Origin of the sequence: Vibrio sp. 779(2023) (assembly GCF_033344285.1) — a bacterium.
In the GTDB taxonomy this organism is placed as follows: domain Bacteria; phylum Pseudomonadota; class Gammaproteobacteria; order Enterobacterales; family Vibrionaceae; genus Vibrio; species Vibrio alginolyticus.
Genome location: NZ_JAWPOM010000009.1, coordinates 173014 through 226153, shown reverse-complemented (window position 1 = coordinate 226153; position 53140 = coordinate 173014). Strand labels below are relative to the sequence as shown.

The 53140-nt window shown below is 44.9% G+C and carries 33 protein-coding genes (1 of these 33 cut by a window edge); 21 read left to right on the top strand and 12 right to left on the bottom strand.

Features of this window, described 5'->3' with window-relative positions:
* Window positions 1-148 precede the first annotated feature (148 nt).
* The 5 genes from R8O70_RS13800 (at window position 149) to vctC (ending at window position 4560) form a co-directional block, all read left to right on the top strand.
* The gene (locus R8O70_RS13800) at window positions 149-829 is read left to right on the top strand and encodes a Crp/Fnr family transcriptional regulator (RefSeq protein ID WP_104976156.1); all 681 of its coding nucleotides are present in this window, start codon (window positions 149-151) and stop codon (window positions 827-829) included.
* A 163-nt stretch (window positions 830-992) separates the two neighbouring features.
* Window positions 993-1901 (top strand): siderophore ABC transporter substrate-binding protein, encoded by a 909-nt coding sequence (locus R8O70_RS13795; protein WP_005376635.1) that lies wholly within the window; start codon window positions 993-995, stop codon window positions 1899-1901.
* A 22-nt stretch (window positions 1902-1923) separates the two neighbouring features.
* On the top strand, window positions 1924-2859 hold the full coding sequence (gene vctD / locus R8O70_RS13790; protein WP_017820306.1) for an iron chelate uptake ABC transporter permease subunit VctD: 936 nt from the start codon (window positions 1924-1926) through the stop codon (window positions 2857-2859).
* A complete protein-coding gene (gene vctG, locus R8O70_RS13785; protein ID WP_005376631.1) occupies window positions 2852-3802 on the top strand; it encodes an iron chelate uptake ABC transporter permease subunit VctG in 951 nt (316 codons plus the stop codon). The genes vctD and vctG overlap by 8 nt, the downstream gene beginning before the upstream one ends.
* Before the next feature lie 2 nt (window positions 3803-3804).
* Window positions 3805-4560 (top strand): iron chelate ABC transporter ATP-binding protein VctC, encoded by a 756-nt coding sequence (gene vctC, locus R8O70_RS13780; protein WP_017635379.1) that lies wholly within the window; start codon window positions 3805-3807, stop codon window positions 4558-4560.
* Window positions 4561-4602: 42 nt separating this feature from the next.
* On the opposite strand, the gene cueR is transcribed toward vctC, so the two are convergent.
* Together cueR and R8O70_RS13770 are read right to left on the bottom strand one after the other, a co-directional pair.
* Window positions 4603-4989 (bottom strand): Cu(I)-responsive transcriptional regulator, encoded by a 387-nt coding sequence (gene cueR / locus R8O70_RS13775; protein ID WP_005376627.1) that lies wholly within the window; start codon window positions 4987-4989, stop codon window positions 4603-4605.
* Between the two features lie 87 nt (window positions 4990-5076).
* The gene (locus R8O70_RS13770) at window positions 5077-6045 is read right to left on the bottom strand and encodes a helix-turn-helix domain-containing protein (protein ID WP_213885489.1); all 969 of its coding nucleotides are present in this window, start codon (window positions 6043-6045) and stop codon (window positions 5077-5079) included.
* A gap of 116 nt (window positions 6046-6161) precedes the next feature.
* On the opposite strand from R8O70_RS13770, the gene R8O70_RS13765 reads away from it, so the two are divergent.
* Complete coding sequence (locus R8O70_RS13765) at window positions 6162-8168, top strand: TonB-dependent siderophore receptor (protein WP_158155942.1); 2007 nt, start codon at window positions 6162-6164, stop codon at window positions 8166-8168.
* 41 nt (window positions 8169-8209) lie between these two features.
* The gene (locus tag R8O70_RS13760) at window positions 8210-8491 is read left to right on the top strand and encodes a DUF2218 domain-containing protein (RefSeq protein ID WP_005376622.1); all 282 of its coding nucleotides are present in this window, start codon (window positions 8210-8212) and stop codon (window positions 8489-8491) included.
* Between the two features lie 88 nt (window positions 8492-8579).
* On the opposite strand, the gene R8O70_RS13755 is transcribed toward R8O70_RS13760, so the two are convergent.
* Entirely contained in the window at window positions 8580-8831 is a 252-nt protein-coding gene (locus R8O70_RS13755) for a YgjV family protein (RefSeq protein ID WP_005376619.1), read from the bottom strand.
* A gap of 861 nt (window positions 8832-9692) precedes the next feature.
* On the opposite strand from R8O70_RS13755, the gene R8O70_RS13750 reads away from it, so the two are divergent.
* Window positions 9693-25736 (top strand): retention module-containing protein, encoded by a 16044-nt coding sequence (locus R8O70_RS13750; RefSeq protein WP_318184216.1) that lies wholly within the window; start codon window positions 9693-9695, stop codon window positions 25734-25736.
* A 184-nt stretch (window positions 25737-25920) separates the two neighbouring features.
* Here R8O70_RS13750 and R8O70_RS13745 read toward each other — a convergent pair whose 3' ends face one another.
* The 3 genes from R8O70_RS13745 to yccS all read right to left on the bottom strand — a co-directional run bounded on the left by R8O70_RS13745 (window position 25921) and on the right by yccS (window position 28877).
* Entirely contained in the window at window positions 25921-26223 is a 303-nt protein-coding gene (locus tag R8O70_RS13745) for a hypothetical protein (protein WP_054730279.1), read from the bottom strand.
* Window positions 26224-26303: 80 nt separating this feature from the next.
* The gene (locus tag R8O70_RS13740) at window positions 26304-26534 is read right to left on the bottom strand and encodes a hypothetical protein (RefSeq protein ID WP_005376575.1); all 231 of its coding nucleotides are present in this window, start codon (window positions 26532-26534) and stop codon (window positions 26304-26306) included.
* A 189-nt stretch (window positions 26535-26723) separates the two neighbouring features.
* Window positions 26724-28877, bottom strand: coding sequence for a YccS family putative transporter (yccS, locus tag R8O70_RS13735; protein WP_005376573.1), 2154 nt, complete (start codon window positions 28875-28877; stop codon window positions 26724-26726).
* 324 nt (window positions 28878-29201) lie between these two features.
* On the opposite strand from yccS, the gene helD reads away from it, so the two are divergent.
* A complete protein-coding gene (helD, locus tag R8O70_RS13730; RefSeq protein ID WP_213965467.1) occupies window positions 29202-31271 on the top strand; it encodes a DNA helicase IV in 2070 nt (689 codons plus the stop codon).
* Between the two features lie 77 nt (window positions 31272-31348).
* Here helD and R8O70_RS13725 read toward each other — a convergent pair whose 3' ends face one another.
* Both R8O70_RS13725 and torT read right to left on the bottom strand, forming a co-directional pair.
* The gene (locus tag R8O70_RS13725; protein ID WP_005376571.1) at window positions 31349-31804 is read right to left on the bottom strand and encodes a methylglyoxal synthase; all 456 of its coding nucleotides are present in this window, start codon (window positions 31802-31804) and stop codon (window positions 31349-31351) included.
* 64 nt (window positions 31805-31868) lie between these two features.
* Complete coding sequence (gene torT, locus R8O70_RS13720) at window positions 31869-32918, bottom strand: TMAO reductase system periplasmic protein TorT (RefSeq protein WP_258473774.1); 1050 nt, start codon at window positions 32916-32918, stop codon at window positions 31869-31871.
* Window positions 32919-32961: 43 nt separating this feature from the next.
* Between torT and torS the strand changes: the two genes are divergently transcribed.
* Entirely contained in the window at window positions 32962-35925 is a 2964-nt protein-coding gene (torS, locus tag R8O70_RS13715; RefSeq protein WP_154204304.1) for a TMAO reductase system sensor histidine kinase/response regulator TorS, read from the top strand.
* 50 nt (window positions 35926-35975) lie between these two features.
* Here torS and R8O70_RS13710 read toward each other — a convergent pair whose 3' ends face one another.
* The 3 genes from R8O70_RS13710 to R8O70_RS13700 form a co-directional block, all read right to left on the bottom strand.
* Window positions 35976-36167, bottom strand: coding sequence for a hypothetical protein (locus R8O70_RS13710; protein WP_005376565.1), 192 nt, complete (start codon window positions 36165-36167; stop codon window positions 35976-35978).
* A gap of 18 nt (window positions 36168-36185) precedes the next feature.
* Window positions 36186-38540 (bottom strand): fatty acid cis/trans isomerase, encoded by a 2355-nt coding sequence (locus R8O70_RS13705; RefSeq protein ID WP_195723036.1) that lies wholly within the window; start codon window positions 38538-38540, stop codon window positions 36186-36188.
* A gap of 80 nt (window positions 38541-38620) precedes the next feature.
* Window positions 38621-39007: a winged helix-turn-helix domain-containing protein gene (locus R8O70_RS13700; RefSeq protein WP_053349174.1), complete on the bottom strand. Its 387-nt coding sequence runs from the start codon at window positions 39005-39007 to the stop codon at window positions 38621-38623.
* 306 nt (window positions 39008-39313) lie between these two features.
* Here R8O70_RS13700 and R8O70_RS13695 point away from each other — a divergent pair, with 306 nt between their 5' ends.
* The gene (locus R8O70_RS13695; protein WP_005376560.1) at window positions 39314-40861 is read left to right on the top strand and encodes an arylsulfatase; all 1548 of its coding nucleotides are present in this window, start codon (window positions 39314-39316) and stop codon (window positions 40859-40861) included.
* A gap of 134 nt (window positions 40862-40995) precedes the next feature.
* Here the strand turns inward: R8O70_RS13695 and R8O70_RS13690 are convergent, their stop codons facing one another.
* Window positions 40996-41853 carry a LysR family transcriptional regulator gene (locus R8O70_RS13690; RefSeq protein ID WP_005376559.1) on the bottom strand — a complete coding sequence of 286 codons (858 nt, stop codon included), beginning with the start codon at window positions 41851-41853 and terminating at the stop codon, window positions 40996-40998.
* A gap of 141 nt (window positions 41854-41994) precedes the next feature.
* On the opposite strand from R8O70_RS13690, the gene R8O70_RS13685 reads away from it, so the two are divergent.
* The 10 genes from R8O70_RS13685 to R8O70_RS13640 all read left to right on the top strand — a co-directional run.
* On the top strand, window positions 41995-43521 hold the full coding sequence (locus R8O70_RS13685) for an arylsulfatase (RefSeq protein WP_017635363.1): 1527 nt from the start codon (window positions 41995-41997) through the stop codon (window positions 43519-43521).
* A 106-nt stretch (window positions 43522-43627) separates the two neighbouring features.
* Window positions 43628-44929, top strand: a complete 1302-nt coding sequence (locus R8O70_RS13680) for an anaerobic sulfatase maturase (protein ID WP_025767858.1) — start codon at window positions 43628-43630, stop codon at window positions 44927-44929.
* 85 nt (window positions 44930-45014) lie between these two features.
* On the top strand, window positions 45015-45998 hold the full coding sequence (locus R8O70_RS13675) for an AAA family ATPase (RefSeq protein ID WP_005376549.1): 984 nt from the start codon (window positions 45015-45017) through the stop codon (window positions 45996-45998).
* 12 nt (window positions 45999-46010) lie between these two features.
* Complete coding sequence (locus R8O70_RS13670; protein ID WP_318184213.1) at window positions 46011-46973, top strand: DUF58 domain-containing protein; 963 nt, start codon at window positions 46011-46013, stop codon at window positions 46971-46973.
* Window positions 46974-47552 carry a DUF4381 domain-containing protein gene (locus R8O70_RS13665; RefSeq protein ID WP_005376546.1) on the top strand — a complete coding sequence of 193 codons (579 nt, stop codon included), beginning with the start codon at window positions 46974-46976 and terminating at the stop codon, window positions 47550-47552.
* Entirely contained in the window at window positions 47545-48615 is a 1071-nt protein-coding gene (locus tag R8O70_RS13660; RefSeq protein ID WP_025767855.1) for a vWA domain-containing protein, read from the top strand. The genes R8O70_RS13665 and R8O70_RS13660 overlap by 8 nt, the downstream gene beginning before the upstream one ends.
* Complete coding sequence (locus R8O70_RS13655; RefSeq protein ID WP_033906483.1) at window positions 48608-50338, top strand: vWA domain-containing protein; 1731 nt, start codon at window positions 48608-48610, stop codon at window positions 50336-50338. The genes R8O70_RS13660 and R8O70_RS13655 overlap by 8 nt, the downstream gene beginning before the upstream one ends.
* Window positions 50335-51636: a BatD family protein gene (locus R8O70_RS13650; RefSeq protein ID WP_318184212.1), complete on the top strand. Its 1302-nt coding sequence runs from the start codon at window positions 50335-50337 to the stop codon at window positions 51634-51636. Before R8O70_RS13655 ends, R8O70_RS13650 begins: the two co-directional genes overlap by 4 nt.
* Window positions 51637-51685: 49 nt before the next feature.
* Window positions 51686-52111 carry a bifunctional diaminohydroxyphosphoribosylaminopyrimidine deaminase/5-amino-6-(5-phosphoribosylamino)uracil reductase RibD gene (locus R8O70_RS13645; protein WP_132937209.1) on the top strand — a complete coding sequence of 142 codons (426 nt, stop codon included), beginning with the start codon at window positions 51686-51688 and terminating at the stop codon, window positions 52109-52111.
* Between the two features lie 172 nt (window positions 52112-52283).
* Window positions 52284-53140 carry the 5' portion of a LysR family transcriptional regulator gene (locus R8O70_RS13640; RefSeq protein ID WP_053349403.1) on the top strand. It continues 49 nt past the right edge of the window, so only the first 857 of its 906 coding nucleotides appear in the window; its start codon is at window positions 52284-52286; the stop codon falls past the right edge of the window.

Here is a 53140-nt window from a genome sequence, read left to right as displayed (position 1 = left end):
AGCAGCAATTGGCGCTGGACTAAACAAAGGCCCCCTTTTAGGGGGCTCACACAAAGCCACCTTCTTTAGAAGGTGGTAATTTACTTGGAGTTACGGGGTACAATCCACCTTAAATAGTTGTCCGTAACTTTTTCTGAGAGAGCAGAAAATGAAAATCAGCCCTTATCCGACTGGTCGCTTCAAAACATACCTTGAAGAAAAGAGTGCCACCTTTCGCGATTTGATTTATCAATGCCAAATAAATTCGCGTTTCTTTGATGCTGGGGAAGCAATTCTCCGCCAAGGTGAGCAACTTCAGTACTTGTATGTTGTGCCAGTAGGTCGAGTCTCGATGAACATATTGGCCGCAAATGGACGACGTTTTCAATTAGGGGAAGCTAACTGCGACTATCATATTTATGGTGAAATGGAGTTCTTCACTCGGACTCCTTGTCAATGGAATGTGATAGCAGATGAACATATGCAGGTTGATGTTATCTGTATCCAAAAACTAACCGAAGCGCTGCAAAATTATCCCCAAATGATGGTGTTCTTCGCTTCAGCATTGGCTGAGGATTATCAAGACTCCATGGATATCTACACTAATCGTTTGTTGCATCCCATTACTTACAACATTGCCTATGATCTTCTCGTCCGTAATCAGACGGATAAGCTCCTTGGTGGCTTTGATAAAGTGAACCAAGAGGCTGAGCGGTTTGGCACCTCAGGCCGAGTCTATCGACGTGCAGTTAAGGACTTGATTGAAAAGGGATTGATTACAAAAACGGACAACGGTTTGGAGATTATTGATGAGCTGGCACTCAAAGCGTTTATTGAAGCGCATGAATGATACGCCCAGGTATTGAAACTGATGGGTTTTATAAGTCTTTGATATATCTAAGTCTTGAGTAAACGTAACTAATGTAAAGTACCTTAAATTTTGTTGAATGCATTAAAGAGTAGCGTTATATTGCGAACGCGTATGATAATAGATCTCATTAAGGCTTAACAAAATGAAAAAATTCGTCGGTGCGGCTATGCTGTCGTTATTTACTGTTTCTCCTTCTTTTGCTGCTAAAGTTGTGATTGACCACTACATGGGTCAAACAGAGCTAGAACAATCCCCAGAGCGTGTGGTTGTGATTGGCTTTGGCCCGCTAGATGCGTTGGACAACTTTGGTATCGATCCTGTTGCAGTATCTAACTCTTCTAATCTTCCTAGTTACCTTTCAAAATACAGCAAAGATAACTACACCTCTGCGGGTAGTTTGTTTGAACCTGATTTTGAAACCATCTACATGCAAAAACCGGATTTGATTTTGGTTGGTCCGCGAGCGTCTGCGAAATATGAAGAGCTGAGTGAAATTGCCCCTACAGTTGTTTTTGCGGCGAAAGAGAACCAAGGCTATTGGGAAGGCACGCAAGCGCAATGGCGCAATATTGGTAAGATCTTCAATATCGAAGAAAAAGTAGAGCAGAAAATTGAAGCGCTAGATGCTCAATTCAAAGCAATCCGTGACTACAACCAATCGAACAAAAATGATGCATTAACGATTTTGAGCATGGGTGACAACATCAGCGCGTTTGGTGCCCAGTCGCGATTTGGCGTCATTTATAACGACTTTGGCTTCTTGGAAACGGTTGAGCACGTGAAAACGGGCACTCACGGAGATGTCATTTCTTATGAGTTTATTCGTGAAGCTAACCCGAAAAATATTCTCGTGGTTGACCGAAATTCTCTGACAGGTACGCCGGATAACGATATTCGTAAATCCATGGATAACGACTTAGTCAAAGCTACTGCGGCATATAAAAATCATAAAATCACTTATTTAGATGTGGACGCGTGGTACTTGTCGATGTCTGGTGTGACAGCAACAGAAAAAATGGTCAGTGAGATAAAGCAAACCGTTGAACTGTAATCCAAGATAGCAGAGGTTAACTTTGAAGAAGTTATTGCTAACCCTTGTGGTTTTAAGCACGGTTTCGTTATTTGTTGGGGTGGCAAACATGACGCCCCAACAACTCTTTTCAGGTGATGAGAAAGCATTAGAGCTTTTCTTTACCAGCCGTATACCACGTTTATTTGCCATACTGCTTGCTGGTGCTGGCTTGAGTATTGCGGGACTTGTCATGCAGCAAATCAGCCAGAACCGATTTGCTGCACCTTCTACAACCGGTACGATCGAATGTGCCATGTTGGGCTACGTACTGAGCGTGGTTTTCTTTGGTAATGATAATCACCTTTGGCTCGTATTCGGCATCTCGGTATTTGGGACGCTAGCGTTTGTTTTCTTTATTCAGCGCATTCAATTTAAGAGCGTGGTTTTTGTGCCTCTTGTCGGGATTATTTTCGGCAATGTCATCCAATCCATGACTACGTTTATCGCTTACAAATATGATGCACTTCAAAGTCTGAATGCTTGGACAGTCGCAAACTTCGCCAACATCTTGCGTGGTGATTTTGAACTGCTGTACATCGCGGTACCAATGGTTATCCTCAGCTATCTTTTTGCCGCAAGGATCTCTGCCGTAGGTATCGGAAAAGATTTCGCGATTAACTTGGGTTTGAATTATCAGCAGGTTGTGACGATTGGCGTGCTATTGGTGTCCATCATGTCAGCAAGTGTCGTGATGATTGTTGGCCAGTTGCCATTCTTAGGGCTGATTGTACCGAATCTCGTGAGTCACTTTTATGGCGATAACCTCAAAAAGAACATTCCGCTTACGGCCATGTATGGGGCCATTTTAGTGTTGTGTTGCGACTTGGTGAGTCGTTTAATTATTTTCCCTCATGAAATGCCAATCTCTATCGTGATCAGCATATTGGGTGGAGTGGTATTCATCGCTATGTTGTTGCGAGGTAAGCAACATGCGTGATTCAACGAAAATCCTGCTGTTAGGTGGCATTGCGATTCTTTTCGCGTGTCTGTTTATTGGTATTGGGCTAACGGCTGACAACTACCAATATTTTTTGTCTCGTAGAGTTCCTAAAGTATTGGCGATAGTGCTAGCGGGTGTGGCCATTGCTCAGTCTTCACTTGTATTTCAAACCATTACGCACAACCGAATTTTAACGCCAAGTATCATGGGTTTTGATGCGCTGTATGTGTTAACCCAAATTTTGATCGTGTTGATTTTTGGTGGGTTGAGTACCTTAGTTCTTAACTTGTACGTCAATTTCGCGATTGCAGTCATTGTAATGGTGTCGTTTTCGCTACTGCTGTTTGGGTTTTACTTTTCAAAAGGCAGCAAGAACTTGATTACGTTGCTATTGGTCGGCTTGATCTTTGGTCAGCTATTTTCCAATGCGGCGTCATTCTTTTCTTTGCTGATGGACCCAAACACATATGCAATTGTTCAGTCGAAACTGTACGCCAGTTTCAATAATGTCAAAGTGAACTTGGTTTACTTTAGTGCTCCGGCTTTGATGTTTGCATGTTGGTTGTTGTTTAGGATGCATCGTACTTTAGATGTGTTTTGGCTCGACCAAGACAATGCGAAAAGTTTGGGTGTTGATGTACCTAAAGTGACGAGAAATGTGTTTATTATCTCGGCGGTTTTGATTGCTATTTCTACGGCTTTGGTAGGGCCAATCATGTTCTTTGGTTTACTAGTGACCAACTTAAGCCGAGAAATGTTCCGAAGTTACCAACATAAAACGCTATTGGTCGGATGTTCGTTTCTATCCATCAGTTCATTACTTGCTGGGCAATGGATAATCGAAAACGTGTTCAGTTTTGAGACGACGTTGAGTGTCGTAATTAACTTTATCGGCGGTGCGTATTTCTTATACCTGCTGCTGAAAAACAAAGTTGTATAAATATGATAGTAATAGACAAATTAACGAAGGCTTTCGGTTCAAACAAAGTCGTAGACGAGGCCAATACTCAGTTTGAAAAGGGCAAGGTAACATCGATTATCGGTCCAAATGGCGCGGGAAAGAGCACGCTGTTATCTATGGCCTCGCGCTTAACGGAGCGAGATGGCGGTAGTGTTATCATTGATTGCAAGGAAATCGCGGAATGGGACACAAAAGAGCTAGCGAAAAAACTGGCAGTACTTCGCCAAGCTAACTCGATTACAATGCGGTTTACCGTAAAAGAGTTAGTCTCTTTTGGTCGTTTCCCATACTCTAAAGGAAATCTGACTAAAGAAGATCATGAGGTCATAGAACAAGCGATCGACTACTTAGATTTGCAAGATATTCAAGACAAATACTTGGATGAATTAAGTGGTGGTCAGCGACAGCTTGCATTTATTGCTATGGTGATTGCACAAGATACAGATTATGTCTTTCTTGATGAACCTCTTAATAACTTAGATATCAAACACTCTCTTCAGATCATGAAAGTTGTGCAGCAGTTAGCCCATGACATGAATAAAGCCATGGTGGTCGTGATTCATGATATTAATTTCGCGGCGTGTTACTCAGATGTCATATTGGCGCTTAAGAAAGGCAAGGTTGTGGCGAGTGGTGCGGTTGAAGAGGTTATTCAAGCGTCTACGCTAGAGGACATCTACGAAACGCCATTTAACATCATAGAATTGAACGGTAAGCGCATGTGTACTTATCATTAAGCGAGCTAGTTCGTTTTTAACGAGATCAATAGATAGGCGGGCTTACTTGGTGAGCTCGTCTATGATTGGGCATCGGCTCTCTGCATCTCCAGGACAAGAAGAAACCCAACCTTCAAGTTGCGTTTTGATCTCCATGAGGTGTGCAATTTTTTCTTCAACCTCTCTCAGTTTGTCCATGGTTCTTGCTTTTACTTCACTACTTTTGCGGTTGGGGTTATGAGCAAGTTGTACGAACTCTTTGCATTCTTGCAACGAAAAGCCTGCGCTTTTTGCGCGTGATACCAAGTTAAGCTCTTGAATATGATTATCTGAATATTCGCGATAGCCAGAGTCGCTACGCGCTGGTGGAGATATGATCCCTTTGTCTTCATATAATCGAATCGACTTAGATGAAAGCCCAGTGAGCTTCGCGACGGCACCAATATTCATGTTTAACCTCCATAACGTTTAAGGCGAGTATATACCGATGTTGTGGATAAGACACTCCTAAATAACAGTCAGTTACCTAGAGTCCCCTTACTCTTTAATCACTTCATGTGGTGGCACACCAAATGCCTTTTTAAAGGCATAAGTGAAGTTAGAAGGGTGGTGGTATCCGGCTTCATAGGCGGCTTCTGTTATCGTCACTAGGCCACGTTCCAAATGTTGCCTAGCAATCTCAAGACGTCGAAAACGAATGTAGCCGTTTATGGTCATATTAAGTGATTGTTTAAATCGACGCTGCAGGTTTGAAACACTCATTGAGAATTGGCTCGCCAACTTTTCCAAGCGTAGTTCTTGATCAAGGTGAGTTTCAATATAGCTGACAATATCCTCAATTCGACCATCAATGTGTCGTTCAATACTGCTGTTTTTAGCACTGAAATTCTTAGGAATTTGCTTGGTGGCTTGATGTAATATTTGATAGATCAAGCTTTCGACCTCTAGCTTTTCTTGGAACTCTTGCGGTGTTTCTCTATTTGTTAACGTTTCGGCCAACTCGCATAGCGTCTGGTTAGGCTCCAACTGTTGAAACGCCTGATGAGAGTTAAAAAAGGCTCGATGACTACAATTTTGCTCAAGGCGGGCCTCTAGCCATTGGGGCTTAACCAATATGTTGATCTTATTAATGAGGTTATCTTTGAGCAGTGAACGACGAAAATTTGCAGGTTTGAGTAAGTTCACCACTACACCCTTAGGGCCGTCGCTCGCGTCTAAATCAAATTGCAAATCGTCGTAGCCAAACGAGAGTCTACCTTCTAAAAGAATAGTGACCAGCAGTGAGGCGTGTGCAGTAGAAACAATATTCGAATCAATAAGTTCTAGACAGCGCCCGCCATGAACAAAAATTTGATCATTGTACTGATATGATAGGAACTTACCTTCGGCCAGTTGAGTTTGACAAGGTTGGCCTTGCGTGACAATCCATTGTTTCTCTGTCGTCTCTAGTCTTTGGGTTAAAGCTATCTTATCAATTTTAGTTCGTTTTGTTGTGACTTCCTGCATTTGACACTTCCTCATAACACTTGTGCGATTTCGCATAACCAAATCGCCTTTGTATTTATAAAACTCATGCTTATTATACCTGAGAATTATTATCATTAATATTTAGGAATGAAGTTATGGAAAGCCCTGTTTGTTCACCTATCAAGCTTTCAAGCCTTTGCCTTGCAGTGGGAATGGCGCTATCAACCCCTGTTTTAGCTCAAGATACTGAGTCACATTTTGAAGAGGTCGTTGTATGGGGAACGAAAGTTTCCAGCAACACTGAGTCGATGTTTGCGGACGACATGTCACTGAAGCAAGCCGATCATATGTCTGATTTACTGCGCGATATTCCCGGTGTGGATGTTGGTGGAACACACTCTGTGAATCAACGTATTACGATTCGTGGTTTGAGCGAAACCGATTTGGACATTCGTCTTGACGGTGCTTCTCAGCATGCGAGCATGTTCCATCATATTGGTAACTTGACGTTGAACCCTGACATTCTCAAATCTGCGGACATTCAGGTAGGTAATAACTCTGTGACTCAAAACGGGTTAGGCGGTTCGGTCTACTTTGAAACGAAAGACGCTCGTGACTTACTTCGTTACGATGAAAAGTTTGGTGCGCGTGTTTATGGCGGCTATGCATCCAACGACAACCAACAAGGTTCGTTGACACTGTACGGACTTTTGTCCGAAAACATTGATGCGATGGTCTATGGCCATTACGTCACGCGTGATGATTTTGAAGATGGTGATGGCAATAAAACCTATGGTGCTGCAGGTGATGTTTACAACATTCTGGCTAAGCTGGGGTATGAACTAAATGACATCCATCGTTTTGAGCTCTCTTATGACATGTACCGAGACAGTGGAGATTACAGTCCGCGTCCTGATATGTCGGGTAGTGCAAATAATAGCCTTTCGAGCAAGTTACTTATCCCTACGGATTATGACCGCGATACCGTTACCTTGAGTTATGAGTTGCGAGGCGAACAACACCAAGGAAACGTCACTCTTTATAATACCGAGACAGAAATTAAACGTGACGAAACGGTGATGGCGCCTCGTTGGCCCTCGAACCGTTTATCAAAGAACACCGCCAAAAACCAAAACTTTGGTTTGAATGGCAAATTCCAGTCAGATGTTATGTTAGGTGAGTTTGATAATCGAGTCACTTATGGCTTCGACTACATGGATAAAACGTCTTCGAGTTACTACGGTAGTCGTAAGTTTATGGACGAATCGGCGATTTCAACCGCACTGTTTGTAGAAGATCAGTTCTTCTTCTCTGATGCCTTCTTTATTACCGCAGGTATGCGCTTTGATGATTACAAACGCAAAGCTGAGACAGGAAACAGTAATTATGATGATGTGACTTGGGCTCTAGCAGCAGAGTGGGCGGTGACTCAAGATTGGACGTTGTTTGCGAGTGCACGTTCTCTATTTAAAGGTCCAGAGCTAATGGAAACCTTTATTGCTTACCAAGACGTTGCATTTTTAGAGGATGGGTTAAAGCCAGAAACGGGATTGAACACGCAGGGTGGTGTTCGTTTTGATAAAACCTTTGATAAGCATTTCTTTGGGGCGAATATTACGGTATTCCAAACGGAAATTGATGATTACATTGCAGATCAGTACCAAAACGCGACTCAAACTTACCTGATTTACAACTTAGGTGATGTTGAGATTAAAGGCTTTGAAGCAAGTGCTTCTTATGGTTACGACAAGTTTAACAGCAAACTTTCTTACTCTAAGTCGGACACCAAAAACAAGAATACTGGTGGTCCTGTTGCTGGGGGCAATGGGCGTAGCATTGATATGGGTGATAGCATTGCTCTAACTTTGGATTACCAGTCAGACGCTTTAGAAACGATCTTCGGGTGGAACTCAATGTTTGTTCTAGAGGAAGACAACGTCTTTGATGGTCAGCCAAAGAAAGCAAGTTATGATGTGCATAATCTATACGCTCAATGGGTGCCGTCTGATATTGATGGGCTGTCGGTGACCTTTGGTATTGATAATGTATTTGACGAGTTGTACAGCTCTCATGCGTCTCGTTCGGGGACTGCACGTGGCTTCACGCTTGATGACTACGAGCCGGGTCGCAACTTCAAGCTCTCTGCAGCTTATCAATTCTAACAAGGTTCTTCATAGGACGTTTCAAAGTAACGAGTAAGTTCATGATTAAAGAAAGCACCCGAATAGATAGCGAACACGCTGACAAATACTTAGTGACGCTTTGTCGGCATTTTGGACGAAAAGTTCCTGCTACTTGGAATGAAAATAGCGGTTTGGTGACATTTCCGACGGGAAAAGCTGAGTTTAACCTTTGTGCATCTAGCTTAACTATAACCTGTGAGGCGGATTCAGAAGAGAAACTGAATACGGTGAAGGCGATCATTTCATCGCATGTGGACATGTTTTCTCGTCGAGAAACACTAGCACTTAGCTGGGTTCGTTAGCGCTCGTTTAAGGATGCTGTGATAGAAAGGGAATGTTAAAAGCAAAAGCCCGCAATCTTATGATTTGCGGGCTTTTATTGTTTGAATGCTATTGCGCTTTCTCAGGCTCTAGGCTTTTTTTTTCCTGCTGCATTTTTGCTAGGAAGTAGATGTTAACGCAAGCAATAAAACCGTTAGTTAGTACTACAGGCCAAGAATCAATCATTAGTCCGTAAGCAGTAAATAGCGCACAACCAATAAAGTTAAGGATACGAAGCTTAACAATATCTTTCATAGTTAGCGAAATAGCGACCATGATTGAAGCTGCATAACCTAAAATCTCAACCATATTCATGTCCATTTTTTGACCCTCTTAAAATCTGCCGAATTTTGTCGGTACCAATTCTTCTCATCTTGAGATTAATGAGGAAGCTCCATGCCTCGAATGGTCTTTTTTTGTTGTATGGACGCACTATATCAATGGAAAAACCGTGATAAAAGCCTCAAATCAAGGTTAAGAGAAGGTTAGCGATTACGCAAACGTTTAGGACTGGAATTACTGATAATTTTACTTATTGTGTTGATTGATAATAACGATGACATTAATAGCTCAAACACCATTGAAAGTAAGGGAATATTTACATATGATTGAAAATGATAATTATTTTCAAGTGCTGTGTTTATGTATTTTATTATTAGCTTGCTCGTGTTTTTTTTGCTGTATATCAGAACAAAACCGAACTCGTGGTGTGCGGGGATTCATATCGTAAGCCACTTTTTTATCGTTGCATTTTGTCCTGCAATTTATGTTGTTCAATATTTAATCGTTACGTTTTTTTCGTCACCGATATTGATTAAGATGTCATCACGCTCCGGTGTATACAACATTCTCATTGCTTTTCTTCCATTATTGATCGCAACCGGCAGTCTGGCGTTTAGCTGAATGATTTCATCTCTCTTCTTTTCTTAAAACAACTACACTTAATCAGAATAAGGTATCAATTTCATATAATTATTCGATATCTACGCGTCAGCACATGTGTCACATTTCTGTGACTACGAGTAAGTTTTACTTATGTTGCTTGGTAGTAGGGTATTTATCGATTGTTTAATGATTCAATACTTAGTTTAATCGTATAAAGGTGTGCAGTATGCCGCACTAAATTAATAAGAAATTATCTAAAAAGGTTAATGGGAAACGTAAGCCATTAGCGGAGGTCAGATGAGTACGCACACGGTACCGCAGAGCGCGATTGTAAATGCTGTCAAAGGTGAAGTTTTGGTTTTGGGCCTGGATGGAAACGTTAAGGTCATAAAAGCGGGGGATGAGTTAAGACCTGGCGAGATTATTATCACAGAAAATAATGCTTCTCTCGACGTACAGATAAATAATGAGCTTTATCTGGTCGATGCAAATTGTGTTGCTTGTCTTCCTGTGCCTTCTTCTGAACCGTTAGAACCAGTATTGGTACAATCTCCAGTTAATGGCTTAGTGACTTTTGACCCAACGGCTATTGGAAGTGCTGACTTCGACGCCAACGATATTGCCGCTATCCAGCAAGCTATTTTAGACGGAGCTGACCCTACCGCTATCTTAGAAGCAACAGCTGCTGGCGCAGGTGCTGAAGGCTCGGCTAATGCTGGCTACGTGACGGTTGAATATAATAACCCGGAAGTACTCGCTTCTACTTTTTTTGAAACGTCTGCGACTCGCAGCGGAGAAGATGATCGCGACGAAGATGACGGTTTGAATGTCACGATTTTTGCTGATGGTGGGCAGTCACTGCAATCTAGCGTAACAGAAGGCTCAATTTCTCTATCTAGCTACCCGCAAACCATTTCTTCTAGTGTGCTGGTTGAAGCAGGGGATCTCGCACTTGATACTGCTTCATTTGTACCTGAAACGTCCTCATTAGAGTCTTTGTTAACCGAGTTAAATAGTGACATTACCTCTGGTGGTCAGCCAGTGGCGTTTGTTTACGACGAAGCGCAAAATGCCATTATCGGCACTCAAGGTGGTAACGAAGTGCTTCGTATCGAGATCGAAGCGACATCTTTAGGCCGTGATTTAGAGTTAGAGGTCGTTACCACGATTAGCCAGGGTATTGACCATGTGGCGTCCATCGCTGATGGCCAAGTATCTATCGTCGGTGATCAAATCAATATCGCTTTTGACATTACAGGCGCAGATATTGGTGGTAATAGCATTCAAGCGCCTATCGATTTTACGACAACCGTTATTGATGGCGATGATCCTGCGCCGCAGAACGTTACTTTTGAAAACGTTGAATCTTCTTCTACACCAATTACTGGCACTTTTGTTGATATTGGTAGTGATCAATTGGCAACGGTCACGTTTAATCAAGAAGGACTTAGTCAGTTCGATGGCCTACTGAGTGATAATCAGGCGACAGAAGCGGTACTCTCTGAAGACGGCAGTACTATCACCTTGTCCATTGCGGGCTCGAATGAGACCGTCTTAACCATCAGTTTGAATACTGATGGTACCTACCAATTTGAGCAATTTAAGCCGTTAGAACAAACAAACGGTGAAGATACGATTGAGCTCTCTTTGCCAACCACAATCGTCGATTTCGACCAAGATACGGCAAGCAACACCTTTACGATGACCATCCTCGATGGCGATAACCCAGTGATTGAGAACGTGACGGGCTTGTCTTTAGATGAGGCGGGGGTTGACCAAGGTTCACAGGCAGGCGCGGCAGTAACAAGTGGTACTGGGTCGATCACGACAGCGGTCGGAAGTGACATCATTGATCACTATGAGTTGGAACCTACAGAGTTCAATGTTGGTGGAGAACTCCAATCTCAAGGGCAGGTTGTTCAACTAGAACTAGCGTCCGAGAGTAACGGCGTACGTACTTACGAAGGCTTCATCGAGCTGGATGGTGTGCGTATTACCGTATTTGATGTGGCGATTGATGCACCTGCATTGGGCGAATACCAATTCAACTTGTATGAACAACTTGACCATACGGGTGCTAACGATGACTCGCTCACTTTCTCACTGCCAGTTTACGCGGTAGATGCGGATGGTGACCGCTCCTCTATTACCGAAGGTTCGAACACACCAGAAGCTGCGCAAATTGTCATTCAAGTTCAAGATGACGTTCCTTCGATTGATGGCGTTGATGCGCTAGCCGTCGATGAAGACGATTTATCAAGCATTGGCTCCGATCAAAGCGACTCTGTGTTCGCGCAAGGTAGCTTCACGACGACTCAGGGCTCAGACCGTGTTGTAAGTTATCAATTAGAGAGCGGCACTGATCCACTCAATGGGTTGGAATCGCAGGGGCGATCTATCTCTCTGACGGAAACAACCAATTCAGATGGCAGCTTTACCTATTCTGCAACGGCAGAAGGGGACGCTATCTTCACCTTACAAGTGAACCCTGACGGTTCTTATTCATTTACCCTTGAAGGTCCAATCGATCATGCTGTGGGTAGCGATAGCTTAACTCTAGACTTCACTATTGTCGCAACGGACTTTGACGGTGACACCAGTTCACTTGTTCTACCGGTAACCATTGCCGATGATGTGCCAACCATTAATGACGTTGTCGCTCTTACCGTCGATGAAGATGACTTAAGTTTGGTAGGCTCTGACCAATCACAGTCAACGCTGGTCGAAGGTCAGTTTACGACAACTCAAGGTTCTGATGGCGTCGTACAGTATCAGTTGGATGTAAACGCTGATTCTTTAAATGGCCTGCAATCTCAAGGTCAAACCGTTTCCATTGCCGAAACGCAAAATGCAGATGGCAGTTACACCTACAGCGCAACGGCAAATGGCAGTGCAGTTTTCACATTAATTTTGAATACCGACGGCTCGTACAGTTTTGAGCTGCAAGGTCCAATTGACCATGCGGCAAATAGCGACAGCTTAACCCTTGATTTTAGCGTTATTGCTACAGACTTCGATGGTGACACAAGCCAAATCGTATTGCCTGTTACCATCGTGGATGATAAGCCAACTATTACCGATGTTGATGCGATTACTGTTGATGAAGATGATTTAGGCACGATTGGTTCGGACCAGACTGACCCGATTTCTATTGATGGTAGCTTCACCACCACACAAGGCTCTGACCGAGTGGTAAGTTATCAGCTTGATGCTTCTGCAACACCAGTTGACGGCCTTACATCACAAGGCGTGGCAGTTACGCTGACTGAAACCGCAAACGCTGATGGCAGCTTTACTTACGAGGCGACAGCGGGTAGTGAAGCGGTCTTTACGCTGACGGTGAATACTGATGGTAGCTATAACTTCACGCTTGAAGGTCCAATCGACCACGCGGTAGATAGCGATGAGCTGACACTCAACTTCCCAATCATCGCAACAGACTTTGATGGCGACACCACAAACGCCACTATCCCAGTGACAATCGTGGACGATAAGCCTGTTATTACCGACGTCGACACCATTACGGTTGATGAAGATGATCTAGCGTCAATTGGCTCAGACCAAAGCAATCCAATTTCTATTGATGGCAACTTTACTACCACACAAGGCTCTGACCGAGTGGTGAGCTACCAACTCGATGGCACATCAACACCAGTTGACGGTTTAACATCGCAAGGCGTGGCTGTCACACTGATAGAAACCGCAAATGGTGATGGTAGTTTCACTTATGAAGCGACTGCGGGTGGCAACCCAGTATTTACTCTGACAGTAGATACTGGTGGCTCTTACAACTTCACGCTAGAAGGGCCAATTGATCACGCGGTGGATAGTGATGAGCTGACACTCAACTTCCCAATTATCGCAACCGACTTCGATGGCGACACAGTTACTGAAACCATTCCAGTCACGATTGTTGATGATGTACCGACCATCACAGCGGTGGATGCGTTAAGTGTCGATGAAGATGACCTTACCGGTGTGGGTTCCGACCCTGGCGGCGATCTGTTCGTTGAAGGCGCGTTTACTACCACACAAGGCTCTGACCGAGTGGTGAGCTATCAACTGGATTCAACCGCTGATCCTGTTGCGGGGCTAACCTCTCAAGGTGAGGCGATTACCTTGGTGGAAACCGCGAATGGCGACGGCAGCTTTACCTATGTTGCGACCGCTGACGGTAATCCAGTCTTCACGTTGAATGTAGCAGCAGATGGTACGTACGACTTTACGCTGCAAGGCCCGATTGACCATGCAGCTAACAGCGACAGCCTGACGATTGATTTCCCAATTATTGCCACCGATTTTGATGGTGATACGACTTCGGCGACCATTCCAGTCACCATTACGGATGATGCACCAATCATCGATAATGTTGTGCCTCTGGCTGTAGACGAAGATGATTTATCAGGTATTGGCTCAGACCAAAGTGACGCTGTGTTTGTTGAAGGCGCGTTCACCACTACCCAAGGTTCAGACCGTGTAGTGAGCTACCAACTTGATTCAACGGCTGATCCTGTCGCAGGTTTAACTTCTCACGGTGAGCCTGTTACTTTGGTAGAGAATGCGAATGCTGATGGCAGCTTCACTTACGTGGCTACCGCGGATGGCAATCCGGTCTTCACCATGAATGTTAATGCTGATGGCACATACAATTTCCGCCTTGAAGGGCCGGTGGATCACGCGTTAAATAGCGATGAATTGGTTCTGAACTTCCCAATCATTGCAACAGACTTTGATGGCGATACGACAACCGCGACTATTCCAGTCACGATTACTGATGACGTTCCAACCATCGATAACGTTGTCCCACTAACAGTAGACGAAGATGACCTTGCCTCAATTGGCTCAGACCAAAACGATGATGCGTTTATGTCGGGCTCTTTCACCACAACTGAAGGCTCGGACAGTGTTGTTAAATACCAGCTTGATGCAACAGCAGATCCAGTAGCAGGGTTGACCTCTCATGGTGAGCCTGTCGTGCTTACTGAGACAACAAATGGTGATGGCAGCTTTACTTACACTGCCACAGCAGATGGCAATGCCGTATTTGAATTGGTTGTGAAGCCAGATGGCAGCTACACCTTTACTCTGCAAGGTCCACTAGACCATGCGGTGAATAGTGACAGTCTACAAATCGACTTCCCGATTATCGCAACAGATTTTGATGGCGACACGTCGACGGAAACACTACCTGTCACCATCGTTGATGATAAACCAACCATCACTGATGTAGACGCAATCCGTGTGGATGAAGATGACCTAGCGACGATTGGCTCTGATGGCTCAGATCCAATTTCAATCGATGGCAACTTCACTACAACGCAAGGCTCTGATGGGGTAGTGAGCTACCAATTAGATACTGCTGCAACACCAGTTGATGGTCTGACATCACAAGGTGTGGCCGTCACGCTGACGGAAACTGCAAACGGCGACGGTAGCTACACTTATGAAGCGACAGCAGGAACTGAAGCCGTATTTACGCTGACCGTGAATACGGATGGTTCATACAACTTCACGCTGCAAGGTCCAATCGACCATGCGACGGGTAGTGATGAGCTGACACTGAACTTCCCAATCATCGCGACGGACTTTGATGGTGATACCACCACAGAAACGATCCCAGTCACCATCGTGGATGATAAGCCAACCATTACCGATGTCGATGCAATTACCGTTGACGAAGATGACTTAGGCACGATTGGTTCGGATCAGACTGGCCCGATTTCAATCGATGGCAACTTCACCACCACACAAGGCTCTGACCGAGTAGTGAGCTATCAGCTTGATGCTTCAGCAACACCAGTGGCTGGACTCACATCACAAGGCGTGGCAGTCACATTGGCTGAAACCGCAAATGGCGACGGCAGCTTTACCTATCAAGCAACAGCAGGCACCGAGTCGGTCTTTACACTGACAGTGAACACTGATGGCTCTTATAACTTCACGCTTGAAGGCCCAATCGATCATGCTGTTGATAGTGATGAGTTAACGCTCAACTTCCCAATCATCGCAACAGACTTTGATGGCGATACCTCTGCTGAGACAATTCCTGTCAAGATCGTTGATGACAAGCCGACACTTGGTGGAATCGAAGCAACAAGTGTGCAAACGGTTGATGAGGACGATATCCCAACAATCGGATCTGATGGTACACAGTCGAACAGCATTGCCGGTAACTTCATCGCGACTGATGGTTCTGATGGCATTGTCGAGTACAGCGTTTCTGACCTAACGACGCCAGTACAAGGCCTGACCTCTGGTGGTCAATCTCTGGTTATGGTTGAAGTATCAAACGCAGGTGGCGTTTCAGTTTACGAAGCTCGTATTGATGGCACGACGACACCAGTATTCCGTGTAACCCTCGATGCCTCTGATGACAGCTACACGTTCGATTTGCTCGCTCGTCTCGATCATCCAAATGCTGATGGCCAGAATGAACTGATCATAAATTTACCGATAAACGCGACTGACTTTGATGGAGACGTGTCGAACAACATCACCTTACCAATTACGGTTGTGGATGATGTTCCGACCATTGATGGTTTGCTAGCAGGCAGCGAACAAACCGTTGATGAAGATGACCTACCAGCAGGTACGGATGCTGCAAGTGCAGAAGATACTGTTATTTCAGGTACTTTTGATATCACCGAAGGTGCTGACCAAGTTGCTTCTATTCAGCTGAGTGACCTGACCACGCCAGTTGCGTCACTGACTTCAGATGGTGACGCTATCACCTTAGTTCTGTCTTCTAGCGCAAACGGCGTGAACGTATACCAAGGTGTCGCTGGCAATCCTGCTGAAGTGGTTTTCGAACTGACGTTGGATGCAACGAACAACACCTACGAGTTCGATTTACAGAAGCCGCTTGATCATCCAGATGGTAATCAGCAAAACGAGATTGTTATTAACCTCCCTGTGACGGCGACAGATAATGATGGTGATACTTCACCAGCCTTCACATTGCCAATTACCGTTGTGGACGATGTTCCAGTTGTTACCAATATTGAAAGTCTACGTGTCGACGAAGATGACTTACCTCTTGGTTCTGATGGCACTAAAGAGCCGTTAACGGTATCAGGTGAATTCGAAGTCACTAGCGCAGATGGTATTGATGCTTTCGAATTGGATCTGAGCTCAAATCCTATTCCGAACCTGAAATCGGGTGGAGAAGAGGTAACACTTTCTCAAGACGTTGGCGCTTCAACTGCTGACGCGCTTGTTTACGTGGGACAAACTCCGGGTGGAGTGACGGTCTTCACGTTGACACTTCATCAAGATGGTAAATACGACTTTGAGTTATCTGGTCAGTTAGATCACGCGGTTAACTCTGATGAGATTTTGTTGAATCTACCTGTGAAGATCACGGATGGCGACAACGATACCATCACTGCGACCTTGCCAGTTACGATCGTAGATGACAAACCAACCATTGATGCTATTAGCTCTGGTAGTACCTTGTCTGTGGATGAGGATGATATTCCAAGCCAAGGTTCGGACGACACGCCAGAATCCAATATCATTGGTGGCAACTTTGACGTTACTGATGGTGCCGACTCTATCGTTAGCTTCCAGTTGGATAGTTTAACATCGCCTGTTTCTGGCCTTACCTCAGGTGGTCAACCGCTTGAGTTGGTTGAGTTTTCAAATTCAAACGGTGTGATTGAGTACCGAGCTTATGTACAAGGTACGACGGACACCGTCTTTAAACTGACGCTAAATGGTTCAGCAGACAGTTATGAATTTGAACTGTTGGGTGCACTTGATCATCCTGCAGGTAATGATGAAAACTCGTTAATCATCAACTTCCCAGTCAACGCGACCGATTTTGACGGCGATGTGTCCAATAACATCACCTTGCCGATCACAGTGGTGGACGATGTTCCAGCGATTGTGAAAGTGACAGACTCAAGCCAACAAACCGTTGATGAAGATGATCTTGCTGGTGGCTCTGACACGACAAGTAGTGATTCAACGGTATTGAACGGCGGATTTGAGGTCGTTGCTGGTGCAGACAAGATTGTCAGCTACCAAGTTTCAGACCTTGATGCAGTCGTGTCTGGCTTAACGTCGAACGGCAGCAGCATCGAGTTGAATCTAGTAGGCACGAATGGTGGAGTAACCAGTTACGAAGCGGTTATTACTGGCACATCAACTAAGATCTTCACGCTGTCTCTTGATGCGAATAATGACAGCTACCAATTTGAGCTGTTGGGACCAATCGACCATGACGCTGTTCAAGGTGAAAACAACCTTGTCATTGATATTCCAATTACAGTAACTGACTTTGATGGTGACACGTCATCATCACTGAATCTTCCAATTACCGTAGTTGATGACATTCCCGAAATTAAATCAGCAGATGCTTTGGCTGTTGACGAGGATGACCTTGTCAACGGCTCTCAGGCAACCAACAAAGACAGCCTAGAAGCAACGGGCAATTTCGATACGGTGGAAGGGGCAGATACCGTTGTCTCTTACCAGTTAGATCTTACTTCTAACCCGATACCAGGAGTAACTTCAGGTGGTTTTGCGGTGACGTTAGTTCAAACCGCGGTAAGCAACAACAACTTTACTTATCAAGGTCAAACACCTGATGGTAACTCAGTGTTCACACTAGTTTTGAACGCTGACGGCTCTTACAAGTTTACGCTTGAGGGTGCGCTAGATCACTCAACTCAAGGCGAAGATACACTCATACTTGATCTCCCAGTCTTTGCGACCGATGTCGATGGTGATACGGCAGGTATTAACTTACCAGTGACGATTACCGATGATGTTCCAACCTTGCACGATGCATCTATTTCGCGTGTTGAGGGGCAAGGCAGCCGCACGGTTCGTTTATTCCGAGGCCCTGTAGAGGGAGATGATGACCTTGGTGCTGACGGCGCACAAGTGACTTCATTCTCGGCTGATGATTCAGGCATTTACTTTAAGCAAAACGGTGTTGATTCTGATTCTGTCGATTTGAACGGCAGCGACCAAGTCGTATTTGTTCACAAGGTTCTTGACGGAGTGGATACTGAAATCGGTCGTTTGGTTGTTCGAACCGATGGCAGTGTGTCATTCCGTCCGAATGACGACCTTGACCATACCGAAACCGACTCGATTGATTTCACCATCAACGTTGTTGCAACCGATGGTGATGGCGATATCGCAGATGCCGATGTGGATATCTCGATAAGAGACCGCAATGCGCAAATTGACACGTCTACCGTTACTGCGTTCGAAGACCAAGGGCGTGATGGTGTCGTTGTGGGCGTTGACTCTGCAAATACTCAGGACAACTTGTCGACGCTGGATGTTAGCCCTGCGAAAGTCGACTTGGTTATCAATTTACACGATATCGACCGTAACGAGAGCTTAGGTGACATCACTATTCGAGATGCTGATACTCACAACGGTACGTTCTACTACAGAGACGGCAGTGGCTTCTACATTGAATTAACATCTGTGGGCAATACGGTTGTTCTCGACGCATCAAATGTTGAGCAGTCATTCAATGGTGAGCTTGTCTCGCTAGATAACTTGTACTTCGTACCAGATCGTCATACATCAACCGATCCTTCTGGTATCGATCCTCGTATCCGCGTGGAAATTCTTAACAATGGTACGCCAGATCATACGATTAATGGTCGTTTAGACATTGAAGTTGCTGCCGTTGCAGATATTGCAATGTGGACGGCAAGCAGCGAATTTAACTACTCGGTTGATGAAGATGGAAACAATGTCGCACTTAACATCACGGCTGAAACCCAAGACACTAGTAACCCTGAAGGCATTGTGTACGAGCTTGTCTTTACACAAGGAGAAGGTAACGCAGAGTTAGTCTATTCAGATGGTAGTGCGATACCAAAATCCAGTGGTGTTTATCTGGTGGATGCAAGCCGAATTGATGAAGTTCAAGTTGATCCGATAGATAACTTCTCGGGCGAAATCAAAATTGATGTCACCGCTATTACGACGGAAAACAACAATCCACTGCTTGGGAAAGATACCGCTCGCTCAGAAACCGAAACCATCATTATTGATGTAAACCCAGTTGCGGATAAAGGTAGTTTTACTGTAAACCGAATTAATGTGTTTGAGGATAATGCTCGAACTCAAAATACGGTAGACCCTGTCACTGATCACGACCCACTCCAATTAAGTGAAGTGATCACCATGAAACCATCAGCGGACTTAGATGGTTCTGAAGCGTTATTTGTGCGCATTTCTAACTTCTCAATTGATGGGGTTACTTTGGTGTGGCTGGACTCAGCAAACCCAAGTCAGATAGTAGAAGTGACCGACTCAGGCGGCAATGTACTCTATTACGAAGTGCCAGAGTCTGAATTAGCGAACGTCGAAGTTCTTCCTCCGTTGCACAGCAATGATGACTTTACTTTCAATGTCGAAGGCATTGTGAAAGACACAGCATCATTGTCTACCGGTACGACAGAAGATGTGTTGTCACTGGGCAGTAAGACTGTCATCGTTGGTGTAAAAGGTGTTGCTGACATACCAGACACGGTATTAATTGACGCGGGGAACGTTTGGAACCGATTCGTAGACGGAGATGTGGCCGGGATAGAGACGACTATTGAAGAGAATGGTGTTGTAAACCTCAACTTCTCGGTTGTATCAGGTGAAGTTGCCGATAGACCTCTGGATGATTCAGAAGCCATTACTGTTATCCTGTCCAACATCCCCGATGGTGTTCGTGTCGTAGATTCAGACGGTTCAAGCGTTGACCTCACCTTTGTTGGCTATGATGGTAACGGTCAACCGATTTACGAAGCAAACATCACTGGGCTGAATTTTAATTCCGGTATTCAAATTATTCCAGAAGCCTCTTCAACCGAAAACATTGCGATTACAGGGACGATCATTGTTACCGAAAATGATGGTCATAGTCGTGTGATTGAAAGAGAGGTAAGGATCAAGGTCGAACCCGTTATTGACGCTCAAGATAACTACGTTGTTCGATCTGAGGGAGATGAAGATACGCGCTTTGACATCGATTGGAAACCGACGCTCGTACAAAGCCCTGATACCGATGAATTCTTTAGTGATGTAACCATCTCTGGATTTCCTCCAGGCAGCACGGTCTATGTAGATGGTGTGGCACAAACGCTTGTTTCTGGAACACTAACGCTTTCACCGCAAGCCGGTGAATCAGAGCAAGATTTTTCCGCTAAAATCTCTCAAAGTGGCTATGTTCAAGTCCAGTTGGAGCAGGATTCAAGTACTGACTTTGACTTGACCACGACCGTCACTGTGAAAGAGATTGACCATGAATATGTTGACGCTTCGAATCCCGGTGAAGGTATCGCTGAGAAAACCATCAATGGTACGGTGAATGTCCAAGTTAATCCAATCGTTGAGCCAGAGGATAAAACGGGGGCAATAGATGACCAAACCCGTCTGCTTGTCACTGAAAGTGGTGGTGGTGCTACCGATATCGTGAAGTCAGACGATCAAGGTAACATTGACTTTACGATCAACACTTCTATGGGGGGCGAATCTGGTGCTCATATCATTAAATATCAAGAGTTTGATGCGTCTTCAGATGAAGTGGTGACTCAACTTGTTGTTCAATTTCACAATGTGGACCCTGAGATCCTCAACCAATTGGTTATCGTCGGTGCACTAAATGAAGGTGGAGGTCGTTGGATAGTAACCAATGAAGACAACTTCTCAATTAAAGCGCCGTCTGGACTTGATTTAACACCAAACGATGACAGTGACGATGGCGATAACGGTGGTCTCTCTCAAATTGGCTTAACCATTTACGCAGAAGTAAATGATTTGGGCGAGGATTTGGGCAACGAAAAAGATGCGACGGTCGTGCGTCAAACGGATGTGACACTAGAGTTTCCAACCGTCCTCACACCGAAAATGAGTGTAGCGGCAGAGATTCAGGTGGCTGATGATGTCCAAATTCAAGCGTTGGAAGACAATTCTATTAACCTTGGTGCTCAGTTGACGTCGAAAGTCGATGCGATTAATGCAGATGGTGTGGAAGATGTCTTAACTATTATCGTCGACCCGACAGCTCCTGGCATTCCTCCTGGTTTGGTGATCACGGGGACGGATGTTGATTTTGTCAATGGTAAATACGTGTTCCAAGCCCATATCGATGCGAGTGGAAATATTACTGGCCTTGATGGCTTGACGATGCACTTGGCAGAAGATTACGCAGGTGATTTCGAATTACCAATTCGGTTTGTCACTAAAGACACTGAGTCCGGTGATGAAAAAGAAAATAATGTCCAGTTTCCAGTTCAGGTTTTACCGGTTGCAGACGTTCCGAGTTCAGCCGGGGATCAGCCGTTGGATAGCGATGTCACACCAAATGTAAGAGTAGATATCGTCGGTACTTTCGGCTTGGATGCAAACAAACAACCTGTGACTGATCTAAATAACGACGTTCCCACGGCGGATGGTGTTGGTTACGAAGATGGCTTAATCCAACTTAACTTGAGTGTTGATTTTGCCGATCAATTTAACAACACTCAAGGTGGTCGAGAAACACTAACGAACATCAAGTTAGAGCTTGATGACACAACATTAGGTGAGTTTGTTGATGCCAATGGTAACAGCTTAGGAACCAGTATTGAGTTTAATGAAGCTGAGATTTTAGCTGGTGCGCTTGACAATGTTCTGTTTAAGCCAAAAGAAAATTACCCCGTAGGTGGTGGCCAAAATACCGTCAAGATTAATATCGAGGGAGAAATTACTGATGAAGCTGTGTTTGATCAGTCTATCTTGAATAACTCTGGCGATAATATAGATGTGAGAACCTTCACTGACGATGTCACATTTGAAGTTACGCCAGTCGTTGATGACATTACCATTACAGGTGCCGATCCGACGCAGCCAATCACGGTGATTGGTGACGAAGATACTTTAATTTCGCTGAATCAATCGGGCTCTGGTGTTTCGATCAGCCTGAACGATAATGACGGTTCTGAGAGTTTCGTTTCACTCAAGTTAACGGGGCTTCCTGATGACTTTATCGTTAAATCCAATTCCTCTGATTATGTTGTTAAGAACAACGGTGGGGGCGAATGGAGTATTCAACTAAAAGATCTCACTCAGACGTCCATTGACCTGAGTGACATCCAAATTAAACCGCCAAAACACTTTAGTGGCGAGGCTGAGATAGGTATTACGGTCTTCATTCAAGAGGAGTTGCTACAAGTTCCAACGGAACGAAACAACAACTTTACGCTTATTGTCAATCCTATTGGTGATGATGTTGATGTGAATCCCGATACTTCGGCTGCAGGTAATGAGGGCGAAGACATTGTTATTAATGTAAATGCGTTAGTGGTTGATAACAAAGAGTCCATCGGAGATGGTGCAAACTACCAGGAAAATGATCCAGAGACGCTGAGAGTTGAGGTCTCCAATGTCCCTGATGGGGCGAGTGTTTCATTACCTGATGGGACAGTGTTTACTGACCAAGGCGGCGGCATTTTTGTCTTAGAAATCAATGCTCAAGACTTGGATCAAGTGGTGTTTAATTCTGGGGATCGCAACGATAACTCATGGGATGGTTCGCTGCATTTCAAAGTGCAAGCCGTTGATACTGGGCTCGATGGCAGTCAAAGCTTGGGCTCTGCAGAGGAGTTTGATGTCACTGTTGATGTTGAAGCAGTGAACGATCGTCCAGAGTTCGTCAACACCGTGGATGTGGAAACACCAGAAGATACGCCATTGCTGCTTGATGGTTTCAGCATTACCGATATTGATGCCGTACTCGATGATCCGAATGCTGAATACGTACTCAATGTGAACGTCGACAGCGGTATCTTGGAGCTTAATCCAACGCTCATCACTACTTACAACCTAACCGTGAGCGGTGATGGTACGGACTCCGTTGAACTGAAAGGCACAGTGGCCGATCTAAACAATGCCATTGCAGACGGTCTGATTGAGTTTAATCCAGACCTGAACTTCTTTGGTGACGTTCAGGTGGATGTGACAGTCGATGACCAAGGTAATGACGGTATCGTAATTGGTGGGGTAGATGACACCCTAAATACCAACAGCAGCAGCTTCAATATTGAAGTGACAGCGGTGAATGATACCCCAGAAACTACGCCAGTGACGCTACCGGATATTGAAGAAGATAGTGGTGTGTTCTCCATCTCTGAAGCGGATCTTATTGCGAATGCGACAGACGTAGAGAACGATAACCTCACGGTCAGCAATGTTCAGTTAACGGATCCGAATTCGGGTAGCATTACTTTCAACAGTGGTACGGGAGAGTGGGAATTTACCCCAGCACCAGATTACAACGGTCCAGTTGAAATCACGTACACCATTACAGATGATGGCACGACAAATGGTGCATCCGATCCTAAATCGGTTAACGGCAGCGCATCGTTCAACGTAACGGAAGTCAATGATGCTCCAACGACGTCTGAAGTGACACTTTCTGATATCGCAGAAGACAGTACGGCGGTTGATATTACCCAAGCTGATTTGTTGGCGAATGCGTCTGATATTGAAAACGACACCTTGATGGTGAGCAATGTCCAGTTGGTTGATCCAAGCAGCGGCACATTGGATTTCGACAACGTAACAGGTACATGGTCATTTACTCCTGCGCCTGGCTACAACGGCAAGGTCGATCTGACCTACGACATTACCGACAACGGTACAACGAACGGCGTTTCAGATCCTCAAACGGTGTCAGGAACGGCGACCTTCGAAGTCACTGAGGTGAACGATGCACCGGTAACATCAGAGGTAACGTTGAGTAGTACCGAAGAAGATGGTGGTTCGGTAACTATTACGGCTACTGAGTTGCTGAGCAACGCAAGTGATCCTGAGTCAGACAACTTGACCGTCGATAATGTTGCGTTAGTGGACCCAACTTCCGGCACGTTGACTCAAGTGAGTGCGACAGAGTGGACGTTTGAACCCGCAGCAGATTTCTTTGGTGACGTTAATTTCACTTATGAAATCACAGATGACGGAACCACTAACGGCGCTCCAGACCCAATTACAATCGCGGGCACAGCAGTGTTGAATGTTGAAGCTACCAATGACGCACCTGAAATCACTGCAGCGTCGGTAACGGATACGATCAATGAAGCTGATGGCCAGAAAGTAACGGGTATTAGTGTGAGTGACGTCGACTTTGCGGGCGCACAAGCAAATGAAAGCATGACCGTGACTCTTACAGTTACCGAGGGCGACCTTCGTGTCGAGCCGCCAGCAGGTAGTGGTGTGACTGTTGGGGCGGGGATGGCTGGTGAAATAACCCTAATGGGCACACCAGATAATATTAACTCCGTTCTTGGAGCAACAGACGCTTCTGAGGGTGTATTTGTGGATGCAGGAGATGTCAACGCAGCTTCAATCACTTTATCGGTGAAAGTCGAAGACAACGGCGTGTACTTCGAAAATGCGGGTACCGCATTGGAAGCGAATCAAGACTTCACTATCAATGTGACACCTGTAGCTGATGCACCTACATTGAGTATCAATCCTCAGTTTAATTACATTCGTCAAATTGCGGCTAGCCAAACCGCGAGCAGTCAAGGTTTAGCGATTGTCGGAATCATGGCGGCGCTTACTGATATTGACGAGGTGCTGTCTTTGGAGCTAACGGGCGTACCAGCTAGTGCTGAGGTAACAAGTGGCGTTTCTCCATCAGGCATTAGCTTCGATGGTACCACTTGGACAGTACCAAGCGATGAAATTGATACGCTAGAAATTGTCGCAACAGATACTAACAGTGGTATTGATGTCGGTTCTTACGACATTTCGCTTACGGCGATATCAACGGAATCTAATGGCGATGAAGCGCAGTCTTCACCTGTCCAAATTAGTTTGGATGTGAGTAGTGATAGCGACGATATTGACCAGTCAACCGCAGTGGACGACAGCTATTTAGTCGGCGGAGACACAGGTATCAACTTGATTGGTGGAGACGGTGACGACGTTATTCTGGGTGGTGATGGTGATGACGTGCTTATCGGTGGCTTAGGTTCAGATATCTTAACGGGTGGAGACGGCAGCGATATCTTCAAGTGGACGGTAGATTCCGTTGATGAAGGGGCAGTGGATACCATTACTGACTTCACTGTTAACGAAGACAGTATCGATTTACGTGAAGTTATCTCTGATCTCAATAACTCAATGATCGACATGGATGATCTGCTTGGTCACATTTCAGCAGACTACGATGCATCGACGGAAAGTGTTTCTCTGAACATTACGACGGATGCAAATGTTCAGCAGACTATTGTCGTGGAAAACTTAGGTACTTCAATCGACTTCAACGGTCTCAGCTCCAACGAGATTGTAGAGTCATTGCTGAACAACGGTGTTATTGATAACGGATAAACCTGTATACAACACAAAAATGGGCGGCTCTGATAAGCCGCCCATTTTTTTCGGGAACGCTTGATTTTAAACAGGAGATATTTGAATCGAAATAGAAAGCAAGAACGAAACAAAGGGGGTATCTTGTTACGACGTTATAGTGATAGTTGGAAATGAAAATAGCGATAATTTGACGTTAAATCGCCTAAACGTGGATGTCTAGCAAGCTGCCAATGATTTCATTGTTTTTCTCTATGACAGACGCGCCAACTCGGTTATAACCAGCGGCTTGTGCGAGGTTGATGAGAGATTCAACTTTTTGAGAGGGAAGGCTAGGTGTTGAGGCTGTTATTGCGACATCCGAAACCGCAGCTAAATCGATGTTGTGATCAGAAAGCTCTTCTTTTACCTTACTTACATTATTGCTAATGCCATGTGCAGCTTTCTCGGCCATTTGTTGTGACATCTGAACGATGTGGTGTCCAGATTGAATTCCCGATACAGGCATATCACTACTCCCAACATTATGATAGTGAGAGCATAGGTGGAGTTTATAAAACGTTCAAGTGTTTTATATCAATGACTTGATTAGGCAAACAGTTTGGCAAGCATTTCTCTTTCTTCACCAGATAGAACCGGTTTTTGCGCTTTATTTAGTTTCACGCTGATCTCACCTTGTAATGACTTTAACTGACTTGCCGTTAAATCACTGAGCTTTTGTTTAAGTTCATTAAATTGTTGTGCGTTCATCTCAATACCTTCGTCGTGATTCGGTTTATCCGTCGTTGCCCGAAATTCTTCATCCTTTGGATACAACATATTTATTCAACCAAAATAGATTAGAATTTGATCGATTGCTTTTTGTCCGAATATTGTCAAGGTGTGTTAAGTGATACGTCAGATTTTTCCTAAGAAGGTACATAATTACCCACTTTGGGGTAGATGGAAGCGTAAAAAGAAAAAGGGAAGCGATATAGCGCTTCCCTCTTACATATGGTTTGAATGTTACTAACTTACCCTGACGGCAAACTTACTAGCAAGTGAATGAAGCTCTGGGAGCATGCGATAGATAAGATGAAGTTGCTGCAATACCATGCGGGCAGAGCTGTCGTCTTCATCGCGCCATTCGTTTAAGCGTTGCTCGAGTCCAGCATCATCAATATTAGATAGGTCACACTCCTCACAATGCTGGTGAAGCTGTTTATGAAGTACATCCAGATGCTGATGAATACAACGGTGAGCATCTAAAACGAGTTTATGAATTGACTCATCTTCGATGCGAGTTCTGTGCGCGCCTAATGCAGAAATATAGTTCAACATTGCGTGATTTAACGTTAGGAAGCGAAAACTTTCATCAACAGCTGCGCGATATTTGCCAGGCTCCGCCAGCATCGTACTAATCGCAGAAGAGAGTGAGGCATCATTATTGTGGGCTTGGCGGCGAGCGATACGGTAACTCAAATTGTCTTTCTTGCCGATTCTATACTGACCAATGATCTGATCGAGATACTGCTTGTTTGCCTCTATCGCATCCGACATAACTTTGTGAAGCCTTCTCGACTGCCAGTCGGGCAAAATAACTAATACAGCTCCTACTGCAAGTACACACCCGATGAGGGTATCTGCTAGTCGAGGAAGGACAACTGCGTAACCTTCACCTAGTTGATTAAATAAGAAGAGGACGAGCAGTGTAATAAAACCAGTCGCGTACCCATAGTTGTTCATCCGGAAGGCGAAAAACATCACACCAGAGATAACGATAAATACTAACTGGCTTTCTTGAGAAGGGAAAAAAGTCAGCAATGGTACACCAATCAACAAACCAGCTAATGTACCTATTACTCGCGCCGTCAATTTTTGGCGAGTGGCACTGTAGTTCGGTTGGCATACGAATAAAGTGGTTAAGAGTATCCAGTAACCTCGGTCGATGTTGAATATTTGAATGATTCCATAGCCAATCGTTAAGGCAATTGACATACGTAATGCATGCCGAAACAGCATCGAATCTTTGTGTAAATTTGCTGATATACGCTGCCACATCGCTTTTAGCGTGTGTGGGTTGGTATCGGCGAGGGTATCTTCTTCTAGGCCTTCGACATCTGGGTTGTTAATGTTATTAAGTTGTTTTTCTACCGTCGCTAAGTTGTTGAATAAATATGTTAACTGCATCAGCAGACGTTTCCAGTGCCCTTGCTTTTGTTCTTCTAGATAAGCAAGAGAGTTCTGTACTTCAGCTAATGCCAGAATAGATTGATCGGTATGGGAGTATTCATTTCCTAGCTGAATGGCTAGTGCAATATCACGACACGCTTGGGCTTGAGACTCCAAAAGATATTTAAAACGAAACAGCACATCAGAACGTTCAAATTCGGTCGCTAAATCCTGATAGCGATAATGGCTAGAACTGACGCGTTCGTGAATGTCTTGAGCGATGAAATAAATATTTAAAAATCGGTCACTAGGCCCATCAATGTGACCCCGTTTCGATCGGTTAAGTAATGTGGTTTTACAAGCGTTTAGTGCCGTAACCGTGGCAGCATTGCATTTTGCAGCTTCAATCCGTAGCGGTTGTGGCGTCAAGTTGGTCACAGGGTGAAAAAGCTTGGCTTTCGCATCAAGATAATTCGCCATTTGGAAGAACACATTGGCTAAGCTTTGTTGCACCGGTTGAAGAGGCCAAAATATCTGCCAAATCATGGACATGAAGTAATACCAGGCGGCACCAGTTAAAAGCAGTAGTGGCTGAAACCAAATGTTGGTGCTTTCATGTGCGCCAAGCATAGTATAAATAGCGATCAGCAACGAACCAAAAGCAATACTCGCGTACTTAGGACCTATCGCCCCAAGAATGATGAAGCCGAAGGTTGAGATAAATAATCCCAACGCAAAAGCCCAAGGGGTATCGAACAAGATTTCAATTGAAAAAGCAGCAAGCGCAAAACAGAGAAAGGTGAGAATCAGAGCCTTGATGCGTCCAGTGAAACTGTCATCACTTTCAGCCAAAGCAGCAGCAATAACGCCTAATATTAATGGCGTTATCAGCGTGTTTTGCTCGAAGTACCAAGTTGGGATAACCACACCCAGTAAGGTAATGAGGATAAGAACGCTGTAATTTATCGTCTTGTTTGCCCAATATAGCCGAAATTTAGAAGTTGCTTGCACAGTGCGCCTTATGTTTCCGATGAAGAACAGGGGGAATACTACCAGACCCACTATAGCGCGTTTATGATTTACTTTAAGAAAAATTCGTGGTTGCTGATAAAATCAGCAGAGATGTCATTGACTTATATTAAAGCTGCCAGGTCATGTGTTGAGGATTGTAAAGCCAGCTTCAAATAACCTCAGCTTTAGGTTATTAAATCGACAGTAATGTGAATTTTATTAAAGAATAGAAGAAGAAGCTTACTTAGGTGCTCGCCGTTGCTACAATTTAGCGCCTTAAAATGATATAAATCGACAACTTCTAAACTAAAAGGCGCACGTTTCATGCAGCTTACTGCCACTAGCAAAGCACAGTTTTTTATTCAAAATGAGTACCATCAGGTCGAAATAAAAGAGAACAGTGTTTTATTAAGCTCGATAGGCAGTGAAGAACATATTCCTTTTACGATCTGGAATGGCAAAGTTAGCGTAAAGCGTGGGTTATTATGGAGCTCTTTACAGTTTTTTGCTCATGAACACGAAGGCAAACAACAAAGCTGGCTAGTCCAAGGTTTACCGTGGCCACAATGCCGAAAGTTCGCGCTTGAGGCCGTTCGTCAATATCAAGAGTGGCACAACACTCAGTGCCGAAAACTGGCTGAGTATCTACCTAAGTGGGAAGAAGAGCTTTACAAACTAAAGCACTTGCCTGCTTACTTATCGCATTCTCAAGTGGTCTCCTGGGTTGAAAGTCTTAACCAAGAGTTAAGCGAGATGAAAACCACCCTAGAAGAAGCCAAAATGCGAATGCCGAATCGTATGTCGCAAATAGAGCCTTGGCTCATTGATACCTCTGAGGCGCTTGGTGAGCGTAATCGCGATTGGCTAGAAGCAGAACGTCCAAATTGGGAAGTGCTGTTTAATCAAATTGAATCCTCTCCTTTGAATTTATCCCAGCAATATGCGGTATTACTCAACGACGACCACAACTTAGTTCTTGCTGGGGCCGGCTCGGGCAAAACCAGCGTTTTAACCGCACGAGTTGCCTATTTGTTGCAAAGCCATCAAGCTCAAGCAGAAGAGCTTCTCATGTTAGCGTTCGGTCGTGATGCGGCGACTGAAATGAAAGAACGCTTAGTAGATAAAGTGGGCATGGCGGCAGACGGTGTGCGCGTAAACACATTCCATCAGTTGGGTTTGTATATTCTTAAACAAGTCGAACAGCAACCTGTCGAAATTAGTCCTTTAGCGTTGGACGAAAATCAACGAACAGCATGGTGTGTAGACTGGTTGAAAAAACATTGGATGACACCCACCAACTTTAAACGTTGGCAAAAACATTTAGACAAATGGCCGATTGCGTACCTAAAAGGGGATGATGAGTTAGGAAGCCATTCAGAAAATCCAAAACTGATCGCTTGGCTAGATTCGCAGCTGTCTCATTTAGCGTCGGTAGGGTTGACCAAAAAGCAAGTACAAGAAAAGCTCGTAAACCACCAAGACTATACGCGTTTAAATAGTGAACTCGCCTTATGCTGGCCATGTTTTACAGCGTGGCAGAAAATGCTTAAAGAAAGCAACCAAGTGGATTTCCCAACCATGATCAGTCGTGCGACAGATTATGTGAATAAAGGGAAGTTTGTCTCGCCATGGCGCTTTATTATGGTCGATGAGTATCAAGATATCTCTCCAGATCGTCTGGCATTGATTGAAGCACTGTGTGAATCCACTCAGAAACAAGCAGGTGCCACGTTATTTGCTGTTGGCGACGATTGGCAAGCGATCTATCAGTTTGCAGGAGCGGATGTCGATCTTATCACTGGCTTTAAAGAACGCTTTGCTCACTCTACCGTTCATCACTTAGATACAACTTATCGTTTCAACAATCAGATTGGTGATGTAGCGAATACATTCGTGCAGCAAAACCCATCGCAGTTGCCGAAAACACTAAACAGCCACAAACAACGCAAGCAGAAGAGCGTACATACCGCGCCGAGCAATCAAGTGGAAAAGATCTTGGATCACTTGAATCAACAAGCCAAGCAAACCAAGTCAGTTTTATTGCTAGGACGTAACCATTATCATAAGCCCGATTTGTTCGACGATTGGTTGCGACGTTTCCCTAATCTCGATATTCGCTTTATGACTTGCCATGCGAGTAAAGGACGCGAAGCTGACTTTGTGATTATTCTTTCTGTGGATGAGGGGCAATTCCCCGCTAAGAAGAAGCAAATTCACATTGATGGTGCGTTGACGGAGTCCAAAGACAAATTCCCTTACGCAGAAGAGCGCAGGCTATTTTACGTGGCGATTACACGTGCGAAAGAGAAGGTTTGGATCACGCATACTGGTGCGGGATCTGCATTCGTTCAAGAGCTCGTTAATGGTGACTATCCCATAGTGACTTCCCGTTAAATGCAACGTTTAGAATGTTAAAAACAGCAAGGGCGATACTTGGTATCGCCCTTGCTTTATTTGGTTGGCATCAAAGCTTACATGCGCTCAGCAAGATAGGCTTCGTAATCCGGTACTTCGATGTCTACTTCTTGCTCAAGAAGAGGGGAGTTAAACAGGAACTTAGCGGTGGCTCGGTTCGTTGCTACAGGAATATTCCAAACACTAGCAATACGAAGAAGCGCTTTAACATCTGGGTCGTGAGGTACGGCATTCAGTGGATCCCAAAAGAAAACGAGAACGTCGATTTTGCCTTCTGAAATGAGAGCGCCTAGTTGTTGATCACCGCCCATCGGACCACTGATCATGCTCTTGATCGCAAGTCCAGTTTCTTTACTCAGCATGTGTCCTGTCGTGCCAGTTGCGTAAAGGAAGTGACTCTGTAGCTTTTCTTTGTTTTCTTTTACCCAGCGAAGTAGCTCAGGTTTGCAGTTGTCGTGAGCAACCAAAGCCACATGTTTATGGGTTGGCATGGTACGAATGGTTTTTTGCATCAAGATGTTTCCGTTTGTATGATTTTAAAATTGTTGTGGCTCAATAGAACACGTTTTTGGTCTTTCAATCAACAGCCTTAACACGGAATGTCGGCCTATATTCTGACGGAGATAACGATTCTTCGATCGTGTCGTCATGAAGCGTCTTCGGAGTCAGTGGTTTGATGGTTGGTGAGGCATGTTTGTCATAAGCTTCACCTCTTAAGTAATACGTTGCTTGCATCACGGAAAGCCGACCTTGCTGCACCATTTTATCTGTTGGTGCGAAGAGTACTTTGTTACGTAACAGGCCTCGATATACACCATGACTTAAGTACACAGAAACTAAACCGATCTCCTCAGCTTTGCCGGCACTGCGCAGCTCACTGATGGCCGCTTCAATCGCCACTGCACTGCCAACAATGTAATCTATATTTCCCATATCGATCACACGTTGAACTAGGTTACGTTGTAACTCCTTGTCGTTGTCTGCCCAAAATGAGTCAACAATGTTGATATCACTTCCTTGTATCGCTTCATAAAATCCGGCAGTAACGGGTTTCGTACCACCACGAGTTCGCGGCCCCAAAAGTAAGGCAATGTTGGTTTTTCCTGACCCCTTTGGATGGCGAGCTGCCAAATATTGACCCGCTTCGTATCCCATCCAATGCCAGTCAACACCGACAGTCCCTTTTAGCAACTCACTTTGTTCTTCATCCAAGTCGAGTTGGTTCACAGTAGCAAAAACGGGAGTATTCCCCACCCAATTTTTAAGTGAATGCTCGTAAGCCTGTGGGTCCACGGTCCCAAGGATAACCGCATCTGCTCCCCATTGGTTACACAGTGCGAGTTGTTGTTCTTGACGGGTTTTGTTTGGGTAGCCGCCCGCTTCAAGGACTCGTAGCTCGACACCTTCTCTTTTCGCTTCCGACACCATTCCATAGTTTACTGACAACCAGTATGAATCCTTTAGGTGAGGGTATATTGCACATATTTTCTCTGCGGCAACCGCTGGCAAAGAAGCAACGAGGGTTAAAGTGGCTGCAGAATGTTTGAAAAATGTGCGAAATGCGTGTTGATTTTTAACCATGAAATGAAGTTCGTTGGCATAGATTAAGTAAACACTGCAAAATATAACGTAATATGTCGCTGAACACGAACATTAAGGTCATGAAAATATGCTGCTAGCAACTGCAAGCATCGGTCGTAAACTTTTGTTGTCTTTCATTGCGATGGCAATACTGGTCATGTTATCGGCACTTATTGGTGTGTCTGGATTTTCTTTGGTTGCCAAAACCGAAAGAAATGTCGTGGATTCTGCGATTCCCGCCATGATTGAGGCGAGACAAGTCTCTGAGTTGAGTACTCGTATTATTTCGTCTGTACAAATGTTGTCGAACGCAAGAAACGAGCAGGAAAGAAAGGAGTCAGGGCGAGTGCTGTTCGAACAGCTCGAGTCTTTACTCACTCACATCAAGGAGCTCGGGAGTGAGTCGTTCGATTCTCAATTGTTAGAAGCTTTAGAGAATAACGTCCAGAACGTTATCGACAATTTGGCAGAACTCGGTGTTTCGGTTGAAAAAAAGCTGTGGCTTGCAAAAGAGATAGATACTCGTGTTGAAGAAATGCGTCTGCTCAGTGAAGAGCTAGAACAACTAACTCGTACGCAAGTTCAGAATACAAGCACCATTGCTGTTGCTAACGTCACGCATATTTATGACTTATTAGAATCGAATAAAAAATCGCAAGTTTATCAGGCGCTAGATGCACTGGTGGAGGTCGATCTTGATCTGACTGAGCGATTGCATGAACTGCACTTGTTGGCCTTTAAAATGTTGAATCAGATTGAAGAGGCTCGGACATTAACGAATATTGAGCGAATTCAACAGGTTCAAAGTGATTTCGATAGCAACCTCAAAATCATGCAACGCCGTGTACTCGCTGTGGAAGATCCTACGCGCTCTAAGCAAATGAGCCAACTGCTCATAGAGCTCGGCAAGCGTCAGGTCGTATTTTCTATACTGATGCAGCAATACGAGAATAACGAACAGTCACAACAACTGATGCAAAAGACATTAGAGTTGTTCTCAGAGCTTAATGGCACGGTCAACAAATTGGTTGATGATTCAAACAAAACCACTACCGTCGCTGTAGACCAATTGACCAGCACACTGAAATTCGCTCAGTGGTCTCTAACCGTTATTTCAATTGTTGGTTTGATTGTATTGGTGCTGATTTTATGGCGTGTGGTGTACCTTTCTGTTGTGAAGCGGTTAGCTGAATATTCCGCTGCGTTGCTTTCTGTGGCGCAGGGTAACTTAGCGGTTGAGTTGGAAGTGAAAGGCAAAGATGAGTTGGCGCATATGGGGCAGGCCATCATCACGGCTCGTAATACCGCGCAAGCACTAAAAGTGGTAGCTGAGGGTGAAGCTCAAGCCAAGCGAGAGCTTGAGGAACATAAAGAGCATTTAGAAGAGCTTGTTGAGCAGCGCACTTCGCAGTTAAAACAAGCTAACCGCCGTTTGAATGAAGAGGTTTTGAATCACGCTAAAGCTCGCAAGCAAGCAGAGCAAGCGAGCCGAGCAAAATCGGCATTCTTGGCGACGATGAGCCATGAGATAAGAACGCCAATGAACGGAGTGTTGGGGACAGCACGCTTGCTGATTGACTCAGGCCTCAACCCAATTCAAAAACGCTATGCGGAAATCATTAATCGTAGTGGTAAAACGTTGCTCGCGATCCTTAATGATGTACTGGATTACTCCAAGATTGAAGCGGGGCATTTAGAAATTCGTCACATGGGCTTCGATTTACACCAAATGGTGGAGGACACTTTCCAGTTAATGAACAGTCGAGCACAAGAGAAGAAGCTGCTGTTCTCCTACCATATTGAAAGTGATGTTAGTCGCTACTGGAAAGGGGATGTCACCAGAATCAGTCAGGTGCTGAACAATCTTGTTGGTAACGCGATTAAGTTCACTGACGAAGGAGAAATTGATATCTACGTTAGCCTGAACCCTGAGGACGAGTCGCAAGTCCTGTTTGAAGTATCAGACACTGGAATAGGAATTGCCAAAAAATACCAGAGAACGTTGTTTGATGCCTTCACGCAAGCTGAAGGTGGGATGAGCCAAACTGGAGGTACGGGGCTTGGACTTGCCATCAGTAAGCGAATCATTGAAGCGATGGGCGGTGTTTTAGAAGTCGATTCCGAAGAGGGAAATGGTAGCCGATTCTGGTTCTCTATTCCGTTAGAGGAAAGCGAACCTGTTGAAACAGGAACCGTGGCAACCGCACGTTGCAAAGTGAAAGCAAAGGTCTTGCTGGTAGAAGATAATGAGGTCAACCGAGTGGTCGCGGAAGGCTTTCTAGAAAGCATGGGGCATCAAGTCGTGATGGCAGAAAACGGCTCACAAGCAGAGCAACTGATCAGCACACAGGATTTTGATATCGCTTTAGTCGACATCAACCTCCCTGATTGTGATGGAACTGAGTTGATCCAACGCTTAAAGCGGATTGAGTGTGATAAGCCGGCCAATAAAGCGCTTGCCGTCACGCCAATGATTGCAGTGTCTGCGCACGTTTTTGCGGAAGAAGTTGAGCGCTATCTAGCCGCTGGTTTTGACGGATACTTGCCTAAGCCATTGGCAAAAGAGGCACTCGCGGCATTGATTCAGGATGCGCTAGACGGAAAGCCGTTGTTGTTGCCACAAAATGCCGACTGTACCCCGTTTGATCAAATATCGTCTCAAGAACAAGAGCTACAATTAAAGGTCGTTCAAGCACCTAAAACAAAGGAACCCGATGTGGTTATCATTAATCCGAGCGTGATTGAGTCCGATATGAAAATCTTGGGCAGAGATAAGATGTTGCACATTATTAATCTGTTTAGAGCCACCAGCACCGATGTATTAAGCAAGCTGCAAGCGTCTGCTGAGGACAATGATAGTAAAGAAGTAAAGAATCTTGCCCATAAATTAAAGGGCAGCGCGGGAAGTTTAGGACTAACTGAATTAATGAACGCTTGCCAAGCAATTGAAGCCGCGGCTCAACCTTTAGATACCTATAATGCGACTAAAGATGATTTAGTTTCTCAAGTGTCTGCATCAATTCAAGCTCTGGATGAGTTAATGGCGAAGTAATCCATCGAGCATTGAAAATAAAAAAACCTCCGGCTTTCCGGAGGTTTTTTCTATTCGGTCATGTCATCTTCCCACTCGAATCGAGTGTCTAGGGCATAAGGGTCATCATCAAAAGGATGTTCCACTTTGCCACGCAAGTATTCGAGTTGATGCTCAAGCATATTGACCGTTTCGTAGTCTCCCTCAGAACAAGCAACGTAAATCTGTTGTTCAAGAGCGGCAATGTTATCTCGGATACCCATGAGAACCCCCTTAAATCATCATCGATTCTCAAAACGATTATAGTCAAGTAATCCAAATTCGATCGGTTGTTTTGTACGGTACCAATTATGTAAACGATCGCTAAATGACCAGAATTTTTCTGAGCTTCTACGAATCGCAAAATTATCCAATAACTTAACGTAATCGGACTCGTTTTGGATGGCACTAAATTGATCGACAAAATCTTTTACTTGGTTTTCGTTGATCGAGAAAAATGCCGCAGGGTAGCTTCCCACAACGCCGCGTACAATGGTCATATCATCGTTAGCAAAGTCACGGTTACTTTCTTCATCAAACAAGCTAGAGATGTTTGTGTGTGCATTGTTGTGAAGTAAGGTGAACAGTTCATCTTCCCCTGATTGACTTCTCACCATAAGCATAGTGATTTGCGGAACGGTTTTCAGGCCTTCACCACGAACGTGGTCAATACGTTTTAGTTGCTTTTCACTACGCGCAGAAAGAGCCGTGTCTTGAATTTCGTAGCGAGGCAGAAGCACATCTGAGACATGTTCTCTCAAGAACTCTACCAACTCCGTTTTTGGATCGTCACTCTTATACTGAACGCTGGTTGGTTGGTTAAACGGCTTCACATTTCGTTGTAAAAAGTCACTCAACTGCGGGCTTTGATCTTTATACCAGCTAGATTGAAGTTCATGGCGCATATCGGCGGGTAACAACGAAATAAAGTTACTTTCGCCTTCTAGACGTAAGAAATCCATAAACATTCGTGTCATGAGCTGATGGCCGAAGTTACCGTAAACGTCAAACCCAGCAACAAGCAAATAGTGGATACGCTCTAGTAACGCGTAGTCAAGAATCCACACTGTTTTAGGCTGCTCACCAACTAACCCTTGAACAACAGAAGCACTATCAAAATGGCGGAATATCGTTAATGCCGCATTATGGTTGGTGCCATTACCGTCCCAAATTACATCGGTGGATAGGTTTTCACCTTCTTTAAACCAGTTATTAGTGAACTCAGATTTAGCCTCTAGGTAGCGAGCTTGCTGGCGCGCGTACTTGACCCAGTTGGTAACAGGTAGCGTGTTACTTTCTTGTTCTGCCGGTAGTTTTAGGTTATCAGCCTGAGATCGGTAAAACTCATTTACTTCTGGGATGTCTGCTTTATCTGGATCAAGGAAAAACACCCAAAAGCGATCATTGATAACATTCAATGCCAGTTGGCCACGACAAACTGGGCCTTTGATGTATGCCATTATTGTATTTTGTGCATTATCTAGCATGAACTTAAAGCGCGACTTCACTGGAAGGTCGATGAATGATGTCATCGGGTTTGCAGCAACTTCTGGTTCATAACTCGGTAGCTGACTAACCATGTAATCAGCATCAATAAACCAAGTTTTCCAGTTCTCTATGCGTTGCTTGTTTAACGCGAATGGCATGTGAGTTTTATCTACTATGGTCCCTTGCTCTGGAATAATTCGATAAAACACGCGTTCAACCCCTGGATCATCATACGGGCGACGCGTTGAAATACGTTTTACGGGCTGTCCTGGTGGTGTAGCAGAGCGGACGAGCGTGAAGAATCGGGGATCTTCATCGAGTTCCGAAAAGTAGAGATGAGATAAAAACAAATGCTCATATATATACCTAGCCATCAGCTGATTTTTCAAATCAGAGTGGTTAAGTAATGCTTCGTACTTATCTATTTGCGCTTGCTCATTCTCACTAACAGGTTGGTGAACGTTCATTATTGCGCCGTTTTCCAACCAAGTCATGAGTGTGTGGTATTCACTGTTTGATAGATTTGGCATACCAAAAGGCATGCCCCAGGTTGGGTTATCCTTTTCGTATTGCTCGTATTCTTCAATCGTTGGACAGGTTTGCTCTCGGTCTATCGAAAAGTCAAAGCCTTCTAACTGGACTTGGTCAGGCAATGGGTGGCGCTCTTTTTGCTGTAGCAAACGTGCGATAAGGCCTGCGTCAATGTTGGCTGCCATGCTTTGATCACGTTCGTTGAGAACCGGATGAAAACCCGCATCGCGCCACTCTTGGGTTGTTTCTGCATCTTCGAATAAGCGTGTTGGTGCTGCGGCTGTGAGTCTTGTTCCTTCATATACCAGTGCTTTACTCGCACCACGGTCAATGCCCTCAACAGAAGAGAGCTTAAGCTGACATGGTGCATCGTAGCACGCGTGGCAGACGACACAGCGGTTATCCATAATGGGTTTAACTTCGCTTTGGAAGAAGTTTGCTTGAGGGGTTTCCACGTCAACAGTGCGTTCACGCACGAGCTGTGGACCAAACAGTTGATCATAGTTAAGACCAGCATAGGTTGCACAGCCGGCAAACAAAGTAGCAATGCAAAGTGTAAAAATTAAGCGCAAATTCATTGAGTTATTTTACGTGATTAGAATTTGCATTAATTAAAGCAAAATAAGCGGTCAATTACCAAAAGTTGGGTCAATTAGCGTTAATTTTTCTGTTGATTGTCTGAGCGCTTGAAAATGTAGCCCTGGCGGTGGACTGTCTGAATTCTGTCTGTCGGAACGCCTTCGTGAACTAGACGCTTTCTCATTCTGCTCATGTGCATATCGAGTGCTCGATCATGTTCAGTAAATTCACGTTTTAGTACTGTTTCGTAAAGAAAAGGCTTACTAAGTACTTGATCTTGATGGTGAGTGAGAGTTTGCAGCAGCTTAAATTGAATGCTTGTTAACTGAACAGATTTCTTGTTTGGCAAGTAATTGAGTACCACAGAGTGAGTGCGCTTATCTAGTAATAGCTCCTCATCATTATGGTGAACGCCGTTGTGTTGGCATTGGTAAGTTTTTCCATTTGAAACCTTGGAGTCAAGCACGCGGGCACCTTAATTATTAATGGTAGTAAAACGTATTATCATTAATATTTATATAAAAGCAATCAGGTACTTTATGGGCACTGTGATATGCGTAGACAATCTTAATATTTGAGATTAACAGTAGTGATGAATGGTGCGATGGCGCTCTGAACTAAAGTGCTATTGGAGTGCGTATTAGCTACAAACAACGGTGTAATGTTAGGCAAAGATAGAAAGAATTCTCATTTAGTAAATTCGCTTATCCGCTATTTGTGAACTATACATTCTGTTGCAGGAAGCACTTTTCTAATACACACAGAGGTTTATATGACAGCGAAATATGGCGTTAAACGCCGATTAGCGATTCTTGCCGCCGCTTTAATCGGTGCGACAAGTAGCAGTATCGCAGCAGAGAAACCAAATATTCTCGTCATTTGGGGTGATGATATTGGCCAGTCCAATCTCAGTGCTTACACGTTTGGCTTGATGGGGTACAAAACACCAAATATAGACAGTATCGCCAAAGAAGGCATGATGTTCACTGACTATTACGGTGAGCAATCTTGTACAGCGGGCCGTTCTACTTTCATTACGGGCCAAACCGTTCTTAGAACAGGTTTGAGTAAAGTGGGGCTTCCAGGTGCTGATCTTGGCTTGAAGGAAGAGGACGCAACCATTGCCGAAATGCTGAAGCCGATGGGCTATATGACAGGGCAATTTGGTAAAAACCACTTAGGTGATAAAGATGAGCACCTTCCTACTAATCACGGCTTCGATGAATTTTTTGGCAACCTTTATCACTTGAACGCCGAGGAGGAGCCAGAAAACGTCGATTATCCTAAAGATCCTGAGTTTCGTAAAAAGTTCGGTCCGCGCGGCGTTATCCGTTCGTACGCTGATGGCAAAATTGAAGATACAGGGCCTCTAACTCGCAAGCGCATGGAAACCGTGGATGAAGAGACGTTAGATGCGGCACTCGACTTTATGGATCGTGCCGTCAAGGCTGAAAAACCTTTCTTTGTCTGGTGGAACGCAACTCGTATGCACTTCCGTACTCATGTGAAAGAAGAGAACTCTGGAAAAACAGGTATCAGCGAGTATGCAGATGGTATGGTCGAGCATGATAACCATGTAGGTCAGCTACTGAAAAAAGTGGATGATTTGGGTATTAAAGACAACACAATCGTCTTTTACTCCACCGATAATGGCCCACACATGAACTCGTGGCCAGATGCAGGTACAACGCCATTCCGTGGAGAGAAAAATACCAACTGGGAAGGTGCGTACCGAGTTCCTGCGATGGTACGTTGGCCAGGTAAAATTAAAGCTGGCTCTGTTTCGAATGATATCATGCATCACATGGACTGGATGCCAACGTTTGTTGCTGCCGCGGGTGATGACAATATCAAAGAGAAATTGCTCAAAGGTTATAGTGCGAATGGTAAGAAATTCAAAGTTCACCTAGACGGCTATAACTTCCTACCATATTTGACTGGTAAAGAGGATAAGGCCCCACGAGAAGAAATTTTTTACTTCTCAGATGATGGAGACTTAACTGCACTTCGCTATAACAAATGGAAGCTGGTCTTTATGGAGCAACGAGCAAAAGGCACGTTGCGTATTTGGGCTGAACCATTCACCACACTTCGTGTTCCTAAGATCTTCAACTTGCGTATGGATCCTTACGAAGTGGCTGATATCACTTCTAACACTTACTACGATTGGATGCTAGACCGTGCTTACATGCTTGTTCCTGCGCAAGCTTACGTAGGCAGATTCCTTGAAACGTTTAAAGAGTTCCCACCAAGGCAAAAAGCAGCAAGCTTCTCGCTCGATCAAGTGATGGAGAAACTAAAAGAGAACCCAAATAAGTAGGAAAAGCTAAGTGAAGTATCACATATAGAGAGAGGCTCATTAACGTGAGCCTCTTTTTTATCTGTAAAATTCTATCTATTCAGGTTTGTAGAAAGCTTGATGACGAAAACGCCTAACGCTTCAATTGACAAGAGTTATAAACAAATTGGTTCGTAGTGGGCTGCCGTTAAGTTGGCTTTGATTTTTTCACGTAGAGCGATGTGGGCTGGGTTGTTTACCTCTCGCTTATGGTAAACGAACTTGTAAGGGATAGAGCGTATCGAAATGGGGCAGGGCAAAATTTGAAGTTTGAGCGCTTTGCTCCACTTGTTTGCAAAAGATTGAGAAACGATCCCTAAACTGTCTCTTTGGGCGACATACAGCGCCATGCCCGCTAGCGAAGATGTGATCAAGTCGACTTTTCTTTCTTGAATTGTTTCCTTTGCTAGTTGCTCGAACCCCGACATGTTGTTCCATTTTCCTGAAAATAAACAGTGAGTTTCCTCATAAAATTGCTCTTTTGTGAGCGTGCCGTGTACACGGGGATGGTTCTCACGACAGATAACCACGGCTTCTTCCTCATAGGCATCTTCAATAATAAACGCTGCATCTTTCGTGATCACCGTATCGATTACTAGATCGACTTTTTGTTGTCTTAACAGCTCAAATAATAGGAATTTTTCGGGTGGTGATTCATAAAAAATAGTGTTCTTTATCGGGTCCATAATGTGCAACAAAATTTCCGAACAACACACTTCAAAATGATTTCTATCAGATATCGCATTGTCAATAATACTAACCGCTTGCTGGAATTGCGGCAGTAATTGATAAGCGGTGGAGGTTAGTGCGATACCTCGTCCTTTTTTAACGAATAATTGCTTATCTACGACTTGCTCTAAACGCTTTATTGCAGCGCTCACAGCAGGTTGTGTAAGCCCTAATTGTTCCGCGGCTTTTGTATAAGATTGAAACTCCGCAACAACAAGAAAAGTTTGGATCAAATTCAAGTCCATAACGTCACTCATAAATTTAATTTATAGGTTAACTAATTTTGACTGCATTTATCGCCTGAAATTAGTGCTTTATCTTATATCAACAATGGTATTGAAAAGCGAATACCGTTTTTTACGCACTAGCGAACTCTTGGAGATAATATGAAAAATGCGACCAAAACGAGCAGTAAAAAACTCGTACTTAACGCATGTACGTTAGCTTTGGGCGCTGCATCTGCAGTTGCACATGCAGCGGACAAACCCAACATTCTTGTCATCTTTGGTGATGATGTTGGTTACTGGAACCTTAGTACCTATAACCAAGGCATGATGGCGTACAACACGCCAAACATCGATAGCATTGCTAAAGAAGGTGCGAAGTTCACTAACTTCTACGCACAGCAAAGCTCGACAGCAGGCCGTTCTGCATTCATCACTGGTCAAATGCCAAAACGTACAGGTCTATCAAAAGTGGGCTTACCAGGCGCTCCGGAAGGTATCTCGGAAAAAGATCCGACGATTGCAACCGTGCTTAAACAAATGGGTTACGCAACCGGACAATTTGGTAAGAACCATTTAGGTGACCGAGACGAGCATCTTCCTACCAACCACGGTTTTGATGAATTCTTCGGCAACCTATACCACTTGAACGCAGAAGAAGAGCCAGAGAACGTGGATTACCCTAAAGATCCGGAGTTCAAGAAGAAATTTGGCCCTCGTGGCGTTATCCATTCTTACGCTGACGGCAAAATCGAAGATACCGGTCCACTAACGCGTAAGCGTATGGAAAATGTTGATGGTGAGTTTCTTGATGCCGCAGAGAGCTTCATAGAAAAGCAAGTAAAAGCGGACAAGCCGTTCTTTACTTGGTTTAACACCACTCGCATGCACAACTTCACACATGTTCCTGAAGAATACCAAGGTAAAACAGGTGCCGGTTTCTACGCGGATGGTGTTAAGCAGCACGATGACCAAATCGGTCAGCTACTTAACAAGATCAAAGAGTTAGGTGTGGATGACAATACAATCATTGTTTACACCACTGACAACGGCCCTATGGTTGATTTGTGGCCGGATGCAGGGATGACACCGTTCCGCTCAGAGAAAAACACTGGCTGGGAAGGGAGTTTCCGTGTGCCAATGTTGATTAAATGGCCTGGAAAAATTGAGGCAGGTAAAACATTCAACGGCATGATGTCATTAGAGGACTTTTTCCCGACACTAGTTGCTGCGGCAGGTGATACCAAAGTTAAAGACGAACTGCTAAAAGGCAAAAAAGTTGGCGATATGGACTACAAAGTTCACCTAGACGGTTACAACCAACTGCCATATTTAACGGGTAAGTCAGACAAATCCGCACGAAATGAGTTCGTTTACTGGAGCGACGACGGCGATCTTGTGGCATTGCGCCAAGGAAAGTACAAGTTCCACTTTATGATTCAAGAGAATGAAACGGGTATGGATGTATGGCGTAAGCCGTTCACTAAACTTCGTGTGCCACTGATCTTTGACTTGAGCATTGATCCATTTGAACGAGGCGATCAAGGCATGGGTTATTCTCGTTGGATGTACGAGCGTTCATTCTTAATGATGCCAGCAATGGATACAGTGAAAGAGGTGATGGGTACATTCAAAGAATTCCCGCCTCGTATGGAAGCAGGTTCGTTCGTACCTAAGTCTTCTAAGTAAATTAAGATTATATAGCGCTTTTTGGAGCGCTATATACCCAAATAGCTTCACTTTTGCTGTACAGCGCTCACGAGGTTATTTGGGTATATGTAATAGTGAGAAACGTATGAGTAAGATTTCCCCTCGCCATTCTACTACTATGCCTATTGTTCCTCTTAAAACGGCGTCTAAAGCGCCTGTTCTGGGCGCGTATGACCGTCGATTCCATGTGATGGCAAAGCCAGGTGGAGCAAAGTGCAACATCGATTGTCAGTACTGCTTTTATCTGCATAAAGAAAATCTACTGCACCAAGAAAAGCAGCCAAAAATGGACGACGCAACACTGGAAGCGTTCGTGAAAAGCTATATCGAAAGTCAGGATGGCGAAGAAATTGTATTCTCATGGCAGGGCGGGGAGCCGACGCTGCTTGGGTTGGACTATTTCCGCAATGTCGTAGCTTTGCAAAAGAAATATCAGCCGAAAGGCGTTCGCATTGAAAACGACCTTCAGACCAACGGCATTTTGCTAAACGATGAGTGGTGTGCGTTTTTAAAAGAGCACAACTTCCTAGTTGGCTTGTCGATTGATGGACCACGAGAGCTGCACGACAAATATCGCAAAACCCGCAGCGGTAAGCCAACGTTTGATCTCGTGATGAAAGCGGTAGATAAGCTCAAAGCGCATGGCGTGAAATTCAACGCGTTGGTCACGGTGAATCGTCACAATGCGAAATACCCGCTCGAAGTATATCGATTTTTAACCCAAGAATTGGGTGTGACTTATATTCAGTTTGCGCCGGTGGTAGAAGCCAACAACTTCCAAACAACCGCGCCGCAGTTTTGGAACGAACAGATGATCCCAACCAAAGGCAGTGATCTGGCTAAACCGGGGCATCCAATGTCGATTGTAACGGATTGGTCAGTCGATCCTGAAGACTGGGGACGCTTTTTAATGGCGACCTTTGAAGAGTGGGTGAATAACGATCTTGGCCGTGTGCTGGTTAATCTGTTTGAAACCGCGGTGGCGCAAGTAATGGGGAAACCGTCTCAGCTTTGCGTGACGGCGGAGTTTTGTGGCAAAGGGTTGGCGATTGAGCACAATGGCGACGTGTTCAGTTGCGACCACTATGTGTATCCAGAATACAAACTCGCCAACATTCATGAACACTCACTGAATGAAATGGCCTTCTCTACAAGACAATATACTTTTGGCATGGCAAAACGCGATTCATTGCCGACGTATTGTAAGCAATGCCCTTACTTGCCTTATTGTTGGGGTGAGTGCCCAAAAAACCGTTTGATCAAAACGCCGAATGGTGAGAGTGGTCTAAACTATTTGTGTTCGGGAGTCAAAATGTTCTTTGATTATGCGTTACCGATGTTGGTTGGTCTTGCACAACTTCTCCAATCTCAAGAACCGCAAAGATAACATAGTGAATATAACCTTAAGTTATTTCATTTGTTCTTATACTTAACTATCAAAAAGACGGCTTAAACCATTGAAAAGGTATCCTATGAACCACGCACAACAAGCGATAAAAGAACTCATCGAACAAACAGAAAAAAGCGTCATTGGACAAAGCCACGTGGTTCGAGCTTTAGTCATCGGGTTATTAACAAATGGGCATATTCTGCTAGAAGGTTTACCGGGAACGGCAAAAACACGTTCCGTAAAATCGTTGGCGAACTTGTTAAACACCAGTTTTGGTCGAATCCAGTTTACGCCGGATCTTTTACCATCTGATGTGACGGGCACTGAGGTTTATCAAGAGCTGGATGGCAAGCCGCAACTACACTTTCAGCCAGGGCCAATTTTTAACAGCATTGTACTTGCTGATGAGGTCAACCGTGCACCAGCCAAAGTACAAGCGGCACTGCTTGAAGCCATGGCCGAAGGCACAATCACGGTAGGCGATAAAACTCACGTATTGCCAGACTTATTTATGGTGCTTGCAACGCAAAACCCTGTAGAGCAAGAGGGCACGTACCCGCTGCCAGAAGCGCAAATGGACCGCTTTATCATGAAGGTTACCGTCGATTATCCAGAAGATGACGCCGAACGTGACATCATTCGTTTGGTGCGCAGTGAAGAATTGGGGGCGGAAACCAGCAGCGAAATTATTACGCCAAAACACATCGAGCCAGACGTGGTGCTAGAAGCGCGTCGTCAGTTACCAAACATCGTGGTATCAGACCTAGTGGAAAACTACATCGTTGCGTTAGTGATGGCGACTCGTAAGCCAGAGCGTTATGCCGATTCAAACTTAGCAAAATGGATTGAGATTGGCTCTAGTCCTCGTGCTTCCATCGCACTCGACAAATGCGCTCGTGCGTATGCGTGGATGCAAGGACGTGACCACGTTACTCCTGACGATGTGCGTGCCATGGTTCCGTCTGTATTGGGCCACCGTTTTTCTTTGACCTACGATGCACTGGCAGATGGGGTCGATCATCAACGAGTCGTACAAGAGCTGCTAGATTGTGTAGAAATTGGGTAAGTGGGAGGCATTATGGCTAAGCCAACTCTTGCGCCAACATCACAGGGGATGGATCCCCGTTTGTACTGCGATTATGCTCGTTTAGTATGTCTGCAAGCACAAGCAGAATCGTTCAGTTTACTTCCTCATCTAAAAGCGGGTAGCGTACTCTCTGGCCGACACAATTCGTTGTTTCGCGGTCGTGGATTGAACTTCGAAGAGCTGCGCCATTACCAATTGGGTGACGATATTCGTAACCTTGATTGGAAAGTTACGATGCGTACAGGTAAGCCGCACGTGCGCAGCTATACAGAAGAAAAAGATCGCAACGTAATCGTGTGTGTCGACCAGAGAAGCACAATGTTTTTTGCTTCGACGCAAGTAATGAAATCAGTTGTCGCGGCAGAGATCGCAGCGATGTGTGGGTGGCGAGTATTAAAAGATGGCGACCGAGTCGGTTTTGTCATCGCATCCCAGCAGGCGTTGTTTCACAGCAAGGCACAGCGTTCGCAAAACGATCTTCTGGCGCAACTTAAACGTCTCGCTAAAGCCAATCAATCGCTCAATGTGGACTCCCGCAATTCCGAAAAAGTAACGTTCAGTCAATGGATTGAGCTTATTAAACGCATGAAGCTCAAGCAATCCACTTTGATTTTTATCAGCGACTGGAGCGACTGCGAGGAGCACCATCTTGATCACCTTAAACAGCTGCAACAGCACAATGATGTTCTCGCAGTGATGGTTAGTGACCCATTAGAACAAGCGCTACCAGACGATTTGGCAAAATCGAAATGGGTGGTTGGTGATGGGCAGTATCAACTCAATTTAGACAGCAACGCAAAGGTAGAAGCTGCGAGCGCAAAGCTTGAGGCTCGAACTAGCTTACAGCGTCAATCACTCTCTCAACTTATGGCGATGAAACACCTTCCGCACATCGAACTCGATACGACAGGTGAGCACATTAAACAATTCCAAAAACTGGTAGGAGGGCGTTAAATGAGTGATCTTCCTACGCCTCCGAGTACCTACATACTCAGAGAGCTGCATGATGTGGCTGTACCATCTAGCGTGAGTTGGTACCCGCAAACTATTGGCTGGAAAATTTTAGCGGCGGTTGTGCTCATTGCATTGGTGTATGTCGTATATCGATTGGCTCGGCAATGGTGGCATAATCGTTACCGAAAAGAAGCTCTACTGGCGATTTCGCAAATCAAATCGAGCGACAAAGACATGCCAAAAGTATTGTTCTCTGTGCTTAAAGTAGTGCTGATTCATATTGATAGCCGCAACGCGAAATTGTTTGATACCGCCTTTCTGCGCAAGCTCGATGCGCTGTATCCGCAAACCGAAGATTCTCAAGCAAACTCGCAAATGGTTTTTAACGATGAGCTTTCAAAGTGCTGGCTACAAAGTATTGTTGACCCAAGCGTTACGCTAACCAACGAAGAGCGAGTAACGCTTATTGCTCGTGCGAAAAACTGGGTGAGTGAGCACCGTTGTGATGCTCAAAAAAGCGCGGCAAATAAATCACCACGATTGAAACGCAAAGCACATCAGGGAGGTCAACATGAATGATCTTCTTGCATCGATAACTGGTTTGTCAGGTTTTGAATTTGCTCACCCAATGTGGTTTCTGGTTTTGCCCTTGCCGTTGGTGGTGTACTACTTGGTGCCCGCATATCGCACTAAGCAAATGGCGATCAAAGTGCCGTTTTTTAGTCAGCTGGTGGAAGCGATTGGCGAGACGCCATCAGAAGGTGCAAGCCAGTTGACCCCGAGTTGGTGGCAACGAGCAACGTTAATTCTTTCATGGCTTTTGGTGGTGTGTGCGATGGCAAAACCCACCGTGTTAGGCGAGCCTCAAGTTCGCGAGAGTTTAGGCCGCGATGTGATGGTGGTGGTGGATCTTTCGGGCTCCATGGCCGAGCCAGATTTCACCTCACGTACAGGCGAAAAAATTTCTCGTCTTGATGCGGCAAAAGAAGTGCTGTCGGAGTTTGTTCAGTCTCGTAAAGGTGACCGATTAGGCTTAGTGCTTTTTGGTGATGCTGCTTTCGTGCAAACGCCATTTACCGCAGACCAAAAAGTGTGGCTCGAACTGCTTAACCAAACCGATGTGGCAATGGCAGGGCAGAGTACCCATCTAGGTGATGCGATTGGCTTAGCGATTAAAGTTTTTGAGCAAAGCGATAAGTCGCGTGGTGCTTTAGAACAAGATCAAAACCGTGAAAAAGTCGCGATTGTATTAACCGATGGTAACGACACGGGCAGTTTTGTTGAACCGATTGATGCGGCGAAAGTTGCGAAAGCCAAAGGCGTGAGAGTACACGTCATTGCGATGGGCGATCCGGAAACGATAGGTGAAACCGCGTTGGATATGGACACGATTCATCGCATTGCGAAAGAATCCGGCGGTGAAGCGTTTGAAGCACTCAACCGTGATGAACTATCGGCTGCCTACGATGAAATTGGCAAACTGGAACCTCAACTTTACGAAAGCACCACATACCGCCCAAAACAAAGCCTTCACCATTACTTGATGGCGTTAGTGGTCATCATGCATTTGCTCGCGTTCAGCGTCGCAACACTTAAAAGAAGGGCTGTTACACGATCATCATTAGGAGAGAGCGATGTTTGATTCTCTTAGTTGGACGCAATTCTTTACGCAGTTTCATTTTATTCGACCACTGTGGTTACTGGCTTTGATCCCCATGTTTTTCTTGGTGTGGTTACGCTGGCGAGAAGAAAGCGAGCCAAGCTGGAAGGATATTCTGCCCGAACATTTACGCAATGCTTTGACGATAGGTGAGCGAGGCTGGCGTAAGCAACTGCCGCTTAAGCTCTTGATGCTGATTGTGTTCATCGCCATTGTGATTTGTGCAGGCCCAACGTGGCAACGAGAACCTTCTCCCTTTGGCGAAGATAAAGCCTCTATGCTTGTGGTGCTTGATAACAGCGACTCGATGCTGCAAAAAGATCTCCCACCAAGCCGCCTTGAGCGTTCCAAACAGAAAGTACGCGATTTGCTAGCCGTGCGAAAAGGCGGAAAAACGGGTTTAGTCGTGTTCGCGGGCAGTGCTCATGTCGCAATGCCTATAACTCAAGACAGCAAAGTATTTGACCCATTTTTGGCGGCCATTACGCCAGAAATTATGCCCGTGCAAGGTAAGCTTGCCGAAAAAGCCTTGCCGTTAATTGATCAACAATTGCAAGGTCAACCAGGCTCCACCGTTCTGTTGGTGAGTGATGGCGTTAATCCAGCCACGATTGAGCAATACCAAGCGTATTTCTCGGGCAAACCTTATCAACTGTTAATTCTTGCGGCAGGGAATGCTGACATTGTGAGTAACAACCCAATGGATTTGGATTCTCTACAAAAACTGGCTAGTCAGACTAACGGTCGATTGGTGGAAGTGACTGTCGATAATAGTGATATCGAGCAACTGAACCGATACGTTGAGCGCAATATGCAGCTTAATGGCGAATCTTCAATGCCTTGGAAAGACATGGGTTATCAACTTCTGTTTCCAATCGCGTTGATCATGATGCTGTGGTTTAGAAAAGGGTGGTTAGTGCAGTGGTGCGTGATTGTAATGATGAGCGGTACACTGTTGATGCCGACCAGTGCAATGGCGGAGAACATTTCTGTTAAAGCCGAGCAGCCACAAGTTGTGCAAAAAGTGACGACCTTCGACAAGGTGGCGCAATGGTGGTGGGATTTGTGGCTGACGCCAGACCAACAAGGACAGCGTTTGTTCAACCAACAAGCGTATTTAGAAGCTGCAAAACACTTTGTCGATCCATTACGCAAAGGCACGGCGTACTACTACGCTAGCGAGTTTGAGCTCGCGCACAGCGCGTTTTTGGAAATGCAAAACGACCCGTCCGAAGAGGTTCGAGATTACGGTCTTTATAATGCGGCGAGTGCATTGGCGCGTCAGCGTGAATATTTGGCTGCACGTGACTTGTTAAAATCCCTAGCCAACAAGCCAACGTTGAGCGAGAGGCTAAGACCGGATGTTGAGCATAACTTGAAAGTGATTGGTGGTATTGTAGAGGACATCAACCGGATGAGTGAGAGTCAGGCAGGAACGGAGCAAGAAGCATCAACCGAGCTAGGCGATAACCCTCAAACCGCAGAAGGGGCGGATGAAAAAACGTCAGCGGAGTTGATGATTAAAGAGACGTTAAGTGCAGACGACATCTTAGGTAGCCAAGAATTAGCCGACAAATGGTTAAAGCGAGTCGAAGCGGATCCTAAATACTTCTTAAATGCGAAGTTTCAGATTCAATTGCGTTCAATAGAAACCGGAGAATCAACCTCTACTGCGAACGAAAATACAGAGGAGGCGGTGCAATGATGAAAAGCCACCGTTTTACGCACTTTGCTTTACCCTTGTGGTTAGTTACCTGTTTCGGCTTCCTCCTGAGCAGTAGTGTGTTGGCTCAAGATATTCGTGACGTTCAACGAAAGCATGGAGTTGAGTTACAAGCGTGGGTTGGTAAACAACCAACGGCTGGAGAGAAGCGTAAAACACCAAGTTTTAGCGTCAATGAGCAAGTTATTTTAACCATCGAAGTGGCAACGCCGCGTTGGTTTACGGGTGGTACGAGAATTGGCAATATTGAAATACCCAATGTTATCGCCAAACAGCGTAATCAACTAGCAACCAACTTTACTGAGCAAAAAGAGGGGCAAACTTGGTCGCGTCAACGCTGGGAAGTGACTTTGTATCCTCAAGCTTCTGGTGATTTTGTGGTTCCACCTGTCGCAGTGGGCGTTCAGGTGTCTGCGCCGGACGGCGAGAAGGTATCAGGCACACTTTACACGCAGCCGATTAAGTTCAAAACCGTCTTGCCATCGGGCCTGCTGAGTGGTGAGACACCTTGGTTTGCTGCAACAGATGTAGAGGTAAAGCAAGAGTGGGATACCTCCACTGAGTCACTCAAAGTTGGGGATGCAATCACGCGTAAAATCACCATTTCGGCTCAAGATTCACTATCTGTGTTGCTACCAGACTTGTTGAAAGGAGAATCAACAACCCGTTACCAAGCGTACCCTCAACCACATCGTCTTACAGATACGCAAACACGTGGTGATTACCAGTCAACACGCACAGAAGAGAGCGTGTACGTGATTCAACAAGGTGGTGAATTAACCCTGCCGGATTATGAGTTCCGTTGGTGGAACAGTAAGACTCAGCAAGTGGAAACGGTGATGTTAGAGGGCAAAACTTTTGCCGCGAAGCACACGTTGAAGTCCTTCATCAGAACGTACTTTGAATGGATTGTTTCCACGCTTGTGTTGCTGGGTTTTGTGATTATTTCATTGGTAGCCATTAAACGTTACTACCGCAACAGACCGACACCAGCATGGCTGACGTTCCACCGTTTGTTAAAGGCTAAACGTTGGTCTGAAGCAAGGACCATATTGTACAAACAATTGCGTTTAAATACGGCCGAGCTAGAAATGACCAAAGCCGATACGAGTGAATCGTGGCAAAAAAGTGCGTCGCGAATGCAAAATGGTGAAAATAGCGCTCATTTACTGAAGTCGATGTGGCGCAAAATCCAGACCAAACAAAAACGCTTTAAATTCCGTATTCCGCGAGCGTTACCAGAACTGGACAAAGTCATTGGAAGAGATGGCAATGAATAAAACGGGGCGCTAATATAGCGCCTCGTTTTTATTAGAGAATAGAGTTCAAATGAGCCAAGAGTTTATGCGCCGCGCATTGGAAGTGTCCAAAAATGCGCTTCCTGAATGTCAACCCAACCCGCCGGTTGGCTGCGTGTTAGTGAGAGACAATCAAATCGTTTCTGAAGGTCATACTCAAGCGATTGGTGGCAATCACGCGGAAGTGGAAGCGCTGAATGCGTATCAAGGCTCGTTAGAATCGGTGACGGCATACGTTACGCTGGAACCGTGTTCGTTTGTTGGTCGCACGCCAGCTTGCGCGGTGACATTAGTCAAATCCGGCATAAGCAAAGTCGTCGTAGCCATATTGGACCCCGACCCGCGCAACAGTGGTCGAGGTATCGAGATTCTAAAACAAGCAGGTATAGAGGTAGAAACGGGTTTGTGCGGCGAGGAAGTCAGCGAGTTTCTTACCCCTTACCTAGGCAAAGCCTAAGTCAAGCTTTACGTTGCACTATGGTGCCAGTTTATGTGGTGAATGAAGTGCGTCAAAATTGAGTTAAAACTCATTAAAACAAGCGATACCGCCCATTTATTGCACTTGGCTACGTGAAGGATCATGCTGTTAGATTAAAATAGAGAAAGTGACTTTTGAAAAATTTAATAGCATGAAACCGACCGACCTTAATCTTATTCCCATTTTCACTGCCATCTATGAAGAGCGTAACTTGTCTCGGGCGGCGGCGCGTTTAAACATCACCCAGCCTGCGGTGAGTAAAGCGCTAGCAAGGCTACGTGATATCTACGATGATCCATTGTTTCATCGTTGCGTTAAAGGTGTCGAGCCTACCTCGTTTGCGATGGATATTTATCCTGCTCTTCTAGCTTCAGTACAAAATTTCACTTCGACATTATCGGCCTCTAGTGAGTTTGACCCTAAAGTGTCGAATAGAGTGTTTTCTATTGCCTGTGTGTCCGTTGCGAGCTTTGAGTTGCTACCTCAAGTCATGAAACAAATCCGTGTGTCGGCGCCAAATGTTGCATTAGAAGTACATCCGCTTTTTACGGAAGATTTTGAAAGTGATCTGCGGTTACAACGATACGATTTGATCATTGATATCACACCAAGAGCAAGAACGGTGCTAAAACTGGAAACTGTACTTACGGAGCGTTTGGTGGTGGTATGTAGCGAAACGCATCCACGCCTGAATGACGAGATTACGGCTGAACAATTTTTTGAAGAAGAACACGTAGTGGTTTCGCAGTGGCAGAGTCGTAAGAGCTTGTTAAACGCCGATGACATTGTCGACTTGGATAAGAGAAAGATTAAGTATCGAGCCTCAGGCGTACTAGAAATGCTCCCAATTATTTGTGGTAGTGAATACATTGGTTTAATGCCAGAGTCGATGATCAACTTGTTCAATAACACCTATCATGTTAAATCTTTATCAATGCCATTTGATGAACAAATGTATGAGCTTTGCACAATCTGGCATCCTAGTCGCACAAACGACAGCGCCCATCA

What these genes read in the sequence shown, in the direction of transcription:
- R8O70_RS13800 (WP_104976156.1), top strand. Translation starts at nt 149, where the DNA reads ATGAAAATCAGCCCTTATCCGACTGGTCGCTTCAAAACATACCTTGAA.
- R8O70_RS13795 (WP_005376635.1), top strand. Translation starts at nt 993, where the DNA reads ATGAAAAAATTCGTCGGTGCGGCTATGCTGTCGTTATTTACTGTTTCT.
- vctG (WP_005376631.1), top strand. Translation starts at nt 2,852, where the DNA reads ATGCGTGATTCAACGAAAATCCTGCTGTTAGGTGGCATTGCGATTCTT.
- vctC (WP_017635379.1), top strand. Translation starts at nt 3,805, where the DNA reads ATGATAGTAATAGACAAATTAACGAAGGCTTTCGGTTCAAACAAAGTC.
- cueR (WP_005376627.1), bottom strand. Translation starts at nt 4,989, where the DNA reads ATGAATATTGGTGCCGTCGCGAAGCTCACTGGGCTTTCATCTAAGTCG.
- R8O70_RS13770 (WP_213885489.1), bottom strand. Translation starts at nt 6,045, where the DNA reads ATGCAGGAAGTCACAACAAAACGAACTAAAATTGATAAGATAGCTTTA.
- R8O70_RS13765 (WP_158155942.1), top strand. Translation starts at nt 6,162, where the DNA reads ATGGAAAGCCCTGTTTGTTCACCTATCAAGCTTTCAAGCCTTTGCCTT.
- R8O70_RS13760 (WP_005376622.1), top strand. Translation starts at nt 8,210, where the DNA reads ATGATTAAAGAAAGCACCCGAATAGATAGCGAACACGCTGACAAATAC.
- R8O70_RS13755 (WP_005376619.1), bottom strand. Translation starts at nt 8,831, where the DNA reads ATGGACATGAATATGGTTGAGATTTTAGGTTATGCAGCTTCAATCATG.
- R8O70_RS13750 (WP_318184216.1), top strand. Translation starts at nt 9,693, where the DNA reads ATGAGTACGCACACGGTACCGCAGAGCGCGATTGTAAATGCTGTCAAA.
- R8O70_RS13745 (WP_054730279.1), bottom strand. Translation starts at nt 26,223, where the DNA reads ATGCCTGTATCGGGAATTCAATCTGGACACCACATCGTTCAGATGTCA.
- R8O70_RS13740 (WP_005376575.1), bottom strand. Translation starts at nt 26,534, where the DNA reads ATGTTGTATCCAAAGGATGAAGAATTTCGGGCAACGACGGATAAACCG.
- helD (WP_213965467.1), top strand. Translation starts at nt 29,202, where the DNA reads ATGCAGCTTACTGCCACTAGCAAAGCACAGTTTTTTATTCAAAATGAG.
- R8O70_RS13725 (WP_005376571.1), bottom strand. Translation starts at nt 31,804, where the DNA reads ATGCAAAAAACCATTCGTACCATGCCAACCCATAAACATGTGGCTTTG.
- torS (WP_154204304.1), top strand. Translation starts at nt 32,962, where the DNA reads ATGCTGCTAGCAACTGCAAGCATCGGTCGTAAACTTTTGTTGTCTTTC.
- R8O70_RS13710 (WP_005376565.1), bottom strand. Translation starts at nt 36,167, where the DNA reads ATGGGTATCCGAGATAACATTGCCGCTCTTGAACAACAGATTTACGTT.
- R8O70_RS13705 (WP_195723036.1), bottom strand. Translation starts at nt 38,540, where the DNA reads ATGAATTTGCGCTTAATTTTTACACTTTGCATTGCTACTTTGTTTGCC.
- R8O70_RS13695 (WP_005376560.1), top strand. Translation starts at nt 39,314, where the DNA reads ATGACAGCGAAATATGGCGTTAAACGCCGATTAGCGATTCTTGCCGCC.
- R8O70_RS13690 (WP_005376559.1), bottom strand. Translation starts at nt 41,853, where the DNA reads ATGGACTTGAATTTGATCCAAACTTTTCTTGTTGTTGCGGAGTTTCAA.
- R8O70_RS13685 (WP_017635363.1), top strand. Translation starts at nt 41,995, where the DNA reads ATGAAAAATGCGACCAAAACGAGCAGTAAAAAACTCGTACTTAACGCA.
- R8O70_RS13680 (WP_025767858.1), top strand. Translation starts at nt 43,628, where the DNA reads ATGAGTAAGATTTCCCCTCGCCATTCTACTACTATGCCTATTGTTCCT.
- R8O70_RS13675 (WP_005376549.1), top strand. Translation starts at nt 45,015, where the DNA reads ATGAACCACGCACAACAAGCGATAAAAGAACTCATCGAACAAACAGAA.
- R8O70_RS13670 (WP_318184213.1), top strand. Translation starts at nt 46,011, where the DNA reads ATGGCTAAGCCAACTCTTGCGCCAACATCACAGGGGATGGATCCCCGT.
- R8O70_RS13665 (WP_005376546.1), top strand. Translation starts at nt 46,974, where the DNA reads ATGAGTGATCTTCCTACGCCTCCGAGTACCTACATACTCAGAGAGCTG.
- R8O70_RS13660 (WP_025767855.1), top strand. Translation starts at nt 47,545, where the DNA reads ATGAATGATCTTCTTGCATCGATAACTGGTTTGTCAGGTTTTGAATTT.
- R8O70_RS13655 (WP_033906483.1), top strand. Translation starts at nt 48,608, where the DNA reads ATGTTTGATTCTCTTAGTTGGACGCAATTCTTTACGCAGTTTCATTTT.
- R8O70_RS13650 (WP_318184212.1), top strand. Translation starts at nt 50,335, where the DNA reads ATGATGAAAAGCCACCGTTTTACGCACTTTGCTTTACCCTTGTGGTTA.
- R8O70_RS13645 (WP_132937209.1), top strand. Translation starts at nt 51,686, where the DNA reads ATGAGCCAAGAGTTTATGCGCCGCGCATTGGAAGTGTCCAAAAATGCG.